Raw genomic sequence first — 57,671 nt, 5'->3', positions numbered from 1 at the left:
ATGGCGGTAAAATGGTCCAGATGGATTGTTTACGGGAAATTTTGGAAAGTATGAAGATTTTTTGAATTTTTCTAAAATGACTACAAAAACAAAAGGCGATATTATATAATAGCCATGCGGTTCGGGCTGGTTCCGGCTGTGAATGAGTGAATGAAGGGATAGAAGAACACAATGAAAAAACTTCTGATAATGATGGTTGCGTGTATGGCGCTGCTCAGCGGATGCACGGAGAGTACGATTGTAAAACCGACTTCTGAGACGGTAGTCGGAGATCCGAATTTTGAGACCCAGGAAAATGTTGAGATCGACTGGACACAGGTCAGCACGGACGCGGAAGACATGTTCAAGGATACAAGTACCTACGAGTACGGCCGCGATTTCCATTTCTATATGGAGCCGAACAAGAAACAGATCATGCTGATCTGGGTAGTGGCAGATGATCTGCCGGATGATCAGATAGGAACCTATGCGGAAGATTTAATCAAGGGATTCAACGACATTGTCCACACCCAGGACTTCTCGATTGAGATGTCCGGTGAAGATTCCTACGGCGGACTGTGGAAACAGTATGCACTGTCCTACAGCATCGTTCCGGAGAGCGACCAGGATAACGAGGACGCATGGTTTATCAGTGGTTCCTATGAGGCTGGCGCAGATTTCAAACTTCCGGATACCAAAGAGCTGATTTCCAAGGTGAAAGAGAAAGAAGCAGCAGGCGAGTACGATACGACTGAGGCGGAGGAAGAGACAGAGAACGCAGAATAAGAGGTTGTCTGCACAGACACGGGATATTTTCTGTGTATAATTAAGAGAAAAGTGATCAAAAAAGCTGTCATATGAGAAACAGATGAGTGTTCTTCATATGACAGCTTTTATTTACCAGGAACCGAAGTACGTGTTTTCACTCAACAGGTAGTCCGCTGTGATAAGACTCATTCCCCAGTTCAGCCAGAAGCGGCGATAAATCCTGTTTATCTAACGGCATGTTGTCTGTGACGGCGCTGTTTAAAAGCGCATAGACACGGCTGCATTTGTCCAATGTTTCATGGAAGAGATCAACAAACGAGGCGGTTGAGACGCGGGTCGGATCCCACGGGTTGCCCCATGCTTCGTGGTTTAGGTTACAGCTGCTCCGGTAGTCGGTTACGGAGTCCGTTACCATTTTCGCGGAAGCAACTGGGTGGTTGACGAAGATGGATTCGACCTGTGCAATGCCGAATTTTTTCTTGCCGTTCTTGTCCGAGAGTGTCCGGCAGCCGAAGCGCAGCGCCCAGATGGAGCGGTGCACCATCGCCGGAGTAACCTGGAAGTTGTTGCGGTAGGTGATCGGATAATAGGTTTCGTTGATGCAGGAAGCCAGGAAATGGGAAATAAATTGGATTTCCTGTCCATTTAGACAGATCGTGGCGGTCTGGTTAAATTCGGACGGCTTCTTTTTTTTATATTTCCAGAGCAGGATCGCGTCGAGCTCGTTTTCCAGATGTGCGTGCATCCCGTGATGCATGGAGGTCGGGGCATCCACTGGATAGCCGATGCGCCCGTACACGTAAGGATGACAGATCGAATCGGCAATGTAATGGTTTATAAATCCGGCCAGATAGGAGATGGCTTCCTCCTGCTGCTGGCGCGAGCGGATGGTTCCAATACGGCGCAGACAGCACTCAAAAAAGGCGTTTACCTTGTGTTCGTGCATATAGGAACCGACGTTGCGGTAATCGCGGTGGCGCAGGATCGGGATATTATAGAAAAACATATCCGGTCCCTGCAGACCGAGCTGGTAGAGCCAGCGGTATTTGGCGATCGTGTGTTTTAAGGGTGTGAACGGCATATCGTTGTATGCTTTCATGCCGAATATATAGTGCGTGGTAAAACCTGGCATATTGTTTTCATCCTTTCCAGAAGGACAGAGATTTGGAAATTTGTCCGCCTGTCCGATATGCTTATTGTAGCACTGCCGGTCTGGTTTGTCATGGGGTTTGCGGATGTTTACAGAAAGTGTAAGAAAAGGTGGATGGAAAGAGAGTTCTCGGAAGGCAATATCACGGCTTGGAGAATAAAATATCATAGTAAATCATAAGATTGGTTTGATAGAGTGAAAATAGATATAGAAAGGTGCTCGGATGGAAGCGCTCAGAATCGTACAGAAAATGGTGTGGGGACCGTGGCTTCTGGGACTGTTTCTGGCGGTTGGAGTCCTCTGCATGGTGCGTCTGCGGGGATTTCCGATCCGTCATATCAGAGTCTGGTGGGGAGAGACGGTTGGGAGCGGCGGGAAAGGACAGCTTTTGACGACCTGCACCGCGCTGGCGGCGACGGTCGGAACGGGAAATATCACGGGCGTGGCAGCCGCGTTGGCGATCGGTGGTCCGGGTGCTGTGTTCTGGATGTGGGCGGCGGCATTTCTGGGGATGGCGCTGGCATATACGGAGGTTTATCTGGGAATTTTGTATGGGGGCGGACCTTATGTCTATCTGGAAAATGGGGTTGGAAGTTGTTTCGCTGGAAAATGCTATGCCCTGTTTTGCGTGCTGGCGTCGCTTGGAATGGGATGTATGGTACAGGCGGGGGCTCTGGCGGATAGTCTGCGCTATGCAACATCCCTGCCGCCGCTTGGAACCGGTATCATACTGGCAGTTTTGACTGCCGTGGTGCTCTTTGGTGGGGCAAAACGCATCGGATGGACGGCTTCGGTGCTGGTACCGGTATCGGCGGGGCTGTATCTGCTGGCAGGTGGAATCGCCGTGTTCAGTTTTTATGATCAGATACCGGAAGTATTGATGAAAATTGTGGGCGGGGCATTTGGACTGGCAGATAATGCAGGACAGACGGATGGAAGCAGTATTTTGAATTTTTCAGGAATTTCGGGCGGGATGACCGGGTACGGAATGGCAGCGGCGATCCGGAGCGGGATATCGCGCGGTGTGTTTTCCAATGAGGCGGGCCTGGGGAGTCTGGCGGTGCTGCATGGGATGAGTGAGGGAAAGGGGAGGCTAAGACAGAGGCAGGAAGCGCAGAAACAGGGAATGTGGGCGATTTTCGAGGTGTTTTTCGATACGATCATAGGGTGCAGCCTGACCGCTTTTTTACTGCTCTGTGTATTTCCGCACAATCTGACCGAGAAGATCGATTCCCTGGGCGGCAGCGGCGCGGTGGCGGCGGCTCTGGCAGCCCGTTTTGGAAATGCAGGCGGCATAGTGACGGCGGCGTGCATGGTGCTGTTTGCCTTTGCCACGATCCTTGCCTGGTTTTACATCGGCGATCAGGCACTTGGATGGCTGATGCGGGATGTCCCACAGAAGCGTGCCGACAAAATATGTATTTTGTATCACGGAGGTTATCTTGCCTCAGTCTTTCTCGGCTGCGTCAGCCGGATGGAAGCCGTCTGGGCGGTATCTGATATTTTCAATGGGCTGATGGCGGTGCCAAACCTTGCAGCGCTGGTGCTGCTTGGCAGGAAGGTACGAAGACCGGAACGGTGAGAGAGTTGAGGAATTCAGATACAACAAAAGACCTCTCCAGCAGTGAGAGGTCTTTTGGTATTGAAAAAGGGAGGAGAGCTGATATAAACTCAGCTCGGTATTATGAAAAAAATTTGTAAGCATTGCTTGTTGCTATGGTTATAGTATAGGGAAAAATCGTGAAGAAACCATGTTAATTGTGTAAAAGGTTTTTTAATGAAGTGTGAACGAAATATGAACGCGGAACATGGATTCCATGATTACGATAAATATATCTTATGTTCGGAGGATCGAAAATGGCAGCCTGGGCAGGAAGCGCAGATATTTTGCGTGCTTCGTCTGTCAAGACTGCCATAAAAAATACGGGTATAAAGTGTGTCAACAATCTTTATTCCGCTTTTTTGACGGATAAAACGGTTCCGCTGAATGCATCCACCTCACTGACGGTTCCCGTATACGTTACGGTAACTTTATCCCCATCTTTTACATCAGAAAGCCCGTCCGGTTTCTGATCCTGCTCGAAGCTGAATTCATAATCGGTTCCGTCGGCGGTGATCGTAAACATAAAGTCTTTGATGTCGCTGATCGTACCAGTTATTGTGGACTGTTTTGCATCGGCAGTTCCCTCGGATGGAAGAACGGTGTCTTTGGCGTCTTCTTTTAAATCATCCATCGGGCTGCTTTCGTCCATGCCATTCGAGCTGGACTCGGAGGAGGCGGACTGGGACGATTCATTAGCAGTCGATTCATTCACGTTTTGGGAAGAGCAGGCGGTTGCGAGCGAGAGGATCGCAGCCGCGCCCAGGATAGCAAAATATGTTTTTTTCATAGTACATTACCAACCTTTCTTTTGACTTAGTTTGCTCACAGATGTATGATGCAGGACAGATGATGATTCCTGAGCGCAACATTCATCTTTTCGCATAGAATGTCCATTTCGACATTGTGCTATACATCTTAAGCCATAAATGTGAATGAATTGTGAGGAGAAACTTACGAAATGTAAAGAAAATGGACAAATATGGAACGAAAAACAGTCGATTTTCGAACGTTCTTATGGTATAATGTGACCACTTAATGAGGTATTTTTTAAAATTCAGGAGGAAACATACATGAAAAATCCAGTTGTTACCATTGAGATGGAAAATGGTGATATCATGAAGGCAGAGCTCTACCCAGAGATTGCGCCGAACACAGTCAACAACTTTATCAGCCTGATCAAGAAGGGCTTTTATGATGGTCTGATCTTCCACCGTGTCATCAAGGGCTTTATGATTCAGGGCGGATGCCCGAATGGAAATGGTATGGGCGGTCCAGGGTATACCATCAAGGGTGAGTTCAGCCAGAATGGTTTTACGAACAATTTCAAGCACACCAAGGGCGTTCTCTCTATGGCGCGTGCGATGGACCCGAACTCCGCAGGTTCCCAGTTCTTCATCATGCATGAGACTTCCCCGCATCTGGATGGTCAGTATGCATCCTTCGGGAAGATAGTTGAAGGTCTGGATATCGTGGACAAGATTGCCGGCGTCCGCACCGACTGGGGCGATCGTCCGCTGAAAGAGCAGAAGATCAAAAAGATGACCGTTGACACCTTCGGCGAGGAGTACCCGGAGCCGGAAAAAGGAAAAGAAAGATAATCTATGACAATCGAACGAGAAGTAACCATTGCGGGACAGACATACCCGGTGATTCTCTCCGATGAAAACGAAGCTCTTCAGGCTGCGAAAGCAGCCGGGAGAGCTATTGTTGGCTTATGGAGGGAAAACGAGGAAAAACAGCCGGCCGACTATTCATCTTGCCTTTACCTTATTACAGACCCTGAAGACGCCGATGAAACATTCCTGGAACGCGTCGTCCGCCGCCACCTGGCTCTCCCGTGGCTCATTGCTGAAACTGACCGCCTCATCATCCGTGAATTTTCCCAGGACGATCCGTTGGAACCGGCATCCGCTGAGGATGCCGACGGAACTTTTTCTGATTGGAACAAGCGCGAGGAATACCGGAAACACCAGTACCGCTTTGCCGAGTGCGGTTTGTGGGCGCTGGAACGCCGCGCGGACGGTGTGCTGGTTGGAAAGGCGGGGCTGACGGACGGAGAGCTGGGATATCATATTTATGAACCGTTCCGCCGTCAGGGATATGCGCTGGAAGCCTGCCGGGCGATTGTGAAATATGGGTTTGAAACGCTGGAGCTGGATAAGATCCGGATTTGCACGAAGCGTTCCAACACGGCTTCACGGATATTGGCGGAAAAAATGGAATTCGTTCAGGTACCTTCATCCTGCAAGGATTCTATTGTATTTTGTATGCAAAGAGGATATAATAACTTGTATACAAAATAATGAAAAAATACAATCTAGTGTGATTACACTAAGGGAACGATGGGAGGAATGACCGATGATCAGGCATCTGGAGCTGAAAGCATATGGAAAGATCAATCTCGGTCTGGATGTAGTCCGCCGGAGGGAAGACGGCTACCACGAAGTGCGGATGATCATGCAGACGGTGCGCGTGTACGACGCGATCGAACTGAACCGGACGGAGGAAGAGGGAATCCGTCTTTCAACGAACCTTTATTATCTGCCGGACAATGAAAATAACTTAGGTTACCGCGCGGCGAAACTTCTGATGGATGAGTTTGGAATCCGCGACGGTGTGGAGATCAAGATGAAGAAATTTATCCCGGTGGCAGCCGGGATGGCAGGCGGCAGCAGCGATGCGGCCGCAGTCCTGTTTGGTGTCAACAAGATGTTCGGACTGGGGCTTTCGAAACAGGAGCTGATGGAGCGCGGCGTCCGTCTGGGGGCGGATGTGCCGTACTGTATCATGCGGGGAACGGCTCTTTCGGAGGGAATCGGGGAGATCCTGACACCGCTTCCGCCGATGCCGCAGTGCCGCGTGCTGATTGCCAAACCGGCGGTCAGCGTTTCAACGAAGCATGTGTACGAGAGCTTAAACCTGCCGTCTCTGGGTGCAGAGGCGCATCCGGATATTGATGCGATGCGGGCGGCGATCGAGAAAAAAGACCTCTCCGGCGTCGTTTCACAGCTTGGAAACGTGCTGGAAACGGTGACGATCCCGGAAAATCCGGTGATTCAGACACTCAAAGATAAGATGATGGAGATGGGCGCGGACGGCTCTTTGATGAGCGGAAGCGGTCCAACCGTATTTGGCTTGTTTACGAACCAGACGGCGGCGCAGGCGGCGTATGAGGAACTCCGCTATGGCAGCAGCCAGGATCTGGCGAAACAGGTATACCTGACTAGTTTTTACAACAGGAAGGGGCACGCAGATGGGGAACAATTTTGAGGTTAAAATGAATGAATATCTCCCACTCAGGGATGTGGTATTCAACACACTCCGGCAGGCAATCTTAAAGGGAGAGCTGGCACCGGGCGAGCGCCTGATGGAGATTCAGCTGGCACAGAAGCTGGGCGTCAGCCGCACCCCGATCCGTGAGGCGATCCGCAAGCTGGAGCTGGAAGGACTCGTTCTGATGATTCCGCGGCGCGGCGCGGAGGTGGCGCGAATTTCGGAAAAAAGCCTGAAAGATGTGCTGGAAGTGCGCCGTTCGCTGGAGGAACTGGCGATTGAGCTGGCGTGCCAGCGCATGACGGAAGAAGATATGCAGGCATTGGAAGAAGCACAGAAAGCATTTAAAGCGGCGATTGATCAGGGCGATGCGATGAAGATCGCGGAGACGGATGAGGCATACCATGACGTGATCTACCATTCGACCCGCAACAAGCGTCTGGTGCAGATTTTGAACAACCTGCGTGAGCAGATGTACCGGTTCCGTCTGGAATACATCAAGGACGAGGATAAACGGCAGATTCTGCAGTTAGAGCATGAAAAAATATTGGCGGCACTGCGTCTGCGCCATATGGCGGAGGCAAAGGCGGTAGCCAGGGGGCACATAGATAACCAGGAAATCACGGTACTTAAGAATTTAAAGGAGCGGAAGGAAGTATGACATTTAAAGAATTGTACCTGTCCGGACAGATTCCATTTGAGGAAATCGATCGCTATATTTCCCGTTGGAACCGGTCGGATGATGAGCGGACACTGGCAAAATATCTCGGTCTCAACGCCGATGAGGAGGATGTCTGGATCGATGACAGCGACGAGGCGCTGAAAGAGATGCTGGACGCAAGAGAAAGGGTAGCCGGTACGCCGGTTACCCTTGGAAAGACGGATATTATCGTCAATAAAAATGGATTTGGCGCGCTGCCAATCCAGCGTATTTCTTTTGATGATGCGAAGGTACTGCTTCGCAAGGCGTATGATGCGGGTGTCCGTTTCTTTGATACGGCGCGCTTTTATACGGACAGTGAGGAGAAGATCGGCTATGCGCTGAGCGACGTGCGCGAGCATATCTATATTGCGACCAAGACAGCGGCAACGACGGCGGAAGGCTTCTGGAAGGATCTGGAGACGAGTTTACATAATTTAAAAACAGACTACGTGGACATTTACCAGTTCCACAATCCGGCAGTCTGTCCGAAGCCGGGAGACGGAAGCGGTCTTTATGAGGCGATGCTCGAGGCAAAAGAGCAGGGGAAAATCCGTTTCATCGGCATCACGAACCACCGCATGAGCATTGCGGAGGAGGCGATCGAGTCGGGGCTTTACGATACCCTGCAGTTCCCATTTAATTATCTTTCCACCGAGCGGGAGATCGCGTTGGCGAAGGCCTGTGCGGAGCACGAAATGGGATTTATCGCAATGAAGGGTCTGTCGGGCGGTCTGCTGACCAATTCGGCTGCGATCTATGCCTATATGGCACAGTTTGAGAATGTACTGCCGATCTGGGGTGTACAGAAGGAAAGCGAGCTGGACGAATTTTTAAGCTACATCGGCAATCCACCGGAACTGACGGACGAGCTGAAAGCTGTTATCGAAAAAGACCAGAAAGAGCTGGCAGGTGAATTCTGCCGGGGCTGCGGCTACTGTATGCCGTGTCCGGCAGGAATCGAGATCAACAACTGTGCGCGTATGTCCCTGCTTCTGCGCCGTTCTCCGTCAGCGAGATACCTCTCCCCGGAGGGACAGGCGAAGATGAAGAAGATAGAGGACTGCCTGCACTGCGGACACTGCAAGTCGATGTGCCCGTATGGTCTGGATACGCCGAAGCTTTTGGAGGAGAATTATAAGGATTATAAAGAGGTTCTTGCAGGGAAGAAACTGTAAAGAGAGGATAAATGCAAGAGGCATTTTTCCGTTACTGGGCACGTATGCGTGAACAGTAACTAGAAATGTGGTGAAATAGACCAGGGAGGCGGAAACAATGGATATAAATCAGAAACAGAAAGAACGTCTGGAGCAGCAGTTTGCATTTATCCGGGAGATAGATAAGGAGAAATTTATCGGTCGCCAGACGTATCTGACAGACGGCGAGCGGAAGGAAAATGACGCGGAGCACGCATGGCATATGGCGATCATGACAGTGCTTCTGGCGGAGTATTCCAATGAGCCGATCGATGTGCTGAAAACGGTTACCATGCTTCTGATTCACGATCTGGTCGAGATCGACGCCGGCGACACATATGCCTATGATGAGGAGGCGAAGAAAACCCAGCGGGAGAGAGAATTAAAGGGTGCAGAGCGCATTTTCGGAATGCTGCCGCCGGATCAGGGCGAAAAACTTCGCGCTCTCTGGGATGAATTTGAAGCCGGGGAGACGCCGGAAGCACGGTTTGCACATACGATGGACAACATCCAGCCGACGATGCTCAATGATGCTTCCAAGGGAAAGGCGTGGGCGACGCGCGGCGTGCACCTGAGCCAGATTCTTGGAAGAAATAAGAATACCGCCAAGGGCTCGGAGACGCTGTGGAACTATTCCTATGAGAATTTCATCACTCCGAGCCTCCGGGAAGGAAAGATAAAAAACGACACGTTACCCGAAGAGTAATCGAATTGTCGGAGGAAGCATGAGCTTTATCCGGCAGACTGCTGTCAGCGGAAACGGCGTGCGTGGCTGCTATTTTTGAGTTCGAAGAAGATTCTGTCGGTTCGGTGGTTGTTTTGGAAGCTGAAGCTGTTCCAGAACGTTTCGAGTGATTGGAGCAAGTCATCGGGTCAGCTTTAGAGGAAATCAGAGAAGTAGATTTCTTGTTTACATCAAAAATGATATGTTTCTTTTGCGACAGCCAGTTCATATCGTTATCAAAAATCAGAGCGTCAGAGACGGAATCGGCGCTCTGATTTTTTGAGTTTTCTTCTGGCATGACACCTCCGGACAGGGCGGGCGGCGGATAGAGAACACCCCACCAGTTGTCGATCACATGAGTCTGCAGGATCGGCGGGGCGATCGCGTACGCCAGGACTTTCTGCTGAATCTGGTTTCTGGTAAAAGTCAGAAGAGGCAGGCAGAAAAACAGAAATAAGAGCATGGAACATAATGCGAGAAGCGGGAGTATTCCATCGTAGATATGGGAAAACTTGCACGAACCGGTGGAAAAATGGCGGCATTTATTGGTAACAGGTGGATGAATCCTGGATGCGGATGACAGAGAATTTTCAGACTGGAACGAAATCACTTGATTTAACATAATGGCTCTCCTTTTACTGAAAGAAATCGAATCTTCTTGTCGCAAGTATTGACAGTTATGGTATAATCTAAACTATATTTTGGAATAGCATTCCGGCGTGTGGTGAAGCTTCCCACACCCGGCAGAAAGGCGGATATTATGAAAAAGAGTGTACTTGTGGTATTTGGCGGACAGTCTTCGGAACATATTGTTTCATGTATGTCGGCAATCAATGTCATTAAAAATATAGATACAGAGCGCTATGATGTAACCCTGATCGGCATTACCGAAGAGGGAAAATGGCTGCTGGTTGACTCGGTCGAGCAGATCGAGGATGAGAGTTGGAGAAAGAACACGACGACCGCGATCCTTTCCCCGGATGCAACGGAGAAATCCGTGATCGTCCTGAAAGATGGTAAGGCGGAAATGATCCGCATTGATGTGGTATTCCCGGTTCTGCATGGACTCTGGGGAGAGGACGGCACCATTCAGGGCATCTTTGAGCTGGCAAAAATCCCGTATGTCGGATGCGGTGTGCTGGCGTCCAGCGTTTCGATGGATAAAGTGTATACAAAACAGATCGTTGACCACACAGGCGTGCGCCAGGCGGCATATGAGCTGGTCATCCGCAAAGAACTTGAAAAGATGGATGAGGTTGTGGCACGCATCGAGAACCGGTTCGCATATCCGGTATTTATCAAGCCGTCCAATGCAGGTTCTTCCAGAGGTGTCAGCAAGGCGTCGGATCGCGAAGAGCTGATTGCAGGCTTAAAGGAGGCGGCGCACCATGACCGCAAGATTCTGGTTGAGGAGACGATCGTCGGTCGTGAGATCGAATGTGCGGTCTTTGGAAATGGCACAGAACCGGTCATCGCTTCCGGTGTTGGCGAGATTCTGGCAGCAGCCGATTTCTATGATTTTGATGCGAAATATTACAACGCAGAGTCCAGAACCGTTGTAAATCCAGAGCTTCCGGGCGATGCGACCGAGCGTGTGCGTCAGGCGGCGAGACGTATTTTCAAGGCGGTAGATGGCTATGGTCTGTCGCGTGTCGATTTCTTTGTGACGAAGGACGGCGAGGTTATCTTCAATGAGATCAATACCATGCCGGGCTTTACCGCGATCAGTATGTACCCGATGCTCTTTGAGGCGGCCGGAATCCCGAAGCCGGAGATGGTGACAAAGCTGATTGAACACGGACTGAAACGCTACGAAGCCTAGAAATAAATAAAAATGTTTCAGAATCCTGAAACAGTGTGAGAGAATCTACTTTTGGACGTTATATGATTCGATATACACAGATGTTCGGGAAAGAATGGAAACATGACCATAAGAATTTTGCCGAAAGGAAGGTAAACATGGATAGAAATGCCCCGATCGGAGTTTTTGATTCAGGCATCGGCGGTCTGACGGTAGCCCGTGAGATCATGCGTCAGATGCCGCAGGAGCGCATCGTATACTTTGGAGATACGGCGCGCGTTCCATATGGAAGTAAATCGCAGGAGACGGTGCTGCGCTATTCCCGCCAGATCATCCGTTTTCTGAAAACACAGGGAGTCAAGGCGATCGTGATTGCCTGCAACACGGCCTCGGCGTGTGCACTGGAGACGGTCAGACAGGAATTGGATATCCCGATCATCGGGGTTATCTACGCGGGCGCGCGCACGGCTGCCGAGGCAACCCATAATGGAAAGATTGGCGTGATTGGAACCGAGGCGACCATCCGGAGCGGTATTTATACCAGAGAAATGCAGAAGCTGCGCCCGGATATTGAGGTCATTGGAAAACCGTGTCCGCTCTTTGTGCCGCTGGTGGAGGAAGGACTCTTCCATGATTCGGTAACAGATGAGATTGCCTCCCGGTATCTTTCTTCGCTGAAAGAAAAATACATTGATACGCTGGTTATGGGATGTACGCATTATCCGCTGCTGCGTTCGACGCTGCATCGGCTGATGGGTGACGAGGTGACTTTGGTAAATCCGGCATATGAGACGGCGGTTGAACTTAAAACTCTACTGCGGGACATGGATCTGACACGCAGTTCGGAGGATCTGGAACGTTTTTCGGAGGAAAACAGCCGCCGCGCTGCTGCCGGGGAGCCGATTCTTGACCAGTATCAGTTCTTTGTCAGCGACCGGGCGGAGAATTTTACGCGTTTTGCCAAGGCGATTCTGCCAAAAGAGGTAAAAGACACGAAACAGATTAACATTGAGGAGTATTAAAATATGACGAAAGATGTGCTTGTATCCGTGCGCGGTGCCCATATTGCGGACGGGGAGACGAATAACCTGGAGGTTATCACGGCAGGCAGCTATTATTTCAAAAATGGCAAGCATTATATCATCTATGATGAGATACTGGAGGGCGAGGAAGGAAGCATCCGCAATACCATCAAAGCCAATGCGGACAGCGTCGATATGATCAAGGGAGGCGATGCGCGGGCGCATATGATTTTTCAGGAGAACCGTCCGAATGTCAGCTGTTATGTGACTCCATACGGTCAGATGATCGTGGGCGTCACGACCGACCGCATCAAGATCAATGAAGGTCCGGATCATCTGAAAATCCAGATTGATTATACGCTGGAACTCAACTATGAGCAGACCAGCCAGAGCCATATTGAAATTGATGTGAAATCGAAGGCGACGGCGAAATTGAACCTGAAAGAGCAGTAAATATAAAAGAATATAGAAACAAAGAAATAAAATCGATGAATCAAAAATCCCGGAAACGTGTAATCAGTTACATTTCCGGGATTTTAAGATCCATTATTTATTTTTCTTGGACTTGGAAGCTTCTTTCTTTGCTGCCTCTTCTGTATTTTTCTTGAAACGGTCAAAGAATTTTTTCTTCTTCGGCAGCGGCGGGATGCCTCCGCGCACGCTCTTGATCTCTGTGATATAAAGACCGCTGATGACAACCTTTGCCTCGGTGCGGAGCGGTAACTGAAGGAATACCTTCTCATCCGCGATCATGGTCACAACCTTCGGTCCGATCTTAGCCTTTACGATCGGGAGCTTCGCCCACTTCATATACCATGGAGTCTGGTCGATAACCATCTTCGGGAGACCGGAATCTCCGATTTTCAGTTTCTTTTTGTCAATCGCCAGAATCGAAACAGTCTGTTTCGAAGCGTCGATCATAGTCTGCTGCTCTGCCTGACGTTTCTGCATCCGGGAACCCAGAATATACAGTACGACAAGAAGGATAGCCAGAATGACGATAATAACTAGCAGTACATTCCAAAATGACATATATATACCTCCGTTGTAGATAGCGGCGGGACGAAAATCCAATCCCATTTCGCATGGAACACGAAAATAACCGCGCAATTACTATGTATTATAGCATTGGAGTGGGGAAATGGCAAGAAAAATAGACGGGTAACTATGGCGATGGGGACTTAAAAAAATAGAAAAAACCAAAATCATGTTATCCCGCCATTTCATCGTAATGATAATGTGGATGATGGAATCCTGATAGAAAGATAAGTGCATTAAGGTGGGCATAATTTATTGAAAAGATTTGTTTGCACTAATCAGAAAAGGCAGGGCTGTAAGTGCTGGCAGGGTCAGAAAACCTGCAAATAGCTTGACAATTAGAGTGACTGTGTGATATGCATATGATAGTTGATATATGAGGGATGATAACATATATTAGCATTGAAGTTGATGGATGTGAGGGAAGTATGGTAGAAAAACAGCTGGGGTATAAATACCAGGTATATAACGAAATAAAAAAGGGGATCATGACGGGCGTTTATCCCCCGGGGTTCGTGATGAATGAGAGAAAATTGTCAGAAGAACTCGGAATCAGCCGCACGCCGATCCGTGAGGGGATGCAGATGCTTGCCAGAGATGGCTGGCTGCAGATGGAAACATACAAGGGAACGGTGGTGCGTGAATTTGACCCGCATTATATGTGGGAGCTGACTCGTGTCAGAAGCGCGCTGGAGTTATCTGCGATCGAGGATGCTGTGAAAAATGTCACAGAGAAAGATCTGAAATGTCTGGAAGAGATTCAGGAGAAACAGAAGGAAGTCCTGGAACATTATGATATTACGAGATTTATTCAGCTGGATCGGGAATTTCATACCTATATCTACCAGATGAGCCAGAACCGTGAGCTTTTAAAACTGCTGAGCAATTATTATGATATGTTCCGCTTTATGGGAATGCAGGCAGTGAGGGGAACGGATAAACGGCGTCAGACAACGATCGATGAACACCAGGGAATTTTAGACGCTTTGAAACAGAAAAATGTGGAAGCGGCAGTTCGGGCGATGAAGATCCATATGGAGGAAACAGAAAAAAATATCAACCAGAACCATGCAATGAAGCAAAATGTCAGATAAAATTGGAAGATCATCCAAAAAGAGATTTCGGTTTTTGTGAAAAGAGTAGATTGACGATAAAAAAAGAGAGTGTTATTATTCTAATTGTTGGTATACCAAATACCGAATACCAAATACCGTAAAATGGAGGTCAGGTATGAGAGTTGCGATGATTCAGATGGATATGCAGTTGGGGAAGCCGGAGGCAAATTTTGAAAAAGCAGAAAAGCTGGTCCGGATGGCTGCAGAGCTGAAACCGGATGTGATCACACTTCCGGAGACATGGAACACCGGTTTTTTTCCGAGAGAAAATCTGAAAGAGGTGTCGGATGTGAATTTGGAACAGACCAAAAAGCTGTTTTCCAGATTGGCGAAAGAATACCGTGTCAATATAATTGCCGGTTCCGTGGCAAATTGCCGGGATGAGAAGATTTATAATACAGCCGCTGTCTTTAACCGGGACGGCGAAGTGGTGATGGAATATGACAAGGTGCATCTGTTCAGCCCGTCCGGCGAACATGAGTATTTTGAACATGGAAAAAACATCTGCAATTTTGAATTGGATGGAATCCCGTGCAGTCTGGTAATTTGTTATGATATCCGGTTCCCGGAACTGATTCGTTCCGAGATGCTTGCGGGTTCAAAAGTCCAGTTTGTGGTAGCACAGTGGCCGGATACGAGACTTCTTCACTGGGATACCTTGAACAGGGCGAGGGCAATTGAAAGTCAGAGCTTTTTATGCTGTACTAATTCGGTCGGAACGGCTGGAAATACAAAGTGCGGCGGACATTCTGCCGTCTATGGACCGATGGGAGAGTGCTTGGTGCTGGGCGGAGAAGCGGAACAGATACTGATGGCAGATATGGAGATTGGAGCAGTCGATGGGGTCAGAGATTCGATCAATGTTTATCGGGATCGGCTGCCGGAAGTATATAAGATATAAAAGAGGGAATGGAATAAGGAGGAAACAGGATGGATACAATGTGTTTTACGGTTCAGGGAAAGAACGGAGAAAAGCCGCTGGAGCTGAATTATGAGAGGGTGTTTGCCATTGGATATGCAGGCAGAAACATTGAAAAGACGATGGAGCATATCAAAGAACTGGAACGGGAATTAGGCGTTCCGGCACCGAAGAAAATACCGACCATTTTCCAGTGTGGCAATTACGTTTTAACACAGGAAAAGAAACTGGAGTTTGTGGGCGAAAAGACCTGTGGAGAAGTCGAGTATGTGATTGTCATTAAAGATAAGACGATTTACATCGGATTGGGAAGCGACCACACAGACCGGGAGCTTGAGGCAGCCAGTGTTCCAAAAGCGAAACAGATTTGTGCGAAGCCGATTTGCGATACCGTTTGGGAGTACGAGGATGTCAAGGATCACTGGGATGAGATAGAGCTTCATTCCTGGCAGACATTGGATGGAACGGAAGTTTTATATCAGGAGGGAACGTTGTCAGATATTCTCCCGGTGGAAACCATCTTAAAAGAACTGGACGAGCGGGTTGGCGGAATTGATAATTGTGTGATCTTTTCCGGAACGGTGCCGGTCAAGGATGGATTCCGTTTCGGCAGTAAATTCCGCTATGAGATGGAAGATAAAAAGCTGAACCGGAAGTTATCGTCGGAGTATGAAGTGGATGTCATCAGCGAGGAGGAACGGTAATGAAAAAAGGTTGGGCAGGGACGTTCGCGGCACTTGTCTTGGGAGCAACGGTGTTGACCGGCTGCGGCAGTACATCAGACAGCGGACATATCAAGTTGAAAATAGCGACAGTTGGAAATGAGAAGCACCAGTCAACGATGGCGGCAGCGGCATTTCAGGAAAAGCTGGAGGAACTGGCAGGTGATCGGTTCGAAGTGACGATTTACCCGAGCGCGCAGCTGGGCGGTGAGCGCGAAATGGCGGAAGGCGTCAAGATTGGTTCGATAGAGCTTGCGATTGTAACAACGGATGGCGCGCTTCCAAGCTTCGTGCCGGAGACGCAGGTTCTGGCAATCCCGTATCTCTTTGCGGATAAGCAGGAAGCATACTATGTCCTGGATAATACGCTGCAGAAAGAACTGGAACCGAAGTTTGAGGCACAGGGCTTTAAACACCTGGGTTTCTGTGAGTTAGGCTTCCGTCATTTTACGAATAATAAAAAAGAAGTGACCAAGGCATCCGACATGAAGGGATTATCGATCCGTGTACAGGAGTCTCCGATCTGGTTCTCATTGGCAGATCACCTTGGATTTATTGCGACGCCGATCGCATTTAACGAGCTTTATACTGCTCTTCAGCAGGGAACCGTAGATGGTCAGGAAAACCCGATCGCGTCTATTTCCAGTTCTGCGTTTGATGAAGTGCAGAAATATATGGTTCTGGATGGTCACACATATGCGCCGGAAAGCATGATCATGAACCTTGACTTTTATAATAAACTGACCGATGAAGAGCGCGCTTGGATCGATGAGGCGGCTGAATACGCAAAAGATACACAGCGTCAGGAAGTAACGGACATGGAAGAAGAGATGCTTGCGTCGATTGAAGCGAACGGCGTAAAGGTATGCAAGGATCCAGATTTACAGTCCTTCCAGGATGCAACGGCCAGCCTGTATCAGGAACCGGCTGTAACGGCACTGGTTCCGCCGGAATTGACGGAAAAGGTAAAACAGGCGGTTGAAGAGTATAGAAATACGCATGGGAAAGAATAGGGGGATGGGAAATGTCTGGTCTGGTCGATAAGATTACAAAAGCTGTCATGGGAATCAGCGCGATTGTGGTATTTGTCATTACCTTTTTACAGGTTTTATGCCGCTTTGTTTTAAAATCTCCGCTTCCGTGGAGTACGGATATCCTGCGTTTGGCATTTACCTATCTGGTATTCTGGGGCGCTGCGTGGTGTGTGCGGGAAAAGGAACACCTGAACGTGGATGTTCTGCTGATGTCGTTTCCAGTTAAAATCCGCAAGGTGGTGGAACTGGGAATTGACCTGGTATTGTCTCTCTTTTTCATTTTTATGATTGTATTTGGAATTAAATTCTGTGCGTTTGGATGGACGCAGACGACTTCCTATCTGCCGATTCCAATGAGTGTTTACTATGCAAGTATTCCAAGTGCCGGAGCGATTATGCTGTTCTATATGATTAAAAATATGGCAGAGCAGCTGAAAAAGAATGATTAGGAGGGAAAGGTATGATTTATATTGTCTTATTATTTGTCTTGTTTTTAATAGGAATTCCGATCTGCTTTTCACTCGGAATGGTATCGGTGGCTGGAATTATCCAGGGAGGAACCCCGTTAATTGTTGTTATCCAGAGAATGTTCACCGGTGCTGACAGCACGGCGCTGATTGCGATTCCGCTGTTTATCCTTGCCGGAGGTCTGATGGTTCAGGGCGGTATTTCCAGAAGAATCGTCGATTTTGCCGATGCGCTGATCGGACATTTTCCAAGTGGTCTGGCACTGGTAAGTATTCTGGCGTGTATGTTCTTTGCGGCGATCACAGGTTCTGCGATCGCGGCAACCGCAGCGATCGGTGGCATTATGATTCCGATCATGCGTGAGAAAAACTATGAAGATACGTTTTCGGCTCCGTTAATCGCCTGCGGCGGTTCGATTGGACCGATCATTCCTCCGAGTATTCCACTTCTGCTATACGGAACGATGGCAGGTGTGAGCGTTGGTAAATTGTTTATCGGTGGATTTATCCCGGGCATTATCATGGGACTCGGACTGATGATTTACAGTTATTATGTAGGAAAAAAGAGACATTATGTAGGACGTGAGAAAAAGGCGAGCCGTGAGGAGAGAATCCGTACCGGAAAAGATGCCCTTCTTGCCCTGATTATGCCGATTATCATCATTGGAGGTATCTTATCTGGTATTTTTACGGCAACCGAGTCCGGCGCTATCGCGTGTGCATATGCGATTATCATCGGCGGTTTTGTTTACCGGGAGTTAAAGCCGTCCAAGATGTTTGACCTCTTTGTGGACTGTGCAAAATCAACGGGACAGGTTTTAATCGTTGTGTCCTGTGCGAGCCTGTTTACCTGGGTTATCACGGTTGCACAGGTTCCGCAGACCGTCAGCGCCCTGCTGTCCAGCACGGTCAGCAACAAATATGTATTGTTGATGATCATCAATGTGATTCTGTTAATTGCAGGCACCTTCATCGATACGACAAGCGCGCTGGTTATCTTTACCCCACTCTTCCTGCCGCTTGTTAAGGCAATGGGAATTGACCTGATCCATTTTGGCCTGGTCATGGCAGTCAACCTGACAATTGGTATGTGTACGCCTCCGCTGGGCGTGTGCCTGTTTGTATCGGGATCGATTGCCAAGGTAAGCCTGAAAGACCAGATGCGGGATTTGCTCCCTATGTTAGCAGTCCTTCTGATTGTCCTTTTGGTGATTACCTATATTCCACAGACCGTTACATTTTTACCGAATTTATTTGCATAAAATTTCTATAAAAAATCGGACGCCGCTATCATCTGGGGAGCGGCGTCTGTTGTCTGTCCGGATTCTGGCGTTTCTTGAGAAAACTTTTTCATAATCATTCCAAATTTATTCCAAATCTATCAAAAAAACCACTTGACACCCATCAAATCCCATGCTAAGATGGAGAATGCACTATTGTGGAAAACTGTGTTTTCCGGGTATTCGTATGCCCAAATGACAGTGCAGCTCCGTCAGCATGAAACAAGGCTGGTTCGGAGATGGAAAAATGCAAACCATAGAGATAGAAAGAAAACAGGGGTGAAACATCGAATGGAGAAAAGCAGGATGCGTCCGGTAAAAACCGGTAAAGGTGTAAGGATGACCTTCTCAAGACAAAAAGAAGTTCTGGAAATGCCGAATTTGATTGAGATTCAGAAAAACTCGTATCAGTGGTTCCTGGATGAGGGACTGAAAGAAGTGTTTGCTGATATCTCCCCGATCACGGATTTCGCAGGTCACTTGAGTCTGGAATTTGTGGATTTTACACTGTGTAAAAACGATATCAAATATACGATCGAAGAGTGCAAAGAGCGCGATGCGACCTATGCAGCTCCTCTGAAGGTAAAGGTAAGACTTTGCAATAAAGATAAAGATGAGATCAATGAACATGAGATTTTCATGGGTGATCTTCCACTTATGACCGACACCGGCTCCTTCGTTATCAACGGAGCGGAGCGAGTTATCGTCAGCCAGCTTGTTCGTTCCCCTGGTATTTATTATGGAATCGCGCACGATAAGATCGGTACAGAGTTATACAGCTGCACCGTTATCCCGAACCGGGGTGCCTGGCTGGAGTATGAGACAGATTCCAACGACATTTTCTACGTGCGTGTAGACCGGACCAGAAAAGTTCCTGTTACTGTTCTGATCCGTGCTCTTGGTTACGGTACTAACGCCGAGATCATTGACCTGTTCGGCGATGAGCTGAAACTGGAGAAGAGCTTCGAGAAGGATCCGTCCAACAACTACCAGGATGGTCTTCTGGAATTATATAAGAAGATTCGTCCGGGTGAGCCGCTTTCCGTAGACAGCGCAGAGAGCCTGTTAAACAGCATGTTCTTCGATCCGCGCCGCTACGATCTGGCAAAGGTAGGTCGTTATAAATTCAATAAAAAGCTTCACTTTAAGAACCGTATCGTAGGTCACGTTCTGGCTGAGGATGTGGTTGATACAACTACCGGAGAGATTCTGGCGGAGCAGGGAACAAAGGTCACCAAGGAACTTGCTACTGACATCCAGAACGCAGGCGTTCCGTTTGTATGGATTCAGGGTGAGAAGAAGAATCACAAGGTTCTTTCTAACATGATGGTAGATCTGGGCGCTTATGTGAATTTCGATCCGGAAGAAGTAGGCGTCACAGAGTTAGTATTCTATCCGGTTCTCCAGGGTATTCTGGAAGAAAATGCCGGCGCTTCTGATGAGGAGTTAAAAGAGATTATCCGCAGAGATATCCATGACCTGATTCCGAAGCACATTACGAAGGAAGATATCATCGCTTCCATCAACTACAACATGCATCTGGAAGGCGGCATCGGCAATCCAGATGATATCGACCATCTGGGCAACCGTCGTATCCGTGCGGTCGGCGAGCTGCTTCAGAACCAGTACCGTATCGGTCTGTCCCGTATGGAGCGTGTGGTACGTGAGCGTATGACAACACAGGACATGGAAGGTGTTTCTGCCCAGTCCCTGATCAATATTAAGCCGGTTACAGCAGCAGTCAAGGAGTTCTTCGGAAGTTCCCAGCTGTCCCAGTTCATGGATCAGAACAACCCGCTGTCCGAGCTGACCCATAAGAGACGTCTTTCCGCCCTGGGTCCTGGCGGTCTGTCAAGAGACCGTGCCGGATTCGAGGTACGAGATGTACACTACACACACTATGGCCGTATGTGCCCGATCGAGACACCTGAGGGACCGAACATCGGTCTGATCAACTCCCTGGCATCTTACGCACGTGTCAATGAGTACGGTTTCATCGAAGCTCCATACCGTGTAGTAGATAAAACCGATCCGTCCAACCCGGTTGTTACGGATAAGGTTGTATACCTGACAGCAGACGAGGAAGATAACTTCGTTGTTGCACAGGCAAACGAGCAGTTAGACGAAGAAGGACACTTCGTCCACAATAACGTATCTGGTCGTTTCCGTGAGGAGACCTCCGAGTTCCAGAAGAAGAAAATCGACCTGATGGACGTATCCCCGAAGATGGTATTCTCCGTAGCTACTTCCATGATTCCGTTCCTGCAGAACGACGATGCGAACCGTGCTCTGATGGGATCGAACATGCAGCGTCAGGCGGTACCGCTTCTGACCACCGAGAGAGCCGTTGTCGATACCGGTATTTCCGCGAAGGCAGCTGTTGACTCCGGTGTGTGTGTCGTTGCAAAGAATGCCGGTGTGGTTGAGCGCTCCGCTTCCAACGAGATCATCATCAAGAGAGATTCCGATGGAAACCGCGATGTATACCATCTGACAAAATTCAAGAGAAGTAACCAGTCCAACTGCTACAATCAGAAACCGATTGTATACAAGAATGACCATGTCGAAGCTGGCGAGGTTATCGCAGATGGTCCGTCCACCTGCAACGGTGAGATCGGTCTGGGCAAAAACCCGCTGATCGGCTTCATGACTTGGGAAGGCTACAACTACGAGGATGCCGTTCTTCTGTCTGAGCGTCTGGTTCAGGAGGATGTATATACCTCCGTCCATATCGAGGAATACGAGGCAGAAGCACGTGATACCAAGCTGGGACCGGAAGAGATCACAAGAGATGTTCCGGGTGTCGGCGAGGATGCACTGAAAGATCTGGACGAGCGCGGTATCATCCGCATCGGTGCAGAGGTTCGTGCCGGTGATATCCTGGTAGGTAAGGTTACTCCGAAGGGAGAGACCGAGCTGACCGCAGAAGAGCGCCTGTTACGTGCGATCTTTGGTGAGAAGGCAAGAGAGGTTCGTGATACCTCCCTGAAAGTACCGCATGGTGCATACGGTATCATCATTGATGCGAAGGTATTTACAAGAGAGAACGGCGACGAGCTGGCTCCGGGTGTAAATAAGACCGTTCGTATCTACATTGCACAGAAGAGAAAGATTTCCGTCGGCGATAAGATGGCTGGCCGTCATGGTAACAAGGGTGTCGTTTCCCGTGTACTTCCGGTTGAGGATATGCCGTTCCTTCCGAATGGCCGTCCGCTCGACATCGTACTGAACCCACTGGGCGTACCGTCCCGTATGAATATCGGACAGGTTCTGGAGATTCATTTAAGCCTTGCTGCCAAAGCACTTGGTTTTGATGTATCCACCCCGATTTTCGACGGTGCAGACGAGAAAGATATTCAGAACACTCTGGAGATGGCAAATGACTATGTCAACACCTCCTGGGAAGAGTTCGAAGCAAAATATAAAGATATTGTAGATCCGGAAGTTATGGAGTATCTGGGTACCCATCTGGAGCACAGAAAACTCTGGAAGGGCGTTCCGATCGGACGTGATGGTAAAGTCCGCCTGAGAGATGGACGTACCGGCGAATACTTCGACAGCCCGGTTACAATCGGACACATGCATTACCTGAAACTGCATCATCTGGTTGATGATAAGATTCATGCACGCTCCACAGGTCCTTACTCCCTCGTTACACAGCAGCCGCTGGGTGGTAAAGCTCAGTTCGGTGGCCAGCGTTTCGGAGAGATGGAGGTTTGGGCACTGGAGGCGTATGGCGCATCCTATACGCTGCAGGAGATCCTGACCGTGAAGTCCGATGATGTGGTAGGTCGTGTGAAGACATACGAGGCAATCATCAAGGGCGAGAATATTCCGGAGCCGGGTATTCCGGAGTCCTTCAAGGTACTCTTAAAAGAGCTTCAGTCCCTGGGTCTGGATGTCAGAGTTCTGGCAGAAGACGGTTCCGAGATCGAGCTCAAGGAGAACATCGACGAAGGCGATACCGATCTTCGTTCCGTCATCGAGGGTGACAGCAAGCGTTACTCTCAGAATGAGTCCTTCGGCAACTACGGTTACCAAGAGCAGGAATTTAAAGATGGTGAGCTGACCGATGTAGAGCATGATGAGTATACAGCAGAGGCAGACGGCTATACAGACGATGACTATGCAGACGTTTCCGATGATAATGGATCTGACGACGAAGAATAATCGATAGGAGGGAGTACCGCTCATGCCAGAGACAAATGAAACATATCAACCATTGACATTTGACGCAATCAAGATCGGTTTGGCATCCCCTGAAAAGATTCTGGAGTGGTCTCACGGCGAGGTTAAAAAGCCGGAGACCATCAACTACAGAACATTAAAGCCGGAGAAAGACGGCCTGTTCTGTGAGAGAATCTTTGGACCGAGCAAGGACTGGGAGTGCCACTGTGGTAAATATAAAAAAATCAGATATAAAGGTGTTATCTGTGACCGCTGCGGCGTTGAGGTTACAAAAGCCAGCGTCCGCCGTGAGCGCATGGGTCATATCGAGCTTGCAGCTCCGGTTTCCCACATCTGGTATTTCAAGGGAATTCCGAGCCGCATGGGTCTGATTCTGGACATTTCTCCGAGAACTCTGGAGAAGGTTCTGTACTTCGCTTCCTATATCGTGCTGGATCCGGGACAGACCGGACTGCAGATGAAGCAGGTTCTGTCTGAGAAGGAGTACCGTGACGAGATCGAGAAATACGGTTACGGTTCTTTCCGTGTCGGCATGGGTGCCGAGGCGATTCAGGAGCTTTTAAAGGCGATCGACCTGGAGAAGGATTCTGAGGATCTGAGAAACCAGTTACAGGATGCAACCGGACAGAAGCGTGCCCGTATCATCAAGCGTCTGGAAGTCGTAGAGGCATTCAGAAATTCCGGCAACAAACCGGAGTGGATGATCATGACCGTTGTCCCGGTTATCCCGCCGGATATCCGTCCGATGGTACAGCTGGATGGCGGACGTTTCGCAACTTCCGACTTAAACGATCTGTATCGTCGTATTATCAACCGTAACAACCGTCTTGCAAGACTTCTGGAGCTCGGCGCACCGGATATCATCGTGCGCAACGAGAAACGTATGCTTCAGGAGGCAGTTGACGCATTAATTGATAATGGCCGCCGTGGCCGTCCAGTTACCGGTCCTGGCAACCGTGCCCTCAAGTCCCTTTCTGATATGTTAAAGGGTAAACAGGGACGTTTCCGTCAGAACCTTCTGGGTAAGCGAGTTGACTATTCCGGACGTTCCGTTATCGTCGTAGGACCGGAGTTAAAGATTTACCAGTGCGGTCTGCCGAAAGAGATGGCGATCGAGCTGTTTAAACCGTTCGTTATGAAAGAGCTGGTTTCCAACGGAACCGCTCATAACATTAAAAATGCAAAGAAGATGGTAGAGCGCCTTCAGCCGGAGGTTTGGGACGTTCTCGAGGATGTAATCAAAGAGCATCCGGTTATGTTAAACCGTGCTCCTACACTGCATCGTCTGGGTATCCAGGCATTCGAGCCGATTCTGGTAGAAGGTAAGGCAATCAAGCTGCATCCGCTTGTTTGTACCGCGTTCAACGCCGATTTCGATGGCGACCAGATGGCGGTACATCTTCCGCTTTCCGTGGAGGCACAGGCAGAGTGCCGTTTCCTGCTGCTTTCCCCGAACAACCTGTTAAAACCGTCCGATGGTGGTCCGGTAGCCGTTCCTTCCCAGGATATGGTACTCGGTATCTACTATCTGACCCAGGAACGTCCGGGCGCCAAGGGCGAGGGCATGGCATTCAAGAGCATCAACGAGGCGATTCTTGCATACGAGAACAAGGTTGTTACCCTGCATTCCCGTGTCAAAGTAAGAGTAACCCGCACGATGCCGGATGGCACAACGAAGACTGGTATCATCGAGTCTACCGTTGGACGTTTCATCTTCAACGAGATCATCCCGCAGGATCTGGGCTTCGTAGACCGTTCCCAGAAAGAGAACGAGCTGAAACTGGAAGTTGACTTCCACGTAGGCAAGAAGCAGTTAAAGCAGATTCTGGAGAAGGTTATCAATGTCCATGGTGCAACCCAGACAGCGATCACCCTGGATGATATCAAGGCGATTGGCTACAAGTTCTCTACACGTGCAGCCATGACCGTATCGATTTCCGATATGACCGTACCGGCAAGCAAGCCGAAGCTGATTGCTGACGCGCAGGCAACGGTTGACCATATCGCAAAGAACTTCCGCCGTGGTCTTATCACAGAGGAAGAGCGTTACAAAGAAGTTATCGAGACCTGGAAGGCAACCGATGATCAGCTGACTCACGACCTGCTGACAGGACTTGACAAATATAACAACATCTTCATGATGGCTGACTCCGGTGCGCGAGGATCGGATAAGCAGATTAAACAGCTTGCTGGTATGCGAGGACTGATGGCAGATACGACCGGTCATACGATTGAACTTCCTATCAAGTCCAACTTCCGTGAGGGTCTGGACGTACTGGAGTACTTCATCTCCGCACACGGAGCACGAAAAGGTATGTCCGATACGGCTCTGCGTACTGCCGACTCTGGTTACTTGACCAGACGTCTGGTAGATGTATCCCAGGATCTGATCGTCCGCGAGGAGGACTGCTGCTGGGATAAGCCGGAGATTCCGTATATGGAGATCAAGGCATTCATGGATGGTCAGGAGACCATCGAGACATTGCAGGAGCGTATCACAGGACGTTTCATCGCTGAGACAATCACAGACCCGGATACAGGTGAAGTGGTGATCGAGAAGAACCATATGTGTACGCCGAAGCGTGCAGCGGCTGTTATGGCAGCATTGAAGAAACAGGGCAGAGATTCCATCAAGATCCGTACCGTCCTGACCTGTAAATCCCATATCGGTGTGTGTGCGAAGTGCTACGGTGCCAACATGGCAACCGGTCAGCCGGTCCAGGTCGGTGAGGCAGTCGGCATCATCGCGGCACAGTCCATCGGTGAGCCTGGTACACAGCTGACCATGCGTACGTTCCACTCGGGCGGCGTTGCCGGTGGCGATATCACACAGGGTCTTCCGCGTGTCGAGGAGCTTTTCGAGGCACGTAAGCCGAAGGGACTTGCTATCATCGCTGAGTTCGGCGGTGTGGCAACCATCAAAGATACCAAGAAGAAACGTGAGATCATTATCACGGATAATGAGACGGGCAATTCCAAGACATACCTGATTCCTTACGGCTCCCGTATCAAGATTCAGGACGGCGCGGTTCTGGAGGCTGGTGACGAGCTGACCGAAGGTAGCGTGAACCCGCACGATATTCTGAAGATCAAGGGCGTCCGCGCCGTACAGGATTACATGATCCAGGAAGTACAGCGTGTATACCGCTTACAGGGTGTAGAAATCAATGATAAGCATATCGAGATGATTGTACACCAGATGTTAAAGAAGATTAAGATTGAGGAAAGTGGAGATTCCGACGTACTGCCGGGCGTATCCATGGATGTACTCGATTTCAACGAGATGAACGAGGCGCTGGAAGCCGAGGGCAAAGAGCCGGCGATCGGACGTCAGGTTATGCTGGGTATCACCAAGGCATCTCTGGCAACCGACTCCTTCTTATCCGCTGCATCCTTCCAGGAGACAACCAAGGTTCTGACCGAGGCTGCCATCAACGGAAAGGTAGATAAGCTGATTGGTCTGAAGGAGAACGTTCTGATTGGTAAGCTGATTCCGGCTGGTACCGGTATGAAGCGTTACCGCTCCATCAAGCTGAACACAGATGTTGAGGAAGAGGATGATATCGATCTGGCAGAGGACGACTTCAACGAGCCGGCTGAACTGGACGAGGCAGACAAGATTGTACTCAACGAGGATGAGCTGAGTGAAGAATAATTAAAAATGAAAAACGGAATCGTTTTTTGGAGATCGCCGCAGAGATGCGGCGGTCTTTTTTTGTGCCAATGATGCGCACTCGCGCGAAGCTGTAGGTTGTCGCAAGCGACCGAGCGAGACGCCCGAATGTGCCAAGGCACATTCATTCCTGCCATATCATAGACAGAAAACCGTAAGAAATAGAAGCGCGGGATTGGTTGAATCGAAGGGGAAAATCCGTTATACTTATAAAGGAAATGTTTAAAATCCAAAGTAATGTGATTGAATTGTATGAATTTAAAAAACAAATTTAACGATTTTAGACTTTCAAAACAGAAACAATTATTTAAAAAATAGAGACATTGGAAGGAGATTATATAGATGAAGAGACACAATCGGCTCAAAAAACATACACTGGGACTGGCGGCGGCTCTGCTGGTGACAGCCGGTATGTCGCAGATCGCGCTGGCAGGTGACTCGGTGTATGTCAATACGTCTTCCCTGCGCTACCGGACATCGGCGCAGATCAAGGACAATAATATCGCGGGCAATCTGTCCTACGGTCAGAAGCTGGAGCGCGTGGGAACCAGCGGGCAGTGGACGATGATTCTTTTGAATGGAAAGAAGTATTACGTTTCATCCGCCTATGTGACAAGCAAAAAACCGGCATCCGCAGGTGCTGTCCAGACAACCAGCCAGACAGCAGCGGGAGCGCAGACATCCGGCGGCACGGAGATCGCACTTTCTTCTAATTATAAATACGCAAATTATTCAAAGATCAACAGCGGAACTGCGACCCTGTACCGCTCGACTGCTTCCAACAAGAAAAATAAAGTGGTCTGCGTCAATGCCGGACATGGAACAAACGGTGGCGGAAGCGTCAAGACCCAGTGTCATCCGGATGGAAGTGCGAAAGTAACCGGCGGCACAACCGGAGCCGGTGCTACCTCAGCAGTGGCAGTTTCCAGCGGTATGACCTTTGCAGATGGAACAGCAGAGAGCAAGGTAACACTTGCTATGGCAAAGGTGCTTAAGACAAAACTTCTGAATGCAGGCTATGATGTACTGATGATCCGTGAATCAGATGATGTACAGCTGGATAATATAGCCCGTACGGTCATTGCGAATAACAACGCGGACTGTCATATAGCCTTGCACTGGGATTCAACCAGCAGCAACAAGGGTGCCTTTTTCATGAGCGTTCCAAGCAATGCAACCTACCGTGCGATGGAGCCGGTTGCCTCTCATTGGAAGCAGCACAACCAACTGGGCGAGTCGCTGATCAGCGGCTTAAAGAGCGCGGGTGTGAAGATTTATTCCAAAGGCAGCATGGAGATGGATTTGACCCAGACTTCCTATTCAACGATTCCGAGTGTGGATATTGAGCTGGGAGATAAGGCGTCCGATCATTCGGGTGCGACGCTTGAGACGCTGGCGAACGGACTGCTGGCTGGCGTGAATACGTTCTTCGGACAGTAAAAACTGAAAGGAGGAAAGCATATGGGATTGGTGGCGTTTATTATGGCATATGCATTATTTGCGTTTATCTTTTATATTCTGCAGGTAATTGCATACTGGAAGATTTTTACAAAAGCCGGGGAAGAAGGATGGAAATCCATCATTCCAATTTACAATGGCTATGTACAGTACCGGCTGACATGGGATGTGCAGTATTTCTGGGTGGCACTGGGACTGGCGGTCGGCGGAGGTATTTTAAATTCCTTCGGCGGAATCGTGGGAGTTATCGGTTCGCTTGCGCTTCTGGGAACAGCACTCATGAATGTGGTGGCACTCTATAAGCTGGCGTGTGCCTATGGTCACGGGATAGGATTTACGATTGGTTTATTTTTCCTGAATCCGCTTTTTATGCTGATTCTTGGTTTTGGTGATTCGGAGTACATGGGACCGCAGGAGTAGCGGAAATGAAGTTCCGGGATATTTAAGATATTTTCCAGAAAAAAAGAGTCAGATGAGACAATAGAGGGTTTTGCACTGTACCTGGCTACAGCACAAAACCCTTGTTACTGCTCACAGGTAGGCACTTTTGGAACCGAAAATGCCGTAAGAAAACGTGGTGGCAGCAGGAATTTGCCGTATTTAAATGCGAAGCCACGGCAAATTCCGTTACTGGGCACGTATGCGTGAACAGTAACAAACCCTTTATTTTACGGGAAAAATTTGCATTTTATACCTTGACAGTGCAACTCAAACTAGCTATAATAAGTAAGCGTGCAAAATTCAAGGAATTTCTGCGCGGAAATACAAGCTTAAAAAAGCAACCACAGACAATATCACAGGAGGTGAAAAGGATGCCTACATTTAACCAGTTAGTAAGAAAGGGAAGACAGACATCTGAAAAGAAATCAACAGCTCCGGCTCTGCAGAAGGGATACAACTCTTTACAGAAGAAAGCTATCAACGTTTCTGCACCGCAGAAGAGAGGCGTGTGTACAGCCGTTAAGACTGCAACACCTAAAAAGCCTAACTCTGCTCTTAGAAAAATCGCCAGAGTTCGTCTTTCCAACGGTATCGAAGTAACAAGCTACATCCCGGGTGAGGGACACAACTTACAGGAGCACAGCGTTGTTCTGATTCGTGGTGGTCGTGTAAAAGACTTACCAGGTACCAGATACCACATCATCAGAGGTACTCTTGATACTGCAGGCGTAGCCAACAGAAAACAGGCGCGTTCCAAATACGGCGCTAAGAGACCGAAAGACAAGAAATAATTTTAATTAGGTAGAAGTTCTATTAGATTTAGAATGAATGTGCCGGACTTTGATATTGATCCTGTAGGTTGCAGGGAATCATAGAACCGCGCACGAGACGCAGGTTGAACTTAGAGAGAACCTGCCGAGTAGGAAGAGAGGAAGCACCATGCTCAATGTCGCGCTGAAAGACGCGCTCGTTTCGCAGGTGCGCTTTCACACTAAGCTCGTGAGGAACCTCGCTAAGTGTTCAATGCGAGTACCTAAGATCTAATGAATGGCTCCCGCGGCTCCCCGCCGGAGCAGATATTAAGGAGGGAAGTAACGTGCCACGTAAAGGACATACTCAGAAAAGAGACGTATTAGCGGATCCGCTGTACAACAACAAGGTTGTTACTAAATTAATCAACAACATCATGCTGGACGGCAAAAAGGGCGTTGCTCAGAAGATCGTATACGGCGCGTTTGATCGTGTCGCTGCAGAATCCGGTAAGGAAGCTGTAGAGGTTTTCGAAGAGGCAATGAACAACATCATGCCGGTTCTGGAAGTTAAGGCAAAACGTATCGGTGGTGCTACCTATCAGGTACCGATCGAGGTTAAGCCGGAAAGAAGACAGGCTCTTGCACTTCGCTGGATCACTCTGTACTCCCGTAAGAGAGGCGAGAAGACTCAGGAAGAGAGACTGGCAAAAGAGATTCTGGATGCAGCTAACAACACTGGTGCATCTGTGAAGAAGAAAGAAGATATGCATAAGATGGCAGAGGCTAACAAGGCATTTGCTCATTACAGATTCTAATAGGAGGAAAAAGCTTTGGCTGGAAGAGAATATCCGTTAGAGAGAACCAGAAATATTGGTATTATGGCTCATATCGATGCTGGTAAGACTACCACTACTGAGCGTATTCTGTATTATACTGGTGTTAACTATAAGATCGGTGATACTCATGAAGGTACTGCTACCATGGACTGGATGGCTCAGGAGCAGGAGAGAGGTATTACCATCACTTCTGCAGCGACAACCTGTCACTGGACTCTGCAGGAAAACTGCAAACCGAAACCAGGCGCTCTGGAGCATCGTATCAACATCATCGATACTCCAGGACACGTTGACTTCACGGTTGAGGTTGAGCGTTCCCTGCGTGTACTGGACGGTGCTGTAGGTGTATTCTGTGCTAAGGGTGGTGTAGAGCCGCAGTCTGAGAACGTATGGCGTCAGGCTGATACCTACAATGTACCGCGTATGGCATTCATCAACAAGATGGATATCCTGGGTGCAAACTTCTATGGCTGTGTAGAGCAGATCAAGACCAGACTTGGTAAGAATGCTATCTGTTTACAGCTTCCGATCGGCAAGGAAGATGATTTCAAGGGAATTATCGACCTGTTCGAGATGAAAGCATACATCTACAATGATGATAAGGGTGAGGACATTAGCATCCTTGATATCCCGGAGGATATGAAGGATGACGCTGAGCTTTACCACACCGAGCTGGTAGAGAAGATCTGCGAGCTGGACGACGATCTGATGATGGCTTACCTTGAGGGTGAAGAGCCGTCTGTAGATGAGTTAAAGAAAGTATTAAGAAAAGCAACCTGCGAGTGTCAGGCAATCCCGGTATGCTGTGGTACTGCATACAGAAATAAGGGTGTTCAGAAGCTCCTGGATGCAATCATCGAGTTCATGCCGTCTCCGCTTGACATCCCGCCGATCAAGGGTGTTGACCTGGATGGCAACGAGACTGTAAGACATTCTTCCGACGAAGAGCCGTTCTCCGCTCTTGTATTCAAGATCATGACCGACCCGTTCGTAGGTAAGCTGGCTTACTTCCGTGTGTACTCAGGTGTTATGAACTCCGGTTCATATGTACTGAATGCAACAAAGGACAAAAAAGAGCGTGTTGGACGTATCCTTCAGATGCATGCCAACAAGCGTCACGAGCTGGAAAAGGTTTACTCCGGTGATATCGCAGCAGCGATCGGATTCAAGTTCTCCACCACAGGTGATACTATCTGTGATGAGCAGCATCCGGTAATCCTGGAGTCCATGGAGTTCCCGGAGCCGGTTATCGACATCGCTATCGAGCCGAAGACCAAAGCTGGTCAGGACAAGATGGGCGAGGCTCTTGCAAAACTGGCAGAGGAGGATCCGACCTTCCGTGCTTATACAAACAAAGAGACTGGTCAGACAATCATCGCTGGTATGGGCGAGCTCCATCTGGAGATTATCGTAGACCGTCTGCTTCGTGAGTTCCACGTTGAAGCTAACGTAGGTGCTCCGCAGGTAGCTTACAAAGAGACCTTCACAAAGGCTGTAGATGTAGACAGCAAGTATGCAAAACAGTCTGGTGGTCGTGGTCAGTACGGTCACTGTAAGGTACACTTCACTCCGATGGATCCGAACGGCGAAGAGACCTTCAAGTTTGAGTCCAGCGTTGTCGGCGGTGCTATCCCGAAAGAGTACATCCCGGCTGTAGGCGAAGGTATCGAAGAGGCTGCTAAGGCAGGTATCCTCGGCGGATTCCCGGTACTCGGCGTTCACGCTGACGTATACGATGGTTCCTACCATGAGGTCGACTCTTCTGAGATGGCTTTCCATATCGCAGGTTCCATGGCATTCAAGGATGCTATGCGTAAAGGTAACCCGGTACTGCTTGAGCCGATCATGAAGGTTGAGGTAACCATGCCGGAAGAGTATATGGGTGATATCATCGGTGATATCAATTCTCGTCGTGGTCGTATCGAGGGTATGGAAGACATCGGCGGCGGCAAGCTGGTTAAGGCTTATGTTCCGCTGGCAGAGATGTTCGGTTATTCTACCGACCTTCGTTCCAGAACTCAGGGACGTGGTAACTACTCCATGTTCTTTGAGAAATATGAGCAGGTTCCGAAGAGCGTTCAGGAGAAAGTTCTTGCTGGAAAAGCTGAGAAATAATTAAAAATGTAACTATATTGCCTTTTCCGGGCAGATAACTGCCCGGAAAAGCAATATTAGGCTTGAAAAAACGGCTCTAATCGAATATAATTAGAGTCAGCCTAACATAAATTGAGATACCCGTATTGGGTGTAAATTAAGGAGGACGTCTTAAAATGGCAAAAGCAAAGTTTGAAAGAACTAAACCGCATTGTAACATTGGTACTATCGGACACGTAGACCATGGTAAAACAACCCTGACAGCAGCTATCACAAAAGTTCTGGCTGCAAGAGTAGCTGGTAACACAGCTGAGAACTTCGAGGATATCGATAAAGCTCCGGAAGAGAGAGAGCGTGGTATTACTATCTCTACTGCACACGTTGAGTATCAGACAGAGAAGAGACATTACGCACACGTTGACTGCCCAGGACATGCTGACTACGTTAAGAACATGATCACTGGTGCTGCTCAGATGGATGGCGCTATTCTGGTTGTAGCTGCTACCGATGGTGTTATGGCTCAGACAAGAGAGCACATCCTGCTTTCCCGTCAGGTAGGCGTACCGTACATCGTAGTATTCATGAACAAGTGCGATATGGTAGACGATCCGGAGCTGCTTGAGCTGGTTGAGATGGAGATCAGAGACCTGCTGAACGAGTACGAGTTCCCGGGCGATGACACACCGATCATCCAGGGTTCTGCTCTGAAGGCTCTTGAAGATCCGAACGGCGAGTGGGGCGACAAGATCATGGAGCTCATGGACGCTGTAGATTCCTACATTCCGGATCCGGTACGTGCTACTGATAAGCCGTTCCTGATGCCAATCGAGGACGTATTCACCATCACAGGTCGTGGTACTGTTGCTACCGGCCGTGTTGAGCGTGGTACTCTGAAACTGAACGATGAGGTTGAGATCGTTGGTATTCACGAGGAGACTCGTAAGACTGTTGTAACTGGTATCGAGATGTTCCGTAAGCTGCTTGATCAGGCTGAGGCTGGTGATAACATCGGTGCTCTGCTTCGTGGTGTTCAGAGAACTGACATCCAGCGTGGTCAGTGTCTGGTTAAACCGGGCTCTGTAAAATGCCATAAGAAATTTACTGCTCAGGTTTACGTTCTGACAAAAGACGAGGGTGGTCGTCATACTCCGTTCTTCAACAACTATCGTCCGCAGTTCTACTTCAGAACCACTGACGTAACAGGCGTTTGTGAGTTACCGGCTGGTACCGAGATGTGTATGCCGGGCGACAACGTAGAGATGACTGTAGAGCTGATTCATCCGGTAGCTATGGAGCAGGGTCTTCGTTTCGCTATCCGTGAGGGCGGCCGTACAGTAGGATCTGGTAGAGTTGCTACTATCATCGAGTAATCAATGAATTAAACAAAGGTGCTTCTTGTATGCGCAGCAGGCAAGAAGATGTACCGTATATATATTATAAAGTCGCTTCCAGGAAGCGCATTGTGTCCAGACGTAAGAGATACCCCGGAACCGTAAGGTTTCCGGGGTTTTTCTGTTGTTTCATAGGAAATTGCGTTCTATGAAACAACAAACGCTCCGCGAGGATGCGTACTCGCGCGAAGCAGAAACATGTCGCAAGCGACCGCGCGAGATGCCCGAATGTGTCAAGGTACATTCTTTTTCACAGAATTTCAGCCTTTTACGCATTGTCGGTTGCCAGAAGTCCGGCGGCACGCAGGTTGGCAAGAAGTTCATTGAAGCGTTCAACGACATCTTCAGCACTTGTTGCATCTGCGACGGGAGCAGCGGCGGTAACGGTGGCGGCGGGACCGGTAGGACCTGTAGCGCCGGTAGGACCCGTTGCGCCGGTAGCTCCTGTAGCGCCGACAGCTCCTGCAGCGCCGGTAGGACCTGTAGCGCCAGTCGGACCCGCAGCGCCGGTAGCTCCTGTAGCGCCAGTTGGGCCGGTAGCGCCGTCAGCCCCGGTCGGCCCAGTCGGACCCGCAGCCCCGTCAGCGCCAGCCGGCCCAGTCGGACCCGTAGCGCCCGCAGCCCCGTCAGCGCCAGCCGGCCCAGCCGGACCCGCAGCGCCGGTAGCGCCGGTCGGCCCAGTCGGACCAACAGCCCCGGTAGTGCCGGTCGGCCCAGCTGGACCCGCAGGACCGGTAGCGCCGGTCGGCCCGGTCGGACCAGTCGGCCCAGCCGGACCCGTAGCGCCGTCCAGTCCATCGAGTCCGGCAGCACCAGTGGGACCGACAGGTCCGATCGGTCCGGGGCAGCCGCGTGGTCCTATGGGACCGGGACGACAGCAGTTGTAGGGTTCAAAAGAACCGGGACAGCCGCGATCGCGTCCGCAGCGCCCATAGCCGTTATTTTCATAGTCACTATCATCAAAATAGTAGGGAAAATTACATGAATGACGAAACATAAAAAACTCCTTTCCAGATTTAGGACATCCATCCTGATGTAGTATATGTGTGCGATGAAAGAGATGTGCATTAGCAGAAAAGGGCTGGGAAATTGAGGGCTGGGAACTGTGGAATATTATAAGTGTGGAAGACGGTAAGAATGAATGTAGGAAGTGTGGATGCCGCTGGATGGAACGACTCCCAGTCCGCTGCTCAGACCACTGCAGAGGTCGGAGAGAATGTCACAAGATAGGTAATCCGTTTGTTTTATGGTTTGAGGATATGGTTTGAAAGTATTCTTCATTTGTCAAAACCGCCGGAGAATCCGGGCGGATTTTTTTTGTTTCCTTATGATAATATAGTGCCTTATCATAGTTTCCCATTCGATCATAGCAGACGCAGAGCTGGATTAAAGGAATGAAATCATAGTAATCGGCTTCGATAAAGGCATTTGGATGATATTCTGGTCGGTCTTTGAGGGCAAGCTGGTACCAGAAAACAGCCTGGGAAATTTCTCCGAGGGAAAGTTTCAACCGTCCGATCTCACAGCAAGTTTTAGCACGTGGGCGGTCGTAGAGAAAACTCTGGAACAGAGAAAGCTGGCTGGCAGCTGTATTTCTGAGCATTTCATGGCAGCGCGCCAGAAGCAGACAGGCGTCCGCCTTATTTTCATACCACCCGTCCGGTTCGTTTAGGAAATGTTCCAGAACCGGGCGGGCTTTTTCGTATTGTTTGTGGTCGATGAGTTCGCGGGCGTAGTAGTATTGATGGCGCGGATCGAGCAGTTCGCCGTCTGCAAGCATTGTTTCATAGATTTTTAGGTTCCGGTCAGAATGGGTGAGAGCGGAAGCAGGCTTCCGGTGTTCGATCTGAATAGGAGAATAGAGAATTCTGCCGCGTGGCGCGATGGCTTCGTGGACGCGTCCTTTCCAGCGAAAATGCCGGTCCGTTCGCAGAATCCGTTCGCGATCGTAGGTAAATGCAGGTGTGCCGTCCGGCTGGAATCCAGCGATGTATTTCATCATGACAACGTCGGGCTGCGGGGATTTGCTTAAAGTTTCTTTCAACTTTAAAATCGCTGTAATCGATTCTGCGGGAACGACATCGTCGGCGTCGATCCACATCCAGTATTCGGTTGTGACCTTTTCACAGATGAAATTGCGCGCGGCGGCGAAATCATCGTTCCACGGGTAGTGATAAATATGTTTGGTGTATTGCCGGGCGATTTCTACAGTTCGATCGGTGGAACCGGTGTCGGCGACGAGGATTTCATCCGCAAATTGTATGGCAGATGCTAAAACACGCGTCAAAACGGCTTCTTCATTTTTGACGATCATACATAGGCTGAGGCGGATCATGGGATCTCCAAAATCAATATCAAATTGATATTAATATATGAAAGAAGTTTTTAGATGTGTACAGACATTATATATATAATTATATAAGGATAAACAGGAGAAAAGTAACGTACTTTTCTCCTGAAATGATGGCTGCAATTCACGCTGTGCTATTTAACAGTACTTAAAAAAATATTATAGAGCTTCAAAAAAAGCATCGGTCAATTTCTGTATATTCAGATACGGGTTCTCATAATCAAAACTACGCATCCGTCCCTTGGCAGCCAGAACACCGAGCTGGATCGGCTCAGCGATATCCGAATTGAGCCGATCATCGAGCATACCGCTGATGAAACCGCCGGCAAAGGAATCACCGGCGCCGGTATCGTTGTTTAACTGGTACTGGTAGAGCTTTTTGTGGCGGACTGTGCGGATCTGACATACGCCGTCCTTAAAATGGATCAGCTCATGGCGGTCATCGTGCTTGACAATGAGGGTGCGGGTGGGATCCGGGTTGATCGCAGAAAAATACTCACAGAGGTTCGCGTAGAGCGGACGGGCGCTGCGGGCATTGAAGCCGAGGTTTTTCTTTTCGGATTTATTTAAGAAAACATAATCGGCATATGCGATCAGTGGCTGTAAGCGCTCACGGCGCAGCGATGTATACTCAAAACCAGGATCCATGCTGACTTTCATGGCAGGATTTAAATGTTTTGCCTGGATGACTGATTGCATGATTGCCTCGAATTGGTCGAAATCAGACAGGGATGATAGGTGGATCCAGCGGGCCTGCGCGAGGTACTCCGCCAGTGTGGTTCCCGTCCGGGCTTCCTGTTCATGGATGCGGTCTAAGAGAGTGTTGTTGGCACACGGCGCGATCTTGATGCAATTGCGCGTGTGATTATAAAGGCGGACAATCGATTTGGCAATCGCTTTGGAATATGGATCGTCGAAGCGCTCGCGCGTGGTAAACAGCCAGTCACGGTTATCCAGGTGCGCCAGCTCGGCGTCAATGTCATTTGTCTTGCCGAAGCGCAGATCGAATGGACTGGGCGTGCCGCACACGCCGACGTAAGCGACCTGCAGGTTAGGGAGAATATGCTTTGCCACTTTCAGGGTGATGAAAGCAGAACCGCCGATCTGGGTTGTGTATTCCTTGCCTTTTATCGCCAGCTCCTGAATATCGTTTTCCACATCGGAAATCGGGTTGCTTAAGTTCTCGTCGCCTCCACCGGCGGATGTCTCCACCAGATCAAGCCCGGTGCAGTGAAACATATAGTCATAATTGATAGCGCCAATGCAAATAATATCTAAACCTGCCATGAGATTCTACCTCTTTTGTCCGTGTATTTTTTAGTATTTAAAATGAAGAGCGGTGCGGGATTTTTGCTTTTTCAGCAGGATCTCGCACCAGCACCATTTACAGAATATAACACGGTTTTTCGTTTGTCAAATAAAATGTAAAATTAATGTAAAAAAGACGCGGAAAAGTGCCGAAAACCCTTTATTTATAAGAAAAAATGGCATTTTTTTATTAGAGAAAATAGTAACTGTTCAGTAGGTCTGCGCATTTACTGCGCGTGACTGTGAAGGTACTGAACAGTTACAGAAAATTAAAGAAAAAAATGGGTAGAAAGAGTGGAAAATGAGAATGGGAAAATAGGGGAGAAGGAGAAAAAGAGAGTGGAAAAGTGCGGATGGACAGAGAGTGTAATATTCAGTATAATTTGATGGAATAGAGATAGAATGGACAGGAAACGAAGGGAGGAGAGTGCGATAAAAGATCGAATCAAGGAAAAGCAGAATGAGAAATCAGAGGGGATGGAAAGAGTGGTTTTAACCCGCCTCCATCTCAGCGCCTCCGCCCTTAAATATTTAGCACTCCTGGCGATGACGGCAGACCACATTGCGGTGATCTGCAGACCGGTTCCGGGATTCCGGACATTTGGGGATCTGGCGTTTCCATTGTTCGCCTTTTTATTAGTAGAAGGTTTTTTTCACACGCGGGATCGCAGATGTTATGGACGGAGGCTGCTTTTGGCGGCGGTTGTGTCGGAGATTCCGTATGATCTGGCATTTTCCGGACGGTGGATGGATGCACAGCACCAGAATGTCTGCCTGACCTTTTTTCTGGCGCTGGTTGCGATGGAGCTGTTAGAGCGGTATGGAAACGGTATCTGGGAGAAGCTGGTGCTGACGGCAGTGTTCTGTACGCTGACAGAAGCGGCGGGAGCAGACGGCGGCGCATGGGGGATGGGACTGGTGCTGGCATTTTATTTTTGTGTAATAGGAAATTCAGGCACTAACGTGCCAAGGCACATTTTTTTTCATGAGAAAACGGCGGGGGTGTTTATGAAGATGATTGCCGCCGTCCTCATCGGCGCGTTCGCGTGGCAGGAACCCCTCTGGGTACTGGCGCTTACGGCTGTTTGCCTCCTGTTATATGACGGTTACAGAGGTCGGAGCAGATTCCGTTCGTTCTTTTATATCTATTATCCGGCGCATCTTCTGGTGCTGTATTTTTTGTCATAGAAAACTTTGTCCTATGACAAAAAAGCTCCGCGGGATGACTTTTAATTATGGGAATTTTTGACAATTTTCGGGCGTAAAACACGCCCTTTTTTTATTTCCAGACCGGGCAAAAAAACTTGACAATAAAGTTAGCATGTGCTAACCTTATGTATGAGTTAGGAATAACTAATGAAAATTAGTCTCATCTAATGAAAATTAGCTATGTCTAATAATTGTTAGCAGAAACTAATGAGAATTAGCATACGCGAATCAATTAGATTAGTAGCAGATGAAAAGAGCCGTTTCCGCTAAGTGAGACATCATGACGGGCAGAATGCGGAAAAACAGAGGAAGGAGAATCGTATGCAGGGAGCAATGCCGATTTCGATGGCAACCGTTGGAACCGCCTATACGATCAAAAAGATCAGCGGAAACACAGAGGTTCGTTCTCATTTAAAATCCATGGGATTTAACGAGGGAACCGAAGTAAAATTGATAACCCAGCTGGACGGAGATGTGATTATTCACGTAAAGGAGTCCAGAGTGGCTATAAATAAGGATCAGGCAAGACACATTCTGGTCTAAGGCAAGGGAATGGGGATATTCCGGAGCAGGTTGTATGGTACAAAAGCAGACGGAATCCCGAGTAAAAAATTGGAATGGTTAGGAGGAACAGAGAATGACGCTTAAAGATGCACAGGTTGGATCTACCGTCAAAGTTGTCAAGATTCATGGCGAAGGCGCATACAAACGCCGCATCATGGATATGGGCATCACGAAGGGAAGCGAGATTTTTATTCGAAAAGTAGCTCCGCTGGGCGACCCGGTAGAGGTTACGATTCGTGGATATGAGCTTTCACTTCGTAAAGCCGATGCTGAGTGCGTAGATGTTCAGACAGTTTAATAAGTTTGATTAAAAAAGCAGGAGGATGAAAAATGGCAATTCATATTGCTTTGGCGGGTAACCCGAACTGCGGTAAAACAACCATGTTTAACGCACTGACGGGTGCAAACCAGTATGTAGGTAACTGGCCGGGTGTTACAGTTGAGAAGAAAACCGGTAAATTAAAAGATGCTTCGGGAGAAGAGGTAAATGTAACGGACCTTCCGGGAGTTTATTCCCTTTCTCCGTATACACTGGAGGAAGTTGTAACCCGTGATTTTATCTTAAAAGAGAATCCGGATGTCATCGTAGACTTAGTCGATGCAACCAACATTGAGCGTAACCTGTATCTGACCACACAGCTGATCGAGACAGGTATTCCGGTTGTTATCGCTTTAAATATGTGCGATCTTCTGAAGAAAAACGGCATTAACATTGATGTAAAGGCATTGTCCAAGAAACTTGGCTGCCCGATCATTGAGACTTCTGCGCTGAAGAAAACAGGTCTGAAGGAAGTCATTGCAGAGGCAATCAAAGTTGCAAAGGATCATGCAGCAGGCACTGTAAGCGCTATTTTCGAGGGCAGCGTAGAGGATAAAGTAAGCGCAATCGAGGCAGAGCTTCCGTCCAGCATTCCGGAAGCAGAGAAGAGATGGTACGCAATCAAAGTTCTCGAGAATGACAGCAAGGTTGTAGAGCAGCTTGGTCTTAGTGCAGACAACCGTTTCTCCCGTTACACCAAGGAGCTGGAGAAAGAGTTTGATGATGACGCTGAGTCTGTTATCACTGACCAGAGATATGTATACATCCAGAAAGTCATCGAGGAGACTGTAAAGAAACCGGCTCAGAAGATGAGTCTGTCGGATAAGATCGATAGCATCGTAACCAACCGTTTACTTGGTATTCCGATCTTTGTTCTTGTTATGTGGGCGGTTTACTATGTATCCGTTACTACGGTTGGTACATTCGTAACAGACTGGACCAATGATACATTTGTTGGCGCAATTCAGGGCTGGGCTGGCGATGCACTGGCAGCAGCAGGCGCTTCTGACCTGATTGTAAGCCTTGTAGTGGATGGTATCATCGGCGGTGTTGGTGCCGTTCTTGGTTTCGTTCCGCAGATGGCTATCCTGTTCCTCTTCCTTTCCATTCTGGAAGATTGTGGTTACATGGTACGTATCGCATTCGTTATGGACCGTGTATTCCGTCACTTCGGATTGTCCGGTAAGAGCTTCATCCCGCTGCTGATTTCTTCTGGCTGCGGCGTTCCTGGTATCATGGCGTCCAAGACCATCGAGCAGGACAACGACAGACGTCTTACCATCATGACAGCAACCTTCGTTCCGTGTGGTGCGAAGCTGCCGGTTATCGCTCTGATGGGCGGCGTTATGGCTGGTTATATGAGCGGCGACATGGATCTGGCTACTATGATGGCTCCGATCATGTACTTTGTAGGTATCGCTGCGGTTCTTGTATCCGCGATCATGTTAAAGAAGACCAAACCGTTCTCCGGCAAACCAGCTCCGTTCGTTATGGAGCTTCCGGCGTACCACATTCCGTCCGCTAAGACCGTTCTCCTTCATGTTTGGGAGCGTCTGAAGGGATTCATCATCAAGGCTGGTACAATCCTGTTCCTGGCTTGCGTTGTTATGTGGTTCCTGTCCTCCTTCGGATTTGTAGACGGTGGATTTGGTCTGGTAGAAGAATCTGCTGATTCTATCCTGGCTATGCTGGGCGGCGCTATCGCAATCCTGTTCCGTCCGCTTGGTTTCGGCGAGTGGCAGCCGGTTGCAGCTTCCATCACTGGTTTCACAGCAAAAGAGGCTATCGTTTCCACCATGGGCGTTCTGGCAAATGTATCCGAGGATCTGTCTGAGGAGACCGATGTCGTAGCAGCAGCAATCCAGACATGGTTCCCGACAACCATCGCAGCCTTTACATTCCTGCTGTTCAACCTGCTTGACTCTCCGTGTCTGGCAGCTATCGCAACGATGGCACAGCAGCTCCAGTCCAGAAAATGGTTCTGGTTCGCTATCCTGTATCAGAATCTCTTCGCTTACGCTGTATCCCTGATTGTATATCAGTTAGGTGGTCTGGTACTTGGCGCAGTTGTATTCAACGTATGGACTATCGTGGCAGCAGTCCTTTTGGTATTCATGCTCTTCATGCTGTTTCGTCCGGATCCATACAAGGATCAGAAGAGCTACACAAGAAGCTCTGTAGAGGCAGCTTCATAAGTTAGTTTCTAAATGAAAAATAAAACAGGTTCTGCCGTCCGGCCGGTGGTTTTGCGTTTCCGCTGACCGGGCATCGGCAGGTGCCTGTAATCATAAGTGATAAAATTAATCCTTTATAAGGCTGCCTCGGATAGCAGGATGAAAGTCTGCTGTTTGGAGGCAGTTTTATTCGATTTCAAAAAAGAAAAGGAGAAAGCATAGATGGGGGATTCATCTGGATCCATGTTTTATGGTGTGATTGGTTTTCTGGTAGTTTATTTTGTAGGATATTTTATCTGTCGTGTGTATGATAAAATAAAAAAGATACTCCGAAGCCATTCATCGAAAAGTCAGAGAAGAGAGGACGATAACGTATGAGACCGATTGATATTGGAATTTTAATTGTAGTAGCGATTTTGCTTTTGCTGGCATTACGTTCGGCGATCCGTCATTACACGGGAAAGGGCGGCGGATGCTGCGGATGCTCCGGTGGAAGCTGCGGTTCCTGCGGCAGCGATGGGAATGCTGGTGCGCGCGGCGAAGATCTTTCCAAGAAAGCGGTTACAGCGGGTACCCCGTCCAAGATCATGCGGATCGAGGGTATGCACTGTGCAAACTGCAAGAAATCCGTTGAAAAAGCCCTGACCGCCCAGAACGGCGTCATCCGTGCAGATGCGGACGTAGACAGAGGCATTGCCCGCGTGTTCTATGAGAATGGCGTGGACGATGCGAAGCTGCAGGAAGCGGTTGAAAAAGAGGGATTTGTGGTTAAGAATATTGAGACGGTTGTCTAAGAGAAAAGTGAGATCCTGTTCTGGTGTTACTGTTCACGCAAACGTGCCCAGTAACGGAATTTGCCGTGGCTTCGCATTTAAATACGGCAAATTCCTGCTGCCACCACGTTTTCTTACGGCACTTTCGGTTCCAAAAGTGCCTACCCGTGTACGGTAACGTTCTGGTTTCAGATGTGCTGGATAGGTTTATTTTGTATCGCAAAATAAAAAGACTTGTGGTATACTTGGAAAAAATGATAAAACTTATACAGAGAGGCAGAATGTATGATCAAGATTATAAAAGAGGCACAGGTTCGAAGCGAGGAAGATAACCGGAATCTGCGGGAGACCGTGGCAGGGATTATTGGTGAGATCCGGGGGCGCGGGGATGCGGCTCTGAAGGAGTACAATGAGAAGTTTGACGGATGCACCCGTGAATCGCTGCGGGTCAGCCGGGAGGAGATTGATGCGGCTTATAAGGAGCTGGGCGAGCAGGAGCTGGCGGATCTGAAAGCGGCGCATCACAATATCGAGGCATTTGCGAACGCGCAGAGACAGACCGTGAAACCGCTTGACAATTTCAGCCCGGAGCCGGGAGTCTTTTTAGGACACCGCATCATTCCGGTGGAGTCCTGCTGCTGTTATGTGCCGGGCGGCAATTATCCGCTGTATTCGACGGCACTGATGTTAGCGACTCCGGCGACGGCAGCGGGTGTAAAACGTATCACCGCCTGCTCTCCGGTAGTGCGTGGAACGGGTCATATTAATGCCAAGACGCTGGTAGCGATGGATCTGGCTGGCGTGGATGAGATCTACGCACTGGGCGGTGCACAGGCGATTGCAGCATTTTCCTATGGAACTGAGAGCATCAAGCCGGTGGATATTATTGTAGGGCCGGGTAACCGCTTCGTAACCGAGGCGAAACGTCAGTGCTACGGGCAGGTCGGCATCGACTTTGTAGCCGGGCCGAGCGAGGTCCTGGTAATCGCGGACGGAAAAGCGAGCGCGAAGGTGGTAGCGGCAGATCTGCTGGCACAGTCCGAGCATGATGTCAATGCGAAAGGCATTCTTCTGACAACCGATGAGGCATTTGGAAAGAGCGTGATTGAGGCGGTAGAGGAAGAGCTGAAGATTCTGGATACGGCAAAGATTGCGAGACAGTCCTGGGATACGTTTGGAGAGATTGGCGTGGTAGACAGCCTGGACGAGGCAGTTCAGTATGCGAATGAGTACGCACCGGAGCATCTGGAGATTAACGTGGAAGATCCGGATGCACTGATTCCGAAGCTGGTTAATTACGGTTCCCTGTTTATCGGCCAGAATACGGCGGAGGTATTTGGTGATTATGCTTCCGGAACCAACCATACACTTCCGACTCTTCGGGCGGCACGTTATACCGGCGGCGTCTGGGTTGGTACATTCTTAAAGACCTGTACCCACCAGAGCATGACCCCGGAGGCATCCGCGCGGATCGCACCGCTTGTATCGCGTATGGCGCATGGAGAAGGATTATCTGGACATGCAGCGGCTGCGGATGCAAGAAAATAGGAAAAATAGAAAATAATAGAATAAAACCCCTCAGATGCTGCAGCATCTGGGGGTTTTGTGTTTCAAAGCATACCGCCTGCTATTCTTGTCTTTTATTCCGGATAAACCAGTCTCTCAGGACCAATTCCATCTAAGACTTCGCGCAGAAAGCGGTCAGCCAGCCAGTTTGCCATCGGCAGGTTCATATCGAGGTAGTTGCCGCAATCTTTTGCACAAGCACCCGGAACCTCGTCTTTGTAGTCGCGCATGAAAGTAAAGAGCCCTTTCATCAGCGGCACGATCTCCTCGGATGTCAGGTTGCCTGCGAGAAGCAGGTAAAAGCCGGTGCGGCAGCCCATCGGTCCGAAGTAGAGGACGCGGTCTTTCCACTCCTCGTTATTTCGCAGCCAGGTGGCAGCCAGGTGCTCGATGGTGTGAACCTCCGCCGTATTCATGACTGGCTCATAGTTGGGGCGTGTCATGCGGATATCAAAGGTAGTGATGACCTGATCGCCCACGCGATCCTTGCGGGACACATAGACGCCAGGGAGCAGTTTCAGATGGTCAATGGTGAAGCTTGTAATTTTATCCATGAAAATACCTCCAAGTCAGTTTCATTCATCCCTATTATAAGGAAATAACGCGGATCAGACAAGGGCTTTATTTACCCAGAACCGACGAGATTCTACATGTTAAATGCATAAAAATGCATAAATCATGCATAAACCATCCGAAAATGAATAAAAAACCTCTTGACGCATAGAACCTACCTATGCTATAATCTTTCAGAAAATGAACAAAGGCGTTCATGGGCTTAGGCTCATGGACGCCTTTGTTGCAGAATCAGACAATTTATAAAATATGTCTCTAATGATGTAAAAAACGCATCTGAGGAAAAACAGATTTGCTCAAATGTGAGGCTATTGAGAATGAAAAAGTAAACTGCCTGCATGAAGCTATTCACAGGCGGGGTACGAGAGAGAAAGGAATGGTGACCAGATGGAGAAACCGGTATATCTTCTGTTGGAAAACGGCGACTATTTTGAGGGAAAAAGCTTTGGCGCTCCTTTACGTGAAGTGACCGGAGAAGTCGTATTCACAACCGGTATGACAGGATACCTTGAGACGATCACAGATCCCAGCTATTTTGGACAGATTGTCGTTCAGACATTTCCGTTAATCGGAAACTACGGAGTGATTCCGCAGGACTTCGAGAATGAAGAGGTATATTTATCAGCCTATATCGTAAAAGAGTGGTGTCAGGAACCTTCCAACTTCAGATGCAGTGGGGATCTTGACACCTTTTTTAAAGAAAGAAACATTCCAGGCGTCTATGGAATCGATACGAGAAAGCTGGCAAAAACCATTCGTGAATCCGGTTCGATGAACGGCTGGCTGACCGAGGTGAAGCCGCCGTATGATGCGAAAAAGCTGGAGGAAGTGAAAAACTTCCACATTACAAAGGCAGTTGAAACCGTTACACCAAAGAAATGTGAGATCAAACCGGCGGATGAGAAAGAAGAGTTCCAGATTGTGCTCTGGGATTTCGGCGCAAAGGAAAATATCATCCGCGAGCTGACCAGGCGCGGATGCCGCGTGGCTGACCTTCCGGCAGGTACGACGGCGGAGGAGATTCTTAAGATGAATCCGGACGGAATCATGCTTTCCAACGGTCCAGGCAACCCAGAGGACAACCCGGAGATCATCGAGGAGATCCGAAAGATTACGAAGGCTGGAAAACCGATGTTCGGCATCTGCCTGGGACACCAGCTGCTGGCGATTGCCAAGGGCGCGAAGACTGGAAAGATGAAATTCGGTCACAGAGGTGCGAACCAGCCGGTCAAGGATCTGACGACCGGACGCGTCTACATCAGCAGCCAGAACCACGGCTATGAGGTACTGCGCGATACGCTGCCGGAGGGCGCGGAGGAGACATTTATCAATGTCAACGACGGCACCTGCGAGGGCATCACCTACCACGATATGCCGGCATTTACCGTCCAGTTCCATCCAGAGGCTTGTGCAGGTCCGAAGGATACGGAAGAGCTGTTTGGGCGTTTCATTCAGATGATGAGAGATTATAAGAAAAAGGAGGGCGCGTCATGCCGTTAAATAAATCCCTGAAAAAAGTTATGGTAATCGGTTCCGGCCCTATCGTCATCGGTCAGGCGGCAGAGTTTGACTATGCAGGAACGCAGGCGTGCCGGGCTTTAAAAGAGGAAGGTCTGGAGGTCGTTTTAGTAAACTCCAACCCGGCAACCATCATGACGGACAGCGCCATTGCGGATCACGTATACATCGAGCCGCTGACCCTGGAATTTGTCAAGAGAATCATTGAAAAAGAGAAGCCTGACAGCATCCTGTCCACCCTGGGCGGACAGACCGGACTGACACTGTCCATGGAGCTTGCCAAAGAAGGTTTCTTAAAGAGCCACAATGTAACGCTTCTCGGCGCGTCCCCGGAGACCATCGATAAGGCGGAGGACCGCCAGTGCTTTAAAGATACGATGGAAGCTATCGGTGAGCCGGTCATTCCGTCCAAGGTTGTCACCACCATCGAGGATGCGCTTGATTTTGCCGAGGTTATTTCTTACCCGGTTATCGTGCGTCCGGCCTTTACCCTGGGCGGTACCGGCGGCGGTATTGCGGCAAATAAAGAAGAGCTTTACAACATCGCGGAGGCGGGTATCCGCCTGTCACCGATCAATCAGATTCTGGTTGAGAAATGTATTTCCGGATGGAAGGAGATCGAGTTTGAGGTAATGCGCGATGCCATCGGCAACGAGATTACGGTCTGCTCGATGGAAAACTTTGACCCGGTCGGCGTCCACACCGGCGACTCCATTGTTATCGCACCGGCTGTGACGCTGGCGGATAAGGAATACCAGATGCTTCGTTCCGCAGCGCTGAATATTATCCAGGCGATGGGCATCGAGGGCGGCTGCAACTGCCAGTTTGCGCTGAATCCGGAGAGCTTTGAATATGCCGTTATCGAGGTAAACCCGCGTGTATCCCGTTCTTCCGCCCTTGCTTCGAAAGCAACCGGATATCCGATTGCCCGCGTGGCAACTAAGATTGCGATCGGTTATCATCTGGACGAGATCCCGAACGAGGTAACCGGCGAGACGATGGCATGCTTCGAGCCGGCCCTTGACTATGTAACGGTTAAATTCCCGAAATGGCCATTTGATAAATTCGTTTACGGACGCCGGAAGCTGGGTACCCAGATGAAGGCAACCGGCGAGGTTATGGCGATCGGCCGCAACTTTGAGCAGGCGCTCATGAAGGCAGTCCGCGGCGCGGAGATCTCCCAGAACAGCCTGAACATGAAGAAACTGGCGCCGATGAGTGTGGAAGAGCTGAGAGAAAAAATTCTGGCGCAGGATGACGAGCGTCTGTTTGCAATCTATGAGAGCTTCAAGCGCGGCGTGACCGTTGCCGAGATTCATGAGCTGACCAAGATCGACGAGTGGTTCTTAAATAAACTGATGCATATCCTGTCTCTGGAACGCCGGATGCAGTCTGAGACTCTGAGCGATGCGCTTTATATGGAAGCCAAACAGAACGGATTCCCGGATGCAGTCATCAAGGAGATGACCGGGCTTTCGGAAATCAAGCATGTTCCGGCATGCTACCGCATGGTTGATACCTGCAGCGCTGAGTTTACGGCAAGTACCCCTTACTTTTACAGCACCTTCGGCGAGGAAGATGAGGCAGAAGAATTTATTAAAGAGAATGCAAGCGGAAAACCGGTTGTTATGGTATTTGGCTCCGGTCCGATCCGTATCGGTCAGGGGATCGAGTTTGATTTCGCATCCGTTCACTGCGTATGGTCCTTAAAGAGAGCCGGTTATGAGGTTGTCATCGTAAATAACAACCCGGAGACTGTTTCCACCGACTTCAACGTAGCAGACCGTCTGTATTTTGAGCCGCTGACACCGGAGGATGTGCTGGATATTATCCGGATCGAGAAGCCGATCGGCGCAGTTGTGGCCTTTGGCGGACAGACAGCGATCCGTCTGACAAAATGCCTTGTAGAGAACAATATTCCGGTTCTCGGCACTCCGGCAGACAGCATCGATATGGCGGAGGATCGCGGACGTTTCGCAGCCCTGCTGAAAAAATTAAATATGAAACAGGCAGCGGGTCAGACCGTTTATACTGAGGATGAGGCAATCCAGGCGGCAAATCATCTGGGCTATCCGGTTCTGATGCGTCCGAGCTATGTATTAGGCGGACAAAACATGATTATCGCGTACAACGACGCCGATATTCATGAGTATATGAAGATTATTCTCTCACACAAGATTGAGAATGCGATCCTGATTGATAAATACCTGATGGGTACCGAGCTGGAGGTCGACGCGATCTGCGACGGAGAAACGGTTCTGATTCCGGGTATCATGGAGCACATCGAGCGTGCGGGCGTCCATTCCGGCGACTCCATCGCGGTATATCCGGCATTTATGCTGACCGAGAGCCAGAAAGACCGTCTGGTGGACTATTCCATCCGTCTGGCGCTGTCCATGAATACGAAAGGTCTGATCAATATCCAGTATGTCCTGCATGAGGATACGATCTATATCATCGAGGTCAACCCGCGTTCGTCCCGTACCGTGCCGTACATCAGCAAGGTAACCGGCGTGCCGATGGTCGATCTGGCAACCCGCATCATGATGGGCGAGAAGCTGGATGACATGGGCTACGAGACAGGTCTGTATCCGTGCTCTCCGTACTACGCAGTCAAGGTTCCGGTCTTCTCCTTTGAGAAGCTGTCCAACGTAGATACACAGCTCGGACCGGAAATGAAATCGACCGGCGAGGTACTGGGTATCGCCCGGACGATGGAGGAAGCGCTGTTCAAAGGCCTGGTAGCAGCCGGATATACGATGAAGCGCGAGGGCGGCGTCTTAATCAGTGTCCGCGATACCGATAAGAGCGACCTGCGCGAGCTGGTCAAAGAGTACGTGGCGATGGGATTCCACATCTACGCGACCTCCGGTACTGCAAGCCGGTTAAACAGCGTCGGCATTTCTTCAACGTTAGTCAAGAAGCCGAAGGAAGCCAAAGAGGGCGAGGAGACGACCATTTCCCTGCTGGAAGAAGGAAAGATCAGCTATGTAATTTCCACTTCCAAGACGGGACGCCAGCCGGGACGCGACAGTGTCCGCCTGAGAAGAAAGGCGGTCGAGCTTGGTATTCCGTGCCTGACATCGCTTGATACCGCGGCTGTCCTGGCGCTGACACTGGAAAGCCAGTACAACGAGGACAACGTTGAACTGGTGGACATCGCGCATATTGCACATGGTGCAGCTGCTAGAAAAGAGCTGAGCCAGATGGAAAAACCGGAAGAAATCCAGATTCCGGGTTATGTGCTTCAGGAGCATGAGAACGACTAAAAAGAACGATGGTCTGCATGGATTCTGCGTTTTGAGGGTTGCGGAATCCGTGCAGGCTGAAATCTTTTGCGAAGGCAAAATTTGACAGAATCATATATGACGGAAAAAGTGGATTAATATTTTAAAGAAAGGAAGAGGAGGAAAAGCAGATGGCAAAATTTATTTTTGTGACAGGCGGTGTTGTATCAGGATTGGGGAAGGGTATTACAGCAGCGTCTCTGGGACGTCTTTTGAAGGCACGGGGATTTAAGGTAGCAGCGCAGAAGCTGGATCCATATATCAACGTCGATCCGGGAACCATGAGCCCATATCAGCACGGCGAAGTATTCGTAACAAACGACGGTGCGGAGACGGATCTGGATTTGGGACATTATGAGCGTTTTATAGATGAAGATTTAAACCGGTATTCCAACCTGACGACCGGTAAGGTCTACTGGAATGTGCTAAATAAAGAGCGCCGCGGCGAATATCTGGGCGAGACGGTACAGGTGATTCCACATATCACAAATGAGATAAAATCATTTATCTATTCCGTGCAGGAAAAGACCGATGCGGACATCGTTATCACAGAGATCGGCGGAACGACCGGCGATATTGAGTCACAGCCGTTCCTGGAAGCCATCCGCCAGGTGTCCTGCGAGGCGGGACGCAGCAACTGCCTCTTCATCCATGTAACCCTGATTCCATATCTGGAATCTTCCGGCGAGCATAAATCAAAACCGACCCAGCATTCAGTCAAACAGCTGCAGTCCTTCGGCATCATGCCGGATATCATCGTGGCGCGCTGTGACCGTCCGGTGGACGATCCGTCCATTTTCCGCAAGATCGCACTGTTCTGCAACGTCAAAGAGGACTGCGTCATCGAGAACCTGACCCTTCCGGTTCTCTACGAGGCGCCGATCATGCTGGAGGAAGCAGGACTTGCCAAGATCGTGCTTCGCGAGCTGGGCATCGAGAAAGCGCCGCAGGAGTGCGATCTGACGGAGTGGAAACATATGCTGGACCGCATCAAGAACAGCCGTAAGACAGTCAAGATTTCCCTGGTCGGCAAGTACGTCAAACTGCACGACTCCTATCTGTCGATCGTAGAATCCCTGCACCATGCCGGATGGGAAAATGGCGCGCAGGTGGAGATCAACTGGGTGGATAGTGAGACGATCACTCCGGAGACGGCACCGGAAATCCTGGGCGGTTCAACCGGTATCATCGTGCCGGGCGGCTTCGGCATCCGAGGCATCGAGGGCATGATTGCGGCAGCTGATTATGCGAGAAGAAACAATATCCCGTACTTTGGCATCTGCCTTGGTATGCAGATCGCGGCGATCGCATTTGCCAGAGGCGTGTTAGGCTATGAGGATGCGAACTCAACCGAGTTTGCGCCGGACAGCAAGCATCCGGTCATTGCCCTGATGGAAGAGCAGATGGATCTGGCTGACATGGGCGGAACGATGCGTCTGGGTGCATATCCGTGCCGTATCAGTCCGGATACGCTGATGATGAAAGCGTATGGAAAAGGTCTGATCGAAGAGAGACATCGCCATCGTTATGAATTTAACAACAAGTTCCGGGAAGTTTATATGGAGCATGGCGCTATCTTTTCCGGACAGTCTCCGGACGGTACGCTGGTAGAGGCGATGGAGATTCCGGGACATCCGTTCTATCTGGGAGTTCAGTACCATCCGGAGTTCAAGAGCCGCCCGAACCGCGCACATCCGATCTTCCGGGAGTTTGTGAAAGCGGCTCTGGAGGTAAAGGAAAAAAATTCTTAAAATATGGAGAAAATAAAGTATGAAGATCAACGAAAACTATAAAAATCTGGAAGAAAGCTATCTGTTTTCCACCATCGCTAAAAAAGTAGATGAATACACCAAAGCCCATCCAGAGGCAAAAGTAATCAAAATGGGTATCGGTGACGTAACCCTTCCGATCTGCCAGAAAGCAGCTGACGCATTTGCAAAAGCAGCTATGGAGCAGGGCAAGGCGGCTACGTTCCATGGATATGGTCCGGAGCAGGGATATGATTTTCTGCGCGTAGCAGTTCAGAAGTATTATGCGTCCTTCCAGGTTGAGGTGGCGGCGGAGGATATATTCATCAGCGACGGCGCGAAGAGTGATGTCGGAAATATCCTCGATCTCTTTGATGCGGACAATACGGTCCTGATCCCGGATCCGGTATACCCGGTTTACATGGATACGAACGTGATGGCAGGCAGAAAGATCGTATTTATGGATGCCAATGTGGAAAATGGCTTTCTTCCGATGCCTCCGAAGGGACAGAAAGCGGATATTATTTATCTCTGCTCCCCGAACAACCCGACTGGCGGTGTGTACAACCGTGAGCAGTTAAAAGAGTGGGTTGACTATGCGAACGAGCAGGATGCGATTCTTTTATTTGATGCGGCGTATGAGTCCTTCGTAGCAGATCCGGCGCTTCCGAGAAGTATTTTTGAGATTGAGGGCGCCAAGACCTGCGCGATCGAGTTCTGCTCCCTTTCGAAGTTGGCAAGCTTTACCGGAACCCGCTGTGGCTATACCGTGGTTCCCTCTGAATTAGAGCGCGGTGGTTCTTCCATCCGCAAGATGTGGCTGCGCCGCCAGACAACCAAGTTTAACGGCGTTTCCTACCCGGTACAGCGCGCCGCAGAGGCAGCTCTTTCACCGGAGGGAATGGCACAGTGCCGCGAGCACCTGGACGTATACCGCACCAATGCGAAGATCATGACCGAGACCTTAAAAGAGCTTGGCATCTGGCACATCGGCGGCGAAAATTCACCGTACATCTGGATGCAGTGCCCGAACGGCATGAAATCCTGGGAGTTTTTCGACGATCTGCTTGCCAAGGCAAATGTGGTCGGCACACCGGGCAGCGGATTTGGTAAGAATGGAGAAGGATTCTTCCGTCTGACTGCATTTGGTACGACTGCGAATACAAAAGAGGCAATGGAGCGGATCAAGAAGGTTTACGGAAAATAAATAGCTCTATTTTATAAATAAGGGGGCTGGTGCATCTGGGGCATTGTTATCCTACGCACCGTCCCTTTTTTGCTGAAGCAGGGAGGTGAGGACCATGGTGACCTTAAACGATTATCTGTATTCCGGCGATACGATGTTTAAGATTTTAAAGAATTACAGCCGGGATTTGAAAGCGGAGGCAAAACAGACAAACAATGAGATAGACCTGATACATGCAAATTTTCTGATTCAGATCCGGGAGCTTTTGGAACACAATGATTTCCTGACGACCCAGTCACAGAAGATCCGGGAATTTTATATTCATATGGCAAAGGAATATCCGCTTCTGGCATTTAACTTTAAGGGAAGAATCAAGTCGCTGATCCGCTCGGAGGCGAAATTTAACGGATATATCGTCGAATATATTTATGACTGTTATACAGAACATAAGGCATTTCCGTCGATCTCCGATTTGAAGCAGAGATTGAGCTGTTTCCGCGACCTGATCGCGTACCGGATCGTGATTTCACTGCCGAAGTGTTACCTGAAACCGGGGGAATCGCAGCAGGATGCGGATATCCGGTACCTCTACCAGATAGCGAATGAACTTCCGGGATTTCTGGAGGAACGCGGGTTTACGGCGGAACCGGCTTACGGGGTGAAAGAGAGTACCTCCCCGTTGATGGATGAGGAGGCAAGGCCGTACTACCGTGATTATGTCTGCGGAAATAGTTCGGATGATTACCAGTCTCTGCATATTACGTTTTACGATAATTGTTCCAGAAGCTATGTGGAGGTACAGCTTCGCACAAAGCACATGGACGATATCGCGGAGATCGGCGTGGCCAATCATTTAAGCTACGAAAAGCGCCAGGAGGGCGAGCGGGCCAGACGGGATGAGATTCCGGAGGGCGCGTGCGTTTATTTTGACGAGGCATACGAGCGCTGCCAGCGCCTGGTGTCGCTCAAGTTGGCTGAGCTCGATGTCAATATGTTTTCGGCGATCAACAATGACCTGGTCAATGACGGCTGCGGGCTGTACCGGGGGCGGCTGATTCTGCCGTATGAGCATTTGTCGAGGCATCAGAATGAGCTGGTGGATTGAGGGGTTCACGGGCAGGCATGAATCCGGTTGCGAATAGTTGACGAAACGGGAAGATTCATATATAGTTGCCTGTAAAGGAAAAATGACCGAAAATGATAGGGAGGAACCAGTTTATGGATCATACATCCTGCCGCCTGCGTCTGGCTGCTATCGCCGATGCACCTGCGATATTGGAAATTTATGCACAATATATGGACACGCCGATCACGTTTGAGACGGAGCTGCCGTCCCTGGAGGAATTTGAGGGGCGCATCCGGGCGATCACGACAGAATATCCGTGGATTGTCTGCGAGGATGAAACGGGCAGAATCATTGGCTATGCATATGGGCATAAGCAGCTTGAGCGCGCGGCGTACCGCTGGAATGCAGAGCTTTCTGAGTATTTGGACAGTCGGGTGACGTCGAAGGGCATCGGCAAACGGATGCTTCTGGTGCTTCTGGAACTTTTAAAGGCGCAGGGCATCCACACCGTCTACAGTCTGGTGACGAGTCCGAATCTGAAGAGCGATGCGATGCATAATGGATGCGGCTTCCGGACGATGGGCGTGTGCAGGAATACCGGCTATAAGAGCGGAAAATGGCATGATGTTACCTGGTATGAGAAAGCGCTGCTGCCGTATGAGGACGTACCGGCGGAGATGATTCCGATTGGGAAGATGGAGAAGGAGACGGTAGATAAGATTTTGGCGTCTTTTTGAACAGAGACATAAAACAAATCTGCATAAAATAAACAGGGCGTGTGAAAAAGGAATTTCCCATTTTCACACGCCCTGATCAGTTCTCTTTTATTCACCAGCGCCGTAATGCGCTGTCCATTCATTCACTCAGATTAGTTGAAGTATCTCTTTAACAGACCCTCAAATGCCTTGCCATGTCTAGCCTCGTCACGAGCCATCTCATGAACGGTGTCATGGATTGCATCCAGGTTAGCAGCTTTCGCACGTTTTGCAAGGTCAAATTTGCCTTCGGTTGCGCCGTGCTCAGCCTCTACACGCATCTCCAGGTTCTTCTTGGTGGAATCAGTTACAACCTCACCCAGAAGCTCTGCAAACTTAGCAGCGTGCTCAGCCTCTTCGTAAGCTGCCTTCTCCCAGTACAGACCGATTTCCGGATAGCCCTCTCTGTGAGCTACACGTGCCATCGCCAGGTACATACCAACTTCTCTGCACTCGCCTTCATAGTTAGCTCTTAAATCTTCGAGAATATCCTCGCTGACACCCTGTGCCACACCAACTACGTGCTCAGCTGCCCATGTCATCTCGCCGGACTGCTCTTTGAACTTGGAAGCCGGAGCGCCGCATACTGGACATTTCTCCGGAGCAGCCTCACCCTCGTATACGTAACCACATACTGTACAGACAAATTTCTTCATAGTCAATTCTCCTTTTCTAAAATAAATTTTTAATTTCGTGTTTTATAGAAACAATAAATAGATAGTAAAGTTGCTTGCAACCATTCTGTTTCATAGGAGCTTTTAAAACGAAATCGTTTATTTGGCTTAAATGAAATCAGTAATGATTACTGATATTAAGATATCATAGATTCCTGTGTTTGTCAATAAAAAAATAGAAATAATTCTTATTTTTTTCATTTTTATCGATAACCTGGATATTCTCAGAACTTTTTCGCTGGTGATGTATTCATACCCGGTCAGCGCATGGCAGAAATCGGGAAGCGGCTCATTTGGTCCCGTCTGTTCCGATACAAAATCAGCCGCTTCTATATTAGTGTTTTTCCCCTTTCAGACACTCATCGCATATCCCATAGAAAAACACGGTATGGTCATCGATCGTTCCCGGCGCAAATTCTTTGGCGGCTGTCTCCAGCTCCTTGGTTGCTTCCATCGGAATATCCATGACCCGTCCGCACTGGCGGCAGACGTAGTGGTAATGTGGGGATGTATCATAATCGAAATGATCCGTGCCGTCGCCGCAGGACAGCTTCCGGATCTCGCCCAGCTCAACTAACAGGTTTAAATTGCGGTAAACGGTTCCAAGGCTGATATTCGGAAACTGTTCCCGGATGCTGGTGTAAAGGGCGTCGGCGGTCGGATGATCCTTCCGGCTCATCAGGCAGGCTTTGATCGATTCGCGCTGACGGCTGTATTTTAAGGTTTTCATAAGCGACACTCCAATCCTTCTAAATAATATTGATAATGATTATTATTTATATTATGCGTCCTGACGCGATGAAAGTCAATCTTTTTTCAAAGATTTCCGTGAGAAATTTTAGAGTCAAATTTCAACATCACCGATGCATAAAAGATCCCGTCCTCATACCGGAAATCCACCAGACCCTGGTACCGCTCGGCGATCGAACGGATGGAGGCGGTTCCCGTGCCGAACCCGTCATGTTTGGTCGAGCGGAACCGCCCATTTTCCTCGATCGGCGGATGGCAGCAGGTGTTGTCAACGGCGATCACGATGTGACCGGCATCCTCCTGGGCGCAGATGCGGATAAACGGCGCGCTGTCTGTACATTCCCGGCAGGCGTCGAGGGCATTTTCCAGAAGATTGCCGAAGATCGAGCAGAGCTGTGGCTCACCCAGCGGGAGAGAGGGCGGAAGCTGGATGCGGACCGAAAAATCGACCGACGCCTTGCGTGCCTCCTCGCCGTAATAGCTGATAATCGTGTTGACCGCATAATTTTCACACCAGGTCCGCGCGGTGTCCGGCGGAAGCGTCATGCGGTATTGTTCGATATAGGCTTTCAGATCCTCCGTTTTCCCGCTTTGCAGGTAATGCTCGATGAGATTTAAGTGCTGGCGCAGGTCGTGGCGCGCCTCCCGCACCTCTTCGATGTGGCGGGAAAGCTGCTGATACTGTGTGTACTGCATCGCCAGGAGGGTGTCCTGCTGCGCCGCGCGTTCTTCCAACTGCGCCTGCTGGCGGACTGCATTGAGCGCTTCCAAAAGGACATAGTAGATGAGAATTGTCATAGCAAAGAGCCAGAGGCGCGTGAGGATAAAACGGAACTTGCGGACGGTATCAATGTTTAAATCAAAGTTATAAGCGCAGATAATCAGGGTGCATGAAAATGGAATAAACCAGACTTTCTGCCAGAATGCGGAGCTGTCTACCTGAAAAACGCGTTCCGTGGCATTTTTCATAAATTTGAGCCCGAGGGGGAGCGTCAGAAGCAGAAGAATCGAGATGAGCAGCAGGCTTTGATCGCGGAGTGAATAATAGGTAATGCTGGGATCGTAGAACAGACGGCTTTCCAGAAAGAAACAGATGCCCCGGACTGTGACAAAATAATTCAGGATGAAGTTTCCCAGAAACAGAAGTTTCCAGAAATTAGCCTTCACACATAAAAAATAGATCGCCAGGGAAACGAAGGCAAATACCGTGTCGGTGACCCGGGTCGGTTTACCGTGGCTGATCAGGTAGGTATACAGGGAGGACTGGAGCAGCTGACCGATAAAAATGAACAGAATCAGGATTTTAATCGGAAATCGAAGCTGCTTTTTAAATGGCAGAATCGATAAAATAAAAAAAGGAATGGAATAGACGGTTTCAACGAGAAATGCCTTGCCAAACACAGACCAGTTCATAGAGTACCTCCCTTCCGCAATGTGTCAAACAAGTAGGCTGCAAATGCTTCTTTTGTCTCTTTTTTCTTCCGGCGGCTGCAGAAAAAGCAGCTGCCGTTTTTCAGATGGACAGAACCGTCCTCGTCCACCGAGGTAACATGTGAAAAATTGATAAGCAGCCCGCGTCCGCTCATGTAAAAACGACTGCCCTTCGGGAGCAGTGCCATCAGATCCGAAAAAGAGAGCCGTGTGGCGGCATCGCCGGAGCTGGTATGGATGATCAGCCGGTGGTTCTGCGTCTCCGCGTACAGAAAATCGTCGAGCAGAATCCGCTGCGTGGATGCCTGTCCCCGTCCGAGCGCCACCTGAATTTCGATGTAGGCAGGCGCGGCGAGAAATGTCCGGATCTCATCGAGACACCAGGCAAGTGCCTTTTCCTCCACCGGTTTTAAGAGATAATCAAGGGGATGGGCACGGTAACCCTGCAGTGAATAATCACGTTCCGTTGTAGTGAAAACGATCGGGAGACGTTGCGCGCTCTTGCGAAGCTCCAGCGCCGTGTCAATGCCATTGCGCCCGTTCCGGTCCAGCATAATATCCATAAAAACCGCATTAAAAAGTCCCGGACGGAACGCTTCCAGAAATGCCTCGCCGCTCTCGTAGCAGTCAAAGTGCGCCGTTTCCCCGTGCTTCTCCAAGTTCTCCTGTATCAAATGAATCAGATGATTCTGATCTATTTTCAAGTCCTCAACAATCGCAAAATGCATCAAAGCTCAACCGCCTGCCACTCAAAATGTGTGTAAATATACTCACATCGAGATGTTGTAAGTTCTCA

The 57,671-nt window shown here is 49.4% G+C and carries 49 protein-coding genes; 37 read left to right on the top strand and 12 right to left on the bottom strand.

The features are described 5' to 3' along the window. Positions 1-171 precede the first annotated feature (171 nt). Positions 172-765 carry a hypothetical protein gene (locus DWZ45_RS11495; RefSeq protein ID WP_181357194.1) on the top strand — a complete coding sequence of 198 codons (594 nt, stop codon included), beginning with the start codon at positions 172-174 and terminating at the stop codon, positions 763-765. 136 nt (positions 766-901) lie between these two features. Here the strand turns inward: DWZ45_RS11495 and DWZ45_RS11490 are convergent, their stop codons facing one another. Beyond that, positions 902-1,879, bottom strand: a complete 978-nt coding sequence (locus DWZ45_RS11490; protein WP_117796288.1) for a zinc dependent phospholipase C family protein — start codon at positions 1,877-1,879, stop codon at positions 902-904. Positions 1,880-2,120: 241 nt separating this feature from the next. Here DWZ45_RS11490 and DWZ45_RS11485 point away from each other — a divergent pair, with 241 nt between their 5' ends. Continuing rightward, positions 2,121-3,479, top strand: a complete 1,359-nt coding sequence (locus tag DWZ45_RS11485) for an alanine:cation symporter family protein (RefSeq protein WP_118469169.1) — start codon at positions 2,121-2,123, stop codon at positions 3,477-3,479. Between the two features lie 367 nt (positions 3,480-3,846). On the opposite strand, the gene DWZ45_RS11480 is transcribed toward DWZ45_RS11485, so the two are convergent. Next, complete coding sequence (locus DWZ45_RS11480) at positions 3,847-4,287, bottom strand: hypothetical protein (protein ID WP_118469167.1); 441 nt, start codon at positions 4,285-4,287, stop codon at positions 3,847-3,849. Positions 4,288-4,570: 283 nt separating this feature from the next. Between DWZ45_RS11480 and DWZ45_RS11475 the strand changes: the two genes are divergently transcribed. From DWZ45_RS11475 to DWZ45_RS11450, 6 genes are all read left to right on the top strand, one after another. Continuing rightward, complete coding sequence (locus tag DWZ45_RS11475) at positions 4,571-5,098, top strand: peptidylprolyl isomerase (RefSeq protein ID WP_022360081.1); 528 nt, start codon at positions 4,571-4,573, stop codon at positions 5,096-5,098. Positions 5,099-5,101: 3 nt separating this feature from the next. Beyond that, complete coding sequence (locus tag DWZ45_RS11470) at positions 5,102-5,803, top strand: GNAT family N-acetyltransferase (RefSeq protein WP_118469166.1); 702 nt, start codon at positions 5,102-5,104, stop codon at positions 5,801-5,803. 55 nt (positions 5,804-5,858) lie between these two features. Then, a complete protein-coding gene (gene ispE / locus DWZ45_RS11465) occupies positions 5,859-6,770 on the top strand; it encodes a 4-(cytidine 5'-diphospho)-2-C-methyl-D-erythritol kinase (protein WP_022360083.1) in 912 nt (303 codons plus the stop codon). Continuing rightward, entirely contained in the window at positions 6,754-7,434 is a 681-nt protein-coding gene (locus DWZ45_RS11460; RefSeq protein ID WP_107000683.1) for a GntR family transcriptional regulator, read from the top strand. The genes ispE and DWZ45_RS11460 overlap by 17 nt, the downstream gene beginning before the upstream one ends. Continuing rightward, positions 7,431-8,651, top strand: coding sequence for an aldo/keto reductase (locus DWZ45_RS11455; protein ID WP_118469164.1), 1,221 nt, complete (start codon positions 7,431-7,433; stop codon positions 8,649-8,651). The genes DWZ45_RS11460 and DWZ45_RS11455 overlap by 4 nt, the downstream gene beginning before the upstream one ends. A 97-nt stretch (positions 8,652-8,748) precedes the next feature. Beyond that, the gene (locus tag DWZ45_RS11450) at positions 8,749-9,375 is read left to right on the top strand and encodes an HD domain-containing protein (RefSeq protein ID WP_107000681.1); all 627 of its coding nucleotides are present in this window, start codon (positions 8,749-8,751) and stop codon (positions 9,373-9,375) included. Here the strand turns inward: DWZ45_RS11450 and DWZ45_RS14455 are convergent. Next, complete coding sequence (locus DWZ45_RS14455) at positions 9,320-9,691, bottom strand: hypothetical protein (RefSeq protein ID WP_147341932.1); 372 nt, start codon at positions 9,689-9,691, stop codon at positions 9,320-9,322. The genes DWZ45_RS11450 and DWZ45_RS14455 overlap by 56 nt on opposite strands. Positions 9,692-10,153: 462 nt before the next feature. Between DWZ45_RS14455 and DWZ45_RS11440 the strand changes: the two genes are divergently transcribed. The 3 genes from DWZ45_RS11440 (at position 10,154) to DWZ45_RS11430 (ending at position 12,669) form a co-directional block, all read left to right on the top strand. After that, entirely contained in the window at positions 10,154-11,215 is a 1,062-nt protein-coding gene (locus DWZ45_RS11440; protein ID WP_022360088.1) for a D-alanine--D-alanine ligase family protein, read from the top strand. A 137-nt stretch (positions 11,216-11,352) separates the two neighbouring features. Continuing rightward, entirely contained in the window at positions 11,353-12,216 is an 864-nt protein-coding gene (murI, locus tag DWZ45_RS11435; RefSeq protein ID WP_118469160.1) for a glutamate racemase, read from the top strand. Positions 12,217-12,219: 3 nt separating this feature from the next. Continuing rightward, on the top strand, positions 12,220-12,669 hold the full coding sequence (locus tag DWZ45_RS11430) for a DUF1934 domain-containing protein (RefSeq protein ID WP_022360090.1): 450 nt from the start codon (positions 12,220-12,222) through the stop codon (positions 12,667-12,669). Between the two features lie 93 nt (positions 12,670-12,762). Here DWZ45_RS11430 and DWZ45_RS11425 read toward each other — a convergent pair whose 3' ends face one another. Continuing rightward, the gene (locus DWZ45_RS11425; RefSeq protein WP_022360091.1) at positions 12,763-13,248 is read right to left on the bottom strand and encodes a hypothetical protein; all 486 of its coding nucleotides are present in this window, start codon (positions 13,246-13,248) and stop codon (positions 12,763-12,765) included. 434 nt (positions 13,249-13,682) lie between these two features. Here DWZ45_RS11425 and DWZ45_RS11420 point away from each other — a divergent pair, with 434 nt between their 5' ends. From DWZ45_RS11420 to tuf, 14 genes are all read left to right on the top strand, one after another. Continuing rightward, the gene (locus tag DWZ45_RS11420) at positions 13,683-14,348 is read left to right on the top strand and encodes a GntR family transcriptional regulator (RefSeq protein ID WP_118469158.1); all 666 of its coding nucleotides are present in this window, start codon (positions 13,683-13,685) and stop codon (positions 14,346-14,348) included. 136 nt (positions 14,349-14,484) lie between these two features. Further along, positions 14,485-15,270 (top strand): carbon-nitrogen family hydrolase, encoded by a 786-nt coding sequence (locus DWZ45_RS11415; RefSeq protein ID WP_118469156.1) that lies wholly within the window; start codon positions 14,485-14,487, stop codon positions 15,268-15,270. Positions 15,271-15,299: 29 nt separating this feature from the next. Then, a complete protein-coding gene (locus DWZ45_RS11410; RefSeq protein WP_118469155.1) occupies positions 15,300-15,992 on the top strand; it encodes a DUF2848 family protein in 693 nt (230 codons plus the stop codon). After that, positions 15,992-17,023, top strand: a complete 1,032-nt coding sequence (dctP, locus tag DWZ45_RS11405) for a TRAP transporter substrate-binding protein DctP (protein WP_118469153.1) — start codon at positions 15,992-15,994, stop codon at positions 17,021-17,023. The genes DWZ45_RS11410 and dctP overlap by 1 nt, the downstream gene beginning before the upstream one ends. 11 nt (positions 17,024-17,034) lie before the next feature. Next, entirely contained in the window at positions 17,035-17,493 is a 459-nt protein-coding gene (locus tag DWZ45_RS11400; RefSeq protein ID WP_118469151.1) for a TRAP transporter small permease, read from the top strand. 11 nt (positions 17,494-17,504) lie between these two features. After that, entirely contained in the window at positions 17,505-18,773 is a 1,269-nt protein-coding gene (locus DWZ45_RS11395; protein WP_118469150.1) for a TRAP transporter large permease, read from the top strand. A gap of 309 nt (positions 18,774-19,082) precedes the next feature. Beyond that, positions 19,083-22,961, top strand: coding sequence for a DNA-directed RNA polymerase subunit beta (locus DWZ45_RS11390; protein WP_118469148.1), 3,879 nt, complete (start codon positions 19,083-19,085; stop codon positions 22,959-22,961). A gap of 22 nt (positions 22,962-22,983) precedes the next feature. Continuing rightward, positions 22,984-26,634 carry a DNA-directed RNA polymerase subunit beta' gene (gene rpoC / locus DWZ45_RS11385; RefSeq protein WP_107000676.1) on the top strand — a complete coding sequence of 1,217 codons (3,651 nt, stop codon included), beginning with the start codon at positions 22,984-22,986 and terminating at the stop codon, positions 26,632-26,634. Between the two features lie 360 nt (positions 26,635-26,994). Next, positions 26,995-28,092: an N-acetylmuramoyl-L-alanine amidase gene (locus DWZ45_RS11380; RefSeq protein WP_118469146.1), complete on the top strand. Its 1,098-nt coding sequence runs from the start codon at positions 26,995-26,997 to the stop codon at positions 28,090-28,092. Positions 28,093-28,113: 21 nt separating this feature from the next. Next, positions 28,114-28,530: a DUF5684 domain-containing protein gene (locus tag DWZ45_RS11375; RefSeq protein WP_022358471.1), complete on the top strand. Its 417-nt coding sequence runs from the start codon at positions 28,114-28,116 to the stop codon at positions 28,528-28,530. 392 nt (positions 28,531-28,922) lie between these two features. Then, entirely contained in the window at positions 28,923-29,342 is a 420-nt protein-coding gene (rpsL, locus tag DWZ45_RS11370) for a 30S ribosomal protein S12 (protein ID WP_022358472.1), read from the top strand. Between the two features lie 305 nt (positions 29,343-29,647). Beyond that, entirely contained in the window at positions 29,648-30,118 is a 471-nt protein-coding gene (gene rpsG / locus DWZ45_RS11365; protein ID WP_022358473.1) for a 30S ribosomal protein S7, read from the top strand. 15 nt (positions 30,119-30,133) lie between these two features. After that, on the top strand, positions 30,134-32,254 hold the full coding sequence (fusA, locus tag DWZ45_RS11360; protein ID WP_107000673.1) for an elongation factor G: 2,121 nt from the start codon (positions 30,134-30,136) through the stop codon (positions 32,252-32,254). Between the two features lie 155 nt (positions 32,255-32,409). After that, positions 32,410-33,603: an elongation factor Tu gene (tuf, locus tag DWZ45_RS11355; RefSeq protein ID WP_107000672.1), complete on the top strand. Its 1,194-nt coding sequence runs from the start codon at positions 32,410-32,412 to the stop codon at positions 33,601-33,603. Between the two features lie 289 nt (positions 33,604-33,892). Here the strand turns inward: tuf and DWZ45_RS14450 are convergent, their stop codons facing one another. From DWZ45_RS14450 to DWZ45_RS11335, 3 genes are all read right to left on the bottom strand, one after another. Further along, on the bottom strand, positions 33,893-34,621 hold the full coding sequence (locus DWZ45_RS14450; RefSeq protein WP_147353111.1) for a hypothetical protein: 729 nt from the start codon (positions 34,619-34,621) through the stop codon (positions 33,893-33,895). A gap of 222 nt (positions 34,622-34,843) precedes the next feature. Continuing rightward, on the bottom strand, positions 34,844-35,959 hold the full coding sequence (locus DWZ45_RS11340; protein ID WP_118469142.1) for a glycosyltransferase family 2 protein: 1,116 nt from the start codon (positions 35,957-35,959) through the stop codon (positions 34,844-34,846). Between the two features lie 174 nt (positions 35,960-36,133). Continuing rightward, positions 36,134-37,261 (bottom strand): carbohydrate kinase family protein, encoded by a 1,128-nt coding sequence (locus DWZ45_RS11335; protein ID WP_107000661.1) that lies wholly within the window; start codon positions 37,259-37,261, stop codon positions 36,134-36,136. A 423-nt stretch (positions 37,262-37,684) separates the two neighbouring features. Here DWZ45_RS11335 and DWZ45_RS11330 point away from each other — a divergent pair, with 423 nt between their 5' ends. The 6 genes from DWZ45_RS11330 (at position 37,685) to hisD (ending at position 43,869) form a co-directional block, all read left to right on the top strand. Then, positions 37,685-38,470 carry a TraX family protein gene (locus tag DWZ45_RS11330; RefSeq protein ID WP_118469140.1) on the top strand — a complete coding sequence of 262 codons (786 nt, stop codon included), beginning with the start codon at positions 37,685-37,687 and terminating at the stop codon, positions 38,468-38,470. Between the two features lie 342 nt (positions 38,471-38,812). Then, positions 38,813-39,034, top strand: a complete 222-nt coding sequence (locus tag DWZ45_RS11325; RefSeq protein ID WP_022359014.1) for a FeoA family protein — start codon at positions 38,813-38,815, stop codon at positions 39,032-39,034. 94 nt (positions 39,035-39,128) lie between these two features. Next, complete coding sequence (locus tag DWZ45_RS11320) at positions 39,129-39,353, top strand: ferrous iron transport protein A (RefSeq protein WP_022359013.1); 225 nt, start codon at positions 39,129-39,131, stop codon at positions 39,351-39,353. Between the two features lie 32 nt (positions 39,354-39,385). Next, entirely contained in the window at positions 39,386-41,569 is a 2,184-nt protein-coding gene (gene feoB / locus DWZ45_RS11315; protein ID WP_118469138.1) for a ferrous iron transport protein B, read from the top strand. 353 nt (positions 41,570-41,922) lie between these two features. Further along, a complete protein-coding gene (locus tag DWZ45_RS11310; RefSeq protein WP_107000658.1) occupies positions 41,923-42,342 on the top strand; it encodes a heavy metal-associated domain-containing protein in 420 nt (139 codons plus the stop codon). 264 nt (positions 42,343-42,606) lie between these two features. After that, a complete protein-coding gene (gene hisD / locus DWZ45_RS11305) occupies positions 42,607-43,869 on the top strand; it encodes a histidinol dehydrogenase (RefSeq protein WP_265104154.1) in 1,263 nt (420 codons plus the stop codon). A 92-nt stretch (positions 43,870-43,961) separates the two neighbouring features. Here hisD and DWZ45_RS11300 read toward each other — a convergent pair whose 3' ends face one another. Next, complete coding sequence (locus DWZ45_RS11300; RefSeq protein WP_118469136.1) at positions 43,962-44,441, bottom strand: S-ribosylhomocysteine lyase; 480 nt, start codon at positions 44,439-44,441, stop codon at positions 43,962-43,964. A 406-nt stretch (positions 44,442-44,847) separates the two neighbouring features. On the opposite strand from DWZ45_RS11300, the gene DWZ45_RS11295 reads away from it, so the two are divergent. The 6 genes from DWZ45_RS11295 to DWZ45_RS11270 all read left to right on the top strand — a co-directional run bounded on the left by DWZ45_RS11295 (position 44,848) and on the right by DWZ45_RS11270 (position 54,002). Then, positions 44,848-45,960: a carbamoyl phosphate synthase small subunit gene (locus tag DWZ45_RS11295; RefSeq protein ID WP_117796273.1), complete on the top strand. Its 1,113-nt coding sequence runs from the start codon at positions 44,848-44,850 to the stop codon at positions 45,958-45,960. Further along, positions 45,951-49,247 carry a carbamoyl-phosphate synthase large subunit gene (carB, locus tag DWZ45_RS11290; RefSeq protein WP_118469134.1) on the top strand — a complete coding sequence of 1,099 codons (3,297 nt, stop codon included), beginning with the start codon at positions 45,951-45,953 and terminating at the stop codon, positions 49,245-49,247. The genes DWZ45_RS11295 and carB overlap by 10 nt, the downstream gene beginning before the upstream one ends. Positions 49,248-49,396: 149 nt before the next feature. Next, positions 49,397-51,016, top strand: coding sequence for a CTP synthase (locus DWZ45_RS11285; RefSeq protein ID WP_107000654.1), 1,620 nt, complete (start codon positions 49,397-49,399; stop codon positions 51,014-51,016). A 19-nt stretch (positions 51,017-51,035) separates the two neighbouring features. Further along, on the top strand, positions 51,036-52,220 hold the full coding sequence (locus tag DWZ45_RS11280; RefSeq protein ID WP_107000653.1) for an LL-diaminopimelate aminotransferase: 1,185 nt from the start codon (positions 51,036-51,038) through the stop codon (positions 52,218-52,220). A 94-nt stretch (positions 52,221-52,314) separates the two neighbouring features. Beyond that, complete coding sequence (locus DWZ45_RS11275) at positions 52,315-53,304, top strand: guanosine polyphosphate pyrophosphohydrolase (RefSeq protein ID WP_107000652.1); 990 nt, start codon at positions 52,315-52,317, stop codon at positions 53,302-53,304. Between the two features lie 113 nt (positions 53,305-53,417). Beyond that, positions 53,418-54,002 (top strand): GNAT family N-acetyltransferase, encoded by a 585-nt coding sequence (locus DWZ45_RS11270; RefSeq protein WP_118469132.1) that lies wholly within the window; start codon positions 53,418-53,420, stop codon positions 54,000-54,002. 131 nt (positions 54,003-54,133) lie between these two features. Here DWZ45_RS11270 and DWZ45_RS11265 read toward each other — a convergent pair whose 3' ends face one another. From DWZ45_RS11265 to DWZ45_RS11250, 4 genes are all read right to left on the bottom strand, one after another. Continuing rightward, a complete protein-coding gene (locus DWZ45_RS11265; protein WP_107000650.1) occupies positions 54,134-54,676 on the bottom strand; it encodes an NADH peroxidase in 543 nt (180 codons plus the stop codon). Between the two features lie 352 nt (positions 54,677-55,028). Further along, entirely contained in the window at positions 55,029-55,424 is a 396-nt protein-coding gene (locus DWZ45_RS11260; protein WP_107000649.1) for a transcriptional repressor, read from the bottom strand. A gap of 86 nt (positions 55,425-55,510) precedes the next feature. Then, complete coding sequence (locus DWZ45_RS11255; protein ID WP_118469130.1) at positions 55,511-56,857, bottom strand: sensor histidine kinase; 1,347 nt, start codon at positions 56,855-56,857, stop codon at positions 55,511-55,513. Beyond that, positions 56,854-57,603 (bottom strand): LytTR family DNA-binding domain-containing protein, encoded by a 750-nt coding sequence (locus DWZ45_RS11250; RefSeq protein WP_118469128.1) that lies wholly within the window; start codon positions 57,601-57,603, stop codon positions 56,854-56,856. Before DWZ45_RS11250 ends, DWZ45_RS11255 begins: the two co-directional genes overlap by 4 nt. Between the last annotated feature and the right edge of the window lie 68 nt (positions 57,604-57,671).

It is taken from the genome of Clostridium sp. AF32-7AC (assembly GCF_003477925.1).
GTDB lineage: Bacteria > Bacillota > Clostridia > Lachnospirales > Lachnospiraceae > Otoolea > Otoolea fessa.
This window is presented reverse-complemented; position numbering and strand designations above follow the sequence as displayed.

What these genes read in the sequence shown, in the direction of transcription:
- DWZ45_RS11495 (WP_181357194.1), top strand. Translation starts at nt 172, where the DNA reads ATGAAAAAACTTCTGATAATGATGGTTGCGTGTATGGCGCTGCTCAGC.
- DWZ45_RS11490 (WP_117796288.1), bottom strand. Translation starts at nt 1,879, where the DNA reads ATGCCAGGTTTTACCACGCACTATATATTCGGCATGAAAGCATACAAC.
- DWZ45_RS11485 (WP_118469169.1), top strand. Translation starts at nt 2,121, where the DNA reads ATGGAAGCGCTCAGAATCGTACAGAAAATGGTGTGGGGACCGTGGCTT.
- DWZ45_RS11480 (WP_118469167.1), bottom strand. Translation starts at nt 4,287, where the DNA reads ATGAAAAAAACATATTTTGCTATCCTGGGCGCGGCTGCGATCCTCTCG.
- DWZ45_RS11475 (WP_022360081.1), top strand. Translation starts at nt 4,571, where the DNA reads ATGAAAAATCCAGTTGTTACCATTGAGATGGAAAATGGTGATATCATG.
- DWZ45_RS11470 (WP_118469166.1), top strand. Translation starts at nt 5,102, where the DNA reads ATGACAATCGAACGAGAAGTAACCATTGCGGGACAGACATACCCGGTG.
- ispE (WP_022360083.1), top strand. Translation starts at nt 5,859, where the DNA reads ATGATCAGGCATCTGGAGCTGAAAGCATATGGAAAGATCAATCTCGGT.
- DWZ45_RS11460 (WP_107000683.1), top strand. Translation starts at nt 6,754, where the DNA reads ATGGGGAACAATTTTGAGGTTAAAATGAATGAATATCTCCCACTCAGG.
- DWZ45_RS11455 (WP_118469164.1), top strand. Translation starts at nt 7,431, where the DNA reads ATGACATTTAAAGAATTGTACCTGTCCGGACAGATTCCATTTGAGGAA.
- DWZ45_RS11450 (WP_107000681.1), top strand. Translation starts at nt 8,749, where the DNA reads ATGGATATAAATCAGAAACAGAAAGAACGTCTGGAGCAGCAGTTTGCA.
- DWZ45_RS14455 (WP_147341932.1), bottom strand. Translation starts at nt 9,691, where the DNA reads ATGCCAGAAGAAAACTCAAAAAATCAGAGCGCCGATTCCGTCTCTGAC.
- DWZ45_RS11440 (WP_022360088.1), top strand. Translation starts at nt 10,154, where the DNA reads ATGAAAAAGAGTGTACTTGTGGTATTTGGCGGACAGTCTTCGGAACAT.
- murI (WP_118469160.1), top strand. Translation starts at nt 11,353, where the DNA reads ATGGATAGAAATGCCCCGATCGGAGTTTTTGATTCAGGCATCGGCGGT.
- DWZ45_RS11430 (WP_022360090.1), top strand. Translation starts at nt 12,220, where the DNA reads ATGACGAAAGATGTGCTTGTATCCGTGCGCGGTGCCCATATTGCGGAC.
- DWZ45_RS11425 (WP_022360091.1), bottom strand. Translation starts at nt 13,248, where the DNA reads ATGTCATTTTGGAATGTACTGCTAGTTATTATCGTCATTCTGGCTATC.
- DWZ45_RS11420 (WP_118469158.1), top strand. Translation starts at nt 13,683, where the DNA reads ATGGTAGAAAAACAGCTGGGGTATAAATACCAGGTATATAACGAAATA.
- DWZ45_RS11415 (WP_118469156.1), top strand. Translation starts at nt 14,485, where the DNA reads ATGAGAGTTGCGATGATTCAGATGGATATGCAGTTGGGGAAGCCGGAG.
- DWZ45_RS11410 (WP_118469155.1), top strand. Translation starts at nt 15,300, where the DNA reads ATGGATACAATGTGTTTTACGGTTCAGGGAAAGAACGGAGAAAAGCCG.
- dctP (WP_118469153.1), top strand. Translation starts at nt 15,992, where the DNA reads ATGAAAAAAGGTTGGGCAGGGACGTTCGCGGCACTTGTCTTGGGAGCA.
- DWZ45_RS11400 (WP_118469151.1), top strand. Translation starts at nt 17,035, where the DNA reads ATGTCTGGTCTGGTCGATAAGATTACAAAAGCTGTCATGGGAATCAGC.
- DWZ45_RS11395 (WP_118469150.1), top strand. Translation starts at nt 17,505, where the DNA reads ATGATTTATATTGTCTTATTATTTGTCTTGTTTTTAATAGGAATTCCG.
- DWZ45_RS11390 (WP_118469148.1), top strand. Translation starts at nt 19,083, where the DNA reads ATGGAGAAAAGCAGGATGCGTCCGGTAAAAACCGGTAAAGGTGTAAGG.
- rpoC (WP_107000676.1), top strand. Translation starts at nt 22,984, where the DNA reads ATGCCAGAGACAAATGAAACATATCAACCATTGACATTTGACGCAATC.
- DWZ45_RS11380 (WP_118469146.1), top strand. Translation starts at nt 26,995, where the DNA reads ATGAAGAGACACAATCGGCTCAAAAAACATACACTGGGACTGGCGGCG.
- DWZ45_RS11375 (WP_022358471.1), top strand. Translation starts at nt 28,114, where the DNA reads ATGGGATTGGTGGCGTTTATTATGGCATATGCATTATTTGCGTTTATC.
- rpsL (WP_022358472.1), top strand. Translation starts at nt 28,923, where the DNA reads ATGCCTACATTTAACCAGTTAGTAAGAAAGGGAAGACAGACATCTGAA.
- tuf (WP_107000672.1), top strand. Translation starts at nt 32,410, where the DNA reads ATGGCAAAAGCAAAGTTTGAAAGAACTAAACCGCATTGTAACATTGGT.
- DWZ45_RS14450 (WP_147353111.1), bottom strand. Translation starts at nt 34,621, where the DNA reads ATGTTTCGTCATTCATGTAATTTTCCCTACTATTTTGATGATAGTGAC.
- DWZ45_RS11340 (WP_118469142.1), bottom strand. Translation starts at nt 35,959, where the DNA reads ATGATCCGCCTCAGCCTATGTATGATCGTCAAAAATGAAGAAGCCGTT.
- DWZ45_RS11335 (WP_107000661.1), bottom strand. Translation starts at nt 37,261, where the DNA reads ATGGCAGGTTTAGATATTATTTGCATTGGCGCTATCAATTATGACTAT.
- DWZ45_RS11330 (WP_118469140.1), top strand. Translation starts at nt 37,685, where the DNA reads ATGGACAGGAAACGAAGGGAGGAGAGTGCGATAAAAGATCGAATCAAG.
- DWZ45_RS11325 (WP_022359014.1), top strand. Translation starts at nt 38,813, where the DNA reads ATGCAGGGAGCAATGCCGATTTCGATGGCAACCGTTGGAACCGCCTAT.
- DWZ45_RS11320 (WP_022359013.1), top strand. Translation starts at nt 39,129, where the DNA reads ATGACGCTTAAAGATGCACAGGTTGGATCTACCGTCAAAGTTGTCAAG.
- feoB (WP_118469138.1), top strand. Translation starts at nt 39,386, where the DNA reads ATGGCAATTCATATTGCTTTGGCGGGTAACCCGAACTGCGGTAAAACA.
- DWZ45_RS11310 (WP_107000658.1), top strand. Translation starts at nt 41,923, where the DNA reads ATGAGACCGATTGATATTGGAATTTTAATTGTAGTAGCGATTTTGCTT.
- hisD (WP_265104154.1), top strand. Translation starts at nt 42,607, where the DNA reads ATGATCAAGATTATAAAAGAGGCACAGGTTCGAAGCGAGGAAGATAAC.
- DWZ45_RS11300 (WP_118469136.1), bottom strand. Translation starts at nt 44,441, where the DNA reads ATGGATAAAATTACAAGCTTCACCATTGACCATCTGAAACTGCTCCCT.
- DWZ45_RS11295 (WP_117796273.1), top strand. Translation starts at nt 44,848, where the DNA reads ATGGAGAAACCGGTATATCTTCTGTTGGAAAACGGCGACTATTTTGAG.
- carB (WP_118469134.1), top strand. Translation starts at nt 45,951, where the DNA reads ATGCCGTTAAATAAATCCCTGAAAAAAGTTATGGTAATCGGTTCCGGC.
- DWZ45_RS11285 (WP_107000654.1), top strand. Translation starts at nt 49,397, where the DNA reads ATGGCAAAATTTATTTTTGTGACAGGCGGTGTTGTATCAGGATTGGGG.
- DWZ45_RS11280 (WP_107000653.1), top strand. Translation starts at nt 51,036, where the DNA reads ATGAAGATCAACGAAAACTATAAAAATCTGGAAGAAAGCTATCTGTTT.
- DWZ45_RS11275 (WP_107000652.1), top strand. Translation starts at nt 52,315, where the DNA reads ATGGTGACCTTAAACGATTATCTGTATTCCGGCGATACGATGTTTAAG.
- DWZ45_RS11270 (WP_118469132.1), top strand. Translation starts at nt 53,418, where the DNA reads ATGGATCATACATCCTGCCGCCTGCGTCTGGCTGCTATCGCCGATGCA.
- DWZ45_RS11265 (WP_107000650.1), bottom strand. Translation starts at nt 54,676, where the DNA reads ATGAAGAAATTTGTCTGTACAGTATGTGGTTACGTATACGAGGGTGAG.
- DWZ45_RS11260 (WP_107000649.1), bottom strand. Translation starts at nt 55,424, where the DNA reads ATGAAAACCTTAAAATACAGCCGTCAGCGCGAATCGATCAAAGCCTGC.
- DWZ45_RS11255 (WP_118469130.1), bottom strand. Translation starts at nt 56,857, where the DNA reads ATGAACTGGTCTGTGTTTGGCAAGGCATTTCTCGTTGAAACCGTCTAT.
- DWZ45_RS11250 (WP_118469128.1), bottom strand. Translation starts at nt 57,603, where the DNA reads ATGCATTTTGCGATTGTTGAGGACTTGAAAATAGATCAGAATCATCTG.